Raw genomic sequence first — 57671 nt, forward strand, 5'->3', positions numbered from 1 at the left:
TTCTTTAACAATTAGTTATCATGCAATTTGTGTGGACACTCACATTACATTGATTTTACATAGTCGGTTCTTAATTCTCTCACGAGAGGCAAGGAAAGACGTAAAACAGTTTAATAATGATGTCACACAGATTAAGTATTAATCATTAATTTGATTAGTACGTTTTATGTAGTTATTAGCTTCGGCTAGTAACACGACAGAATTCATTGAGCAGATGTCTTGGTTTCGACTAAGCATCACAAACGATTTTTTAATTGAAGAGTTTGATCATGGCTCAGATTGAACGCTGGCGGCAGGCTTAACACATGCAAGTCGAGCGGTAACAGAGATAGCTTGCTATCTGCTGACGAGCGGCGGACGGGTGAGTAATGCTTGGGAATATGCCATATGGTGGGGGACAACAGTTGGAAACGACTGCTAATACCGCATAACGTCTACGGACCAAAGAGGGGGATTCTTCGGAACCTCTTGCCATTTGATTAGCCCAAGTGAGATTAGCTAGTTGGTGAGGTAATGGCTCACCAAGGCGACGATCTCTAGCTGGTTTGAGAGGATGATCAGCCACACTGGGACTGAGACACGGCCCAGACTCCTACGGGAGGCAGCAGTGGGGAATATTGCACAATGGGCGAAAGCCTGATGCAGCCATGCCGCGTGTGTGAAGAAGGCCTTCGGGTTGTAAAGCACTTTCAGTTGTGAGGAAAGGGGTGTAGTTAATAGCTGCATCCTATGACGTTAGCAACAGAAGAAGCACCGGCTAACTCCGTGCCAGCAGCCGCGGTAATACGGAGGGTGCGAGCGTTAATCGGAATTACTGGGCGTAAAGCGTGCGTAGGCGGTTTGTTAAGCAAGATGTGAAAGCCCAGGGCTCAACCTTGGAACTGCATTTTGAACTGGCAAACTAGAGTACTGTAGAGGGTGGTGGAATTTCCAGTGTAGCGGTGAAATGCGTAGAGATTGGAAGGAACATCAGTGGCGAAGGCGGCCACCTGGACAGATACTGACGCTGAGGCACGAAAGCGTGGGGAGCAAACAGGATTAGATACCCTGGTAGTCCACGCCGTAAACGATGTCAACTAGCTGTCTGTGGACTTGATCCGTGGGTAGCGGAGCTAACGCATTAAGTTGACCGCCTGGGGAGTACGGCCGCAAGGTTAAAACTCAAATGAATTGACGGGGGCCCGCACAAGCGGTGGAGCATGTGGTTTAATTCGATGCAACGCGAAGAACCTTACCATCCCTTGACATCCACAGAAGAGACTAGAGATAGACTTGTGCCTTCGGGAACTGTGAGACAGGTGCTGCATGGCTGTCGTCAGCTCGTGTTGTGAAATGTTGGGTTAAGTCCCGCAACGAGCGCAACCCCTATCCTTATTTGCCAGCGCGTTATGGCGGGAACTCTAAGGAGACTGCCGGTGATAAACCGGAGGAAGGTGGGGACGACGTCAAGTCATCATGGCCCTTACGGGATGGGCTACACACGTGCTACAATGGCAAGTACAGAGGGCAGCAATACCGCGAGGTGGAGCGAATCCCACAAAGCTTGTCGTAGTCCGGATTGGAGTCTGCAACTCGACTCCATGAAGTCGGAATCGCTAGTAATCGTAGATCAGAATGCTACGGTGAATACGTTCCCGGGCCTTGTACACACCGCCCGTCACACCATGGGAGTGGGATGCAAAAGAAGTGGCTAGTTTAACCTTCGGGAGGACGGTCACCACTTTGTGTTTCATGACTGGGGTGAAGTCGTAACAAGGTAACCCTAGGGGAACCTGGGGTTGGATCACCTCCTTATCTTGAAGTAAAAACAGTTTAATGGAAACCTCGGTTTCACGAGTGTCTACACAAATTACATGATAACAAATTAGAAGAATCCCGATGGGGCTATAGCTCAGCTGGGAGAGCGCCTGCCTTGCACGCAGGAGGTCTGCAGTTCGATCCTGCATAGCTCCACCACCTCGATTCTTCATTAAAGAAAAGACCAAACTTAAACTGTTCTCATGAACACGTTAAGTTTGGTTTTTTAAACCACGTTTTTAACCGAATGCGCGTTAAGAATGAGTTCTTTAACAATCTGGAAAGCTGATATAAATAAGATATTTATAAAGCAATGAACGGTGTCGCGCTGTGATTTGCACATTTTATAACTATCTACAAAAGCGATTAATAGTGAAAGCTGTTAATCAACATTTGTTTGCTCTTACTCAGAGTAAACATCTTATTCAAGACACATTTATTTGTGCGTGAAAATGTCAGACTTTACAATTGCCTTGGATTAGTCTCCGAGGTGTACTTCGTGTCGAAAGACTACTTAGGGTTGTATGGTTAAGTGACTAAGCGTATGTGGTGGATGCCTTGGCAGTTAGAGGCGATGAAGGACGTGTTAATCTGCGATAAGCATTGGTAAGGTGATAAAAACCGTAATAGCCAATGATTTCCGAATGGGGAAACCCACTGACATAAGTCAGTATCATTAAGTGAATACATAGCTTAATGAAGCGAACCAGGAGAACTGAAACATCTAAGTACCCTGAGGAAAAGAAATCAACCGAGATTTCGTTAGTAGCGGCGAGCGAACGCGAATCAGCCCTTAAGCTTATTGGGCGCTAGTGGAATGTACTGGAAAGTACAACGATACAGGGTGATAGTCCCGTACACAAAAGCAACCTTTAAGTGAAATCGAGTAGGACGGAGCACGTGAAACTTTGTCTGAATATGGGGGGACCATCCTCCAAGGCTAAATACTACTAACTGACCGATAGTGAACCAGTACCGTGAGGGAAAGGCGAAAAGAACCCCTGTGAGGGGAGTGAAATAGAACCTGAAACCGCATACGTACAAGCAGTGGAAGCCGGATTTAGTCCGGTGACTGCGTACCTTTTGTATAATGGGTCAGCGACTTATATTCTGTAGCAAGGTTAACCGATTAGGGGAGCCGTAGCGAAAGCGAGTGTTAACTGCGCGTTTAGTTGCAGGGTATAGACCCGAAACCCGGCGATCTACCCATGGGCAGGTTGAAGGTTGAGTAACATCAACTGGAGGACCGAACACACGTATGTTGAAAAATGCGGTGATGACTTGTGGGTCGGAGTGAAAGGCTAATCAAGCCGGGAGATAGCTGGTTCTCCCCGAAATCTATTTAGGTAGAGCCTCGCACGAACACCATTGGGGGTAGAGCACTGTTAAGGCTAGGGGGTCATCCCGACTTACCAACCCTTTGCAAACTCCGAATACCAATGAGTGATATGCGGGAGACACACTGCGGGTGCTAACGTCCGTTGTGAAGAGGGAAACAACCCAGACCGCCAGCTAAGGTCCCAAAGTACTAGTTAAGTGGGAAACGATGTGGAAAGGCATAGACAGCTAGGAGGTTGGCTTAGAAGCAGCCATCCTTTAAAGAAAGCGTAATAGCTCACTAGTCGAGTCGGTCTGCGCGGAAGATGTAACGGGGCTAAACTAGTCACCGAAGCTGCGGATTCATAATTTATTATGAGTGGTAGGGGAGCGTTCTGTAAGCCGTTGAAGGTGAGTTGTAAAGCTTGCTGGAGGTATCAGAAGTGCGAATGCTGACATGAGTAACGATAAGGGGAGTGAAAAACTCCCCCGCCGAAAGACCAAGGTTTCCTGTCCCATGTTAATCAGGGCAGGGTAAGTCGGCCCCTAAGGCGAGGCGGAAACGCGTAGTCGATGGGAAACAGATTAATATTTCTGTACTTCTATATATTGCGAAGGAGGGACGGAGTAGGCTAAATGAGCACGGCGTTGGTAGTCCGTGTGAAAGTACGTAGGTGGTTAACTTAGGTAAATCCGGGTTTTCATTCAACACTGAGATACGAGACGAGATTCTACGGAATTGAAGTCATTGATGCCATGCTTCCAGGAAAAGCTTCTAAGCTTCAGATATATAGGAACCGTACCCCAAACCGACACAGGTGGTTAGGTAGAGAATACTAAGGCGCTTGAGAGAACTCGGGTGAAGGAACTAGGCAAAATAGTACCGTAACTTCGGGAGAAGGTACGCTACTCTCGGTTAAACCCTTGCGGTGTAAGCTAAGAGTAGTCGAAGTAACCAGGTGGCTGGAACTGTTTATTAAAAACACAGCACTGTGCAAAATCGAAAGATGACGTATACGGTGTGACGCCTGCCCGGTGCCGGAAGGTTAATTGATTCGGTTAGCGTAAGCGAAGCTGATGATCGAAGCCCCGGTAAACGGCGGCCGTAACTATAACGGTCCTAAGGTAGCGAAATTCCTTGTCGGGTAAGTTCCGACCTGCACGAATGGCGTAATCATGGCCACACTGTCTCCACCCGAGACTCAGTGAAATTGAATTTGCGGTTAAGATGCCGTATACCCGCGGCTAGACGGAAAGACCCCGTGAACCTTTACTATAGCTTGACAGTGAACATTGCTCCTACATGTGTAGGATAGGTGGGAGACTATGAAACCATGTCGCTAGATGTGGTGGAGTCTACCTTGAAATACCACCCTTGTATGCGTGATGTTCTAACCTAGGGCCCTTATCGGGCCTGGGGACACTGTCTGGTGGGTAGTTTGACTGGGGCGGTCTCCTCCTAAAGAGTAACGGAGGAGCACGAAGGTTGGCTAAGTATGGTCGGACATCATACGGTTAGTGCAATGGCATAAGCCAGCTTAACTGCGAGACAGACACGTCGAGCAGGTACGAAAGTAGGTCATAGTGATCCGGTGGTTCTGTATGGAAGGGCCATCGCTCAACGGATAAAAGGTACTCCGGGGATAACAGGCTGATACCGCCCAAGAGTTCATATCGACGGCGGTGTTTGGCACCTCGATGTCGGCTCATCACATCCTGGGGCTGAAGTCGGTCCCAAGGGTATGGCTGTTCGCCATTTAAAGTGGTACGCGAGCTGGGTTTAGAACGTCGTGAGACAGTTCGGTCCCTATCTGCCGTGGGCGTTTGAGAATTGAAGAGGGCTGCTCCTAGTACGAGAGGACCGGAGTGGACGAACCGCTGGTGTTCGGGTTGTTATGCCAATAGCATTGCCCGGTAGCTACGTTCGGAACTGATAACCGCTGAAAGCATCTAAGCGGGAAGCAGGCTTTGAGATGAGTTCTCACTGGAGCTTTAAGCTCCCTAAAGGGTCGTTGGAGACTACAACGTTGATAGGTCAGGTGTGTAAGGACTGCGAGGTCTTGAGCTAACTGATACTAATTACCCGTGAGGCTTAACCATACAACACCCAAGTAGTTTTACTGCGAAGTGTTTGTAGAGACTGACAGAATAAATCACGCACTGTAATGCATTGAATAAGAAAACGCTTTTATATTTATTGCTCTGTTGAGCAACAGCTTTCAAGATTGGCTTATTAATTTAAGCAAAAGTTTTTGTCTAGCGACAATAGCACTGTGGCACCACCTGATCCCATTCCGAACTCAGAAGTGAAACGCAGTAGCGCCGATGGTAGTGTGGGAGTTCCCATGTGAGAGTAGGACATTGCTAGGCGCCTATTAAGTTTGATAGTGATCACTTATAGTGGCATTGTTAAGCGGCTGTTTAAGACATACCAACTCTATGTTGATATGTCGGCCCCGTGGAGGGGTTCCCGAGTGGCCAAAGGGACCAGATTGTAAATCTGATGGCTCAGCCTTCGGTGGTTCGAATCCACCTCCCTCCACCACTTCTTTCCTTATTAATAGCACCCAAAAAATTCATAAATAGTTATTCATACATTAATACCACTTCATTAATATTATTTATCCTCTGCTAAATCTTTCTTTATACTTATATATTTATCATTTAGTTTCATAAATCGTTTATACGACTCACTGTCTGATCTTAACTTACTAAACTCTTTAATTAACTCTTCTGCGAGTACTAAGTCACTATTACGTTCATTATTTGCATCAAATGAAACCAGTAATACCTGCAAAAGGTTGAGCTTGATCCCAATGTGATTAGGAAAATGTACTAAGGCTTTGTTCAGCTTATCAATTGCCAAGCTATAATGATTAACTCTATATAGGTTATTACCAACTTCCAAAGCATTTTGAGCGGCAATTTTGTCACTTTCACGTAAAGGCTTACCTAACAGAGCGGCTATTTGTGAGAGTAGCTCGGTATTGTCTGGGTTAGCTTGAGCTAGTTCATTAAGTAAGTTCTGTGCATAAGCTGCTCTTTGCAATGCGATTAGTGATTTCGCAATAGCAATAGTCCCTGATGTCGATAATTGGTATTTAAATCTACTTAATAGACGTTCTGCATCCTTAAGGTTTTCTTTAGCGAGTTGAGCTTCATTTGCCTTATGATGTAACCTTGCCGTTAATAATTGGCTATGGATTTTTAACTCAGCAGAGCTAAAATCTTTCACCATATCTGTAAGCGCTTTAAAGCCTTTATTATTTAATTTACGTACTTGAAATGTACTTAGGTTTTCTGCGTATTCAAGCAAGGCTTCGACAAAAAGTAATGCATTTTCAGGCTTTTTATGAACAGAGTGGTAGGCCAACTCATTGGTTTTAGAGAGGGCATATGTTGCTTTATCAAAGTTCTCGTTACTAACACATAAATCAGCATAATTTTTTAATCGTAATACAGAACGTGGTGATATCAATAAGGCTTTTTCTAGAACATCTTCAGCTAAATTAGGTTGCTGTGTTAATTTATAAGCTTTAGCCAACCAGTCGTAAGCTGATAAATAAAGCGGATTACTATCAACAACAGCACTGAAATAATGTATCGCTAAGTCGAAGTCGTTTTCAACTAAGGCTATTTTACCTAAGCCAATTGCTGCCCATTGACAATTAGGAGCACCGAGGTAAGCATCGTAAATCTCTCTTGCTTGATCAAATTGTGCTAATTCAAAATGTTGTCGTGACTTTATTCCTAAACATTCTGTTTTATATGTAGAATTTTGTGTAATTAATCGTTCACAAAGCAATAAGACCTTTTGAAAATTATCTGCATCCATCGCTTTATAAATGTTGAGCATTGCGTCTTTTTTTTGAAAACACCTTGACAATCGGGTACTTAGGTCATTGAGGGTATAAGGCTTTGCTAAATACTCATCAGGTTTATGCTCCAGTGCTGCTAGCACCATCGCTTGAGATACCTCTGCAGTGATCATTACTATCGTACAATGGCGTGATATCATTTGCCTAGCACGTAATTCTTCAAGAATTTGCTGGCCATTTTTTTTATCTTCACCCAGATCATAGCCTAACAAAATCACATCGAACTTTATCTCATCGCATAGAGACATAATTTCAGGCGCATGATGACTGCTATCAACCTTCATTGCACCTAAACTATATGCGAATATCTTTAATGTATTGCGCGATTGTTCAATATTGTCGACAACGAGAAAGTGCTTGTTGCCGTAATCAATATTAGTCATAAATTCCCTTTCAAAGTCTCATTACCACAGTGACTTTTAACGGAAAACAGAGGGCTTGTCTAGTTTTGTCAGTAACTAACATTAAATATTTGTATTTTAATAAAATTCAACGGTCAATACGACGACTCGTAATTGCACTTAACATAGCTATACTGTATTCTGCAACGCCGCTGTACATTGGCTAACTTCCACTTTTTATAAAGAGATTTATCTATGGGTTTTACCTCGTTGGGCTTATCTGCCCCGATTCAAAAAGCGATTGCTGAGAAGGGTTATACCGAACCATCTCCAATTCAAGCACAAGCTATTCCTGCCGTATTAAGTGGGCAAGATGTTATGGCTGCTGCACAAACGGGAACAGGAAAAACAGCAGGATTCACTCTACCAATTTTGGAACGCTTATCCGGTGGAAACAAACCACAAGCTAATCAAGTTCGTACCCTTATTTTAACGCCTACACGAGAGCTCGCTGCGCAAATATACGAAAATGTGGAAATGTACGGTAAGTATTTACCTTTAACGGCCACTGTTGTTTTTGGTGGTGTTAAAATTAATCCGCAAATGATGCGTTTACGCCAAGGTGTCGATATATTGGTAGCAACGCCAGGTCGTCTTCTTGATCTTTATAATCAGAAAGCGGTTAGTTTTAAACAACTTGAAATACTCGTACTCGATGAAGCGGATAGAATGCTAGATATGGGCTTTTTACGCGATATTAAAAAAGTTTTATCGGTATTACCAAAACAACGCCAGAACCTTTTATTTTCAGCAACCTTTTCAGAAGATATCCGTGATTTAGCACGTGGATTAGTAAATAACCCTGTAGAGATCTCAGTTAGCCCAAGAAACACCACGGCAGAAAAAGTTGCACAGGTAATATATCCAGTAGATAAAAAACAAAAAGCTGGACTATTAACCGCATTAATAAAAGATAATGGTTGGCAACAAGTTTTAGTGTTTATGAAAACTAAACATGGAGCGAATAAATTAACAAAGCAACTAGAAGCCGAAGGTATAAAAGCAGCTGCAATTCATGGCAATAAAAGCCAAGGGGCTAGAACAAAAGCCTTAGCAAATTTTAAAGATGGTACAGTGAATGTTTTAGTTGCCACTGATATTGCGGCGCGTGGTATTGATATTGACCAATTACCGCAGGTTGTTAACTTTGAATTACCTAATGTAGCAGAAGACTATGTTCACCGAATCGGTAGAACAGGTCGAGCAGGTGCTAGTGGTAAAGCTGTTTCTTTAGTGTGCTCAGATGAAATTGATTTATTGAATGATGTAGAACACCTTATACAAACCCATATTCCTCGTGAAGTTATCGAAGGGTTTGAACCTTTTAATGTTTTATTGGAGTCACGCCCGTTAAGACCTTTGAAAGCAAATAAACCTAAAAAGGCTAAATCCGAACACCATGACGGACAGCGTTCTGCAGATAATGCTCGAGGCCATAAGCCACAAAGTAAAAACCCTCGTCATAGAAATGATAGTAACGCGAATAAAGATTCAAATGCAGGTGGCCGTCGTAAAAACCCAGCAAGTAACGCCCCTAAAAATAGTAGCGACCCGTATTCAGCTTCACGCTAATTAATAAACTAAGGCTCTTAATGAGCCTTAAATTCTTTTAGCTAATAATTTATCAAGGTTATTTGCAAAGGCTTGTCTGTCACCTTGACTAATCGGTGGTACGCCACCCGTTTGAATGCCGCTAGAGCGCAACGTATCCATAAAGTCGCGCATGTTGAGTCTTTGCCTAATATTACTTTCGGTATAAAGTTCACCTCTAGGGTTTAGAGCCAGACAACCTTTTTCTACGACTTCTGCCGCTAACGGGATATCTGCAGTGATCACTAAGTCATGTGCAGTACAGCGTTTAACAATTTCATTATCAGCCACATCAAAACCTGAACTTACTTGTACAAAGAAAATAAACTTGGACGGTGGCATTTTTAGAAAATGATTGGCAACTAAAATAGTTTCAATTTTTGCACGGTCAGCCGCACGAAATAAGATATCTTTAATTACCGCAGGACAAGCGTCGGCATCGACCCAAATTTTCATTATATTCCTCTTAGATTTATTGATTGCGATTGTTTGGCGGATATATTTCTATTTTAATATCATGATTGTTGGTATACCTAGTAGAATATATACAACGGTAAAATTTTAAATTGAAAGGGTATCCATCCACAAGGATAACCCATTAATATCTTTTAAGAGAGTTAAAGCATGAACAAACCACAAAGAGACATCACCCTTAGATTTTTAGCCGAACCACAAGATGTAAATTTTGGTGGTAAAGTTCACGGTGGGGCGGTAATGAAATGGATCGATCTAGCTGCTTATGCTTGTTCAGCTGGTTGGAGTGGTCGCTATTGTGTAACTGCTTATGCGGGTGGTATACGTTTTATTGCTCCGATTCATGTTGGTAGCTTAGTTGAAGTTGAGGCTAAGGTGATCTACACCGGTAATTCATCAATGCATATTGCATTAGAAGTTAATGCCTGTGATCCAAAGTTCCTTAATCGTACATTAACCACTCATTGCATTGTTATAATGGTAGCAGTGGACGAGAACGGTAAGTCTGAAAAAATACCAACGTGGATCCCAGAGTCACCAGAAGATATTAAACAACATGAGTCAGCGATAAAGTTGATGGAAATGCGCAAACTCATTGGCGAAGAAATGCAAATTTTTGTGGAATAGTCATGCTACCTAATACAAAATCTGATAGGAATATTTTATAGTGCAAGCTCTAGACGAACAACAAATCAAACTCGTTTTAAATTACGATGATGCTCAACGAGCAAATTACTTTCTGAAAGAAGTTGTCGCAAATAATGAAATTTGGATATTAAAAGACGAGCACGGCTGTGTGATGCTTAATACCGAAGATGAAGATTGCGTACCTGTCTGGCCAAATAAAGAATTTGCGCAAGCTTGGGCCACAGATGAATGGCAAGAATGTCAGGCAGAAGCTATTTCATTAAGTAAATGGTTTAGTCGTTGGTCACATGGGCTAGTAGAAGATGAGTTAGCTTTAATCGTTTTTCCAAGCCAAAATGAACAAGGGTTAGTTTTCTATCCTGAAGAACTTGAACAAGAACTAAAAAACAAACAGAAAAATCAATCAGCCGTAGGTGAGCGTTAATTACATGAGTTTTACTTCTTTAGCATTAGACAAAAGCTTAACCGATGCTGTTAACGCTCTCGGTTATACCGAAGCCACCCCCATTCAGCAAAAGGCTATTCCTGTTATCTTAGCAGGAAAAGACATTATGGCTGGAGCACAAACGGGGACAGGTAAAACAGCCGCGTTTGCTTTACCTATTTTACAAAAGTTAATGACTGAACTCCCTGAAAAACGTCCAGTTCGCGCTTTAGTCTTAACGCCAACACGTGAACTTGCACAACAGGTCTATAAAAGCTTTATTAGTTACGCAGAGAATACTGAGCTCAATATTGCCGTCGCTTATGGTGGTGTGAGCATTAATCCACAAATTACCGCATTAAATAAAGGTGCTGATGTCTTAGTGGCAACCCCTGGACGATTGCTTGACCATATTATTAATGGCTCTTTGGCGTTAACGGAACTGGAATGTTTAGTCTTTGATGAAGCTGACCGTATGTTAGACATGGGCTTTAAAGACGAGATTGACCGCATCTTAAATCGTGTTCCATTAAAACGCCAAACGCTTTTATTTTCAGCGACCTTCGACGATGCAATTTTTAAACTCAGTAAAAATTTATTAACCGATCCTGAGTTAATTGAAGTTAGCGAGCGAAATGCTGCGGCGGCAAAAGTAGAGCAAATTCTTTATACCGTTGATAGTGATCGAAAGCGTGAATTAACCTCATTTTTAATCGGTTCAAAGAATTGGAAACAAGTCCTTATTTTCACCCGTACTAAGGTAACGGCTGATGCATTAGCGAAAGAAATGTGTAAAGACGGTATTAAAACGCAATCGATTCATGGTGATAAATCTCAAGGCGCAAGAGAAAAAGCCTTAGCAGAATTTAAAGAAGGAAAAACCCGTGCTCTAGTGGCTACTGATGTTGCTTCTCGTGGTTTAGATATTGCAAACTTAAACTATGTCATTAACTACGAACTCCCTTATATCGCGGAAGATTATATTCATAGAATAGGAAGAACGGGTCGAGCAGGTAATGAAGGGGTGGCTGTTTCGTTGATGAGCCCTAGCGAAGAGTGGTTATTAGAAGCGGTTGAAAAAGTACTTGATACGCGCTTATTACAGCAATGGTATCCTGGTTATGAACCTGACTTAACAAAAACAGAAAAGCCGGCAAGAAAAGGTGGACAGAAACAGCGAGATAGAAAAAAAGCGTTAGGTCAAAGTGCACGCTCGAAAAAACGAACAAGCACAGAAAGTAAATATGGGCGCCGTTAAACTTATCTTTGTCAGCTAAGCTAAATACTAACTGACAATGGGCCAACTCATTAATATGCTAGCGCCAACAATGGCGCTTTTATTTTTTCTGTTCTCGACACTAAGCTGGCCAAAGTGATTTTTTATAATTTCAGCACATAACGATAGACCTATGCCAGATCCTCCAGGTTTAGTGGTATAAAAAGGGGTTAATACATTGTTGAGATTAGCAAAACCTGGCCCGTTATCTTCAACTTCAATTATTTGTTGCTCTTGTTTATAAAATGCTTTTATGACTATTTTAGTTTGGATATTTTCACTTGCTTCTTGAGCATTCTTCACTAAATTTATAATCACCTGAGCTATTTGTTCTTCATCGCCGAAGCATTGTTGATTACCTTGGAATTCAATAAGACAAAGCTGCTCATTAACTAATAATTTCGTTTCATCAATAATTTCACTTAAATCAAACCACTCAAGCTTAGGTAATGGAAGTTGAGTTAATTTGCTGTATTCACTAATAAAAGACAATAATCGATTACTACGTTTATGAATTCGAGAAAGTACTAAACGGGTTTGCTGTTCATTTAATTCATCTGCTGATAAAAGAGTATCTGTCATAGAAGCCATGGGGGTTAACGAGTTACGTAATTCATGCCCTAAAACACGAATTAAGTTTTGCTGAGTTACGCTGCTATTTTTATTTAATAATTGAGAAATGTTGATAGCAGAAAAAAGCCAATGATCTTGGTTCTCTTGCTTGTATTGAATACTTTGACACTGCCATTGTTGATCAAATTTGGGGTGGGTTAACTGTCCATTTTGATGTTTAAAACCTAAGTCGCTTGCAAAACTTCCTACTAGCATAGGTTGTTGGATCTGTTCATTCATTGCTGTATTACGATAGGTGAGTTGTAGGTTTTCGTCGAACAAGCATACAGGTACAGACCAAGCATCGAGAATGTGATTTAATAAATTGTCTAAGCTTTGATGATTACGTGATTTGGTCAAATTTACTTGAGCTAATCCGGTAATTTCTTTTTGTAAAGCAAGCAGTAAATTATCGGGATGTTGTTGTTTAAAGCGAAGGTTCTGTTCACCCTCCTTAAGTATTTGGGTGAAAGTAGTCAGTTGCCTAATGGCTTGGCACCAAAATGAATAACAACGCCATGCTACCCAGATTAATGGGTAGGCAAGTGCAAATAATAATGTGGCTATACCGAGCAAGCTCCAACCTAAAGTTAAGGTGAGTGCGGCAACCAAGCTTATTATTAATAAAACCACAACACTTAGCGCGATGACTAAGTTTTTTTCATTGCTCACTTAACCGTACCAGCTTTCATATGCTTACTCTTTAGAGATGTTTTCATTATTAGCAAATTTTTCTAAGCGTCGATAAAGCGCATTACGCGAAATATCCAAAATTTTAGCAGCTTCAATAACGTTACCTTGTGTAACCGTCATCGCCTTGTCGATAAGCTGCTGCTCGGCTACTTCTAACGGTTGCAGAACAATATGATTTTGTTCATTTTGTGGAACTTCAAGTAATAACTGTAAATCGGTTATTTCATTACTGGTTGCCATTAATATGGCTCGTTCAATAACGTGACTCAATTCGCGTATATTACCCGGCCAGTTATGTCGATTAAGTTTAGTTAAAGCAGAGTCAGATAAGGTTATGGGATCCTTCTGATATTTTTTACAAAACTTATTAATAAAGTTTACTGTTAATAGCGCCATGTCAGCAAGGCGTTCTCGCAAAGGTGGTAAGGTGATTACGAACGTATTTAATCGGTAAAGTAAGTCTTGTCTAAAGCCACCCTCGGTAACCAAATAGTGTAAATTAGCATTGGTTGCGCTGATCAAACGAACATTAGCACTTTGTGTTTGGCTTGAACCTAATATTTCATATTGACCCGTTTCTAAAACGCGTAATAACTTAGGCTGTAAAATAAGGGGTAAAGAGCCTATTTCATCAAAAAACAAACTGCCTTGATCTGCTAATTGAAAACGGCCAATTCTATTTTGTTTCGCATCAGTAAATGCACCTTTTTGATGACCGAATAATTCACTTTCAAATAAATTTTCAGGTATCGCTGCCATATTAACTGAAATTAAGGGGTCATTATGGCGTGTTGAAAGTTGATGAATACGTTCTGCAAGCAGAGATTTCCCTGTACCGTTCTCACCTAGAATAAGTACATTGGCATCAGTCGGGGCTATTTGCTTAACTAGTTGCTCGATGGCAATCATAGCAGGTGATTGGCAAATCCATGTCGATGGCGTTTTATTTTCTACTGCTGAATTTAATAAAGCACGATAGCCTTGATTTTCTTGCTGAAGTTTAGCCACATTAAGCTGCTGGTGAATGCTATTGAGGAGCTTGTCTTTTTGCCATGGTTTTTCAATAAAATCGCCCGCACCTTGTTTTAAACCTTTAACGGCAAGTTTAATACTGCCCCATGCGGTCATTAAAATAACAGGAATATTACTTTTTTTAAGTTGAGTGAGTATTTCTAAGCCTTCTTTTCCGCTGGTGGTATCGCGGCTAAAGTTCATGTCTAATAAAATTAAATCAGGCTTTTGTCGTTCTGCTTGAATAATCACTTCTTTAGGATTTTCGGCTTCAATGATACGAAAGCCATTCGCTTGTAATAGTAACGTTAGGGCTAACCTAATATCTTCATCATCATCGGCGATGAGAATCGTGGCATTATTTTTATAATCCAACAAAAAATCCTTAACTATTTATATTGTTAATGTTGAGGCAGTAATAGACATAAACAAAGTGAGGAACTCTTGGTCAACCCTCACTTAACTTTATCAATTTACCTAATGATAACGTAATTTTAAGTATGAAAAAATATTACTCTTCACGTAATGCTTGCATTGGGTCAGCACTTATTACGCGCCAAGCAGGAATAATGACAGACAAAAGCACAATAAAAATTAAACCTAAATCTAATATCGACATAGCGACGCCATTAAATTCAGGTAACATCGTTATGTGCTTTTGAAGTTGCTCATAACCAAAAACTGAAAATGCAAAGCCTAGCCCTAAACCCAATACCAACATCCACAAAGCATCTTTCAAAATAAAGCGCACTAATAGTGACTGTTTCGCGCCAGTCGCCATGCGTACGGCTAATTCATACTTACGATTGTTGGTGGTCATTTGAGTCAAACCTGCGACACCAATAGCGGCAAGTATTATGGTCAGTAGGGTTACCGTGACTATTATCCATAAACTAGTACGATGCATTTGAGTCATTTCAGCCCACGTCTCATTCAATGCGGTAATTTCTAAGTTTTTGAACAGGGGGAATTGCGCTTTGAACTTATCTTCTATCATTGAAGTCGTTAGTTTTTTTCCTTCAGGCATCATAATCGTATAAGTTAAATAATTAGATGAACTAGGTTCTACATTATAAACAATGGGTAGTTGATGTTTTTTCAAGTGTCCTGGTAGGCTTTTAAGTGTTGGCACAATACCTTGGATAATAGCGTCTGAAACTCGTGATTTTTTACCAATAATTTCATTAAATGAAAGCTTGGGGTACATGATTTTTGCCATCGCGGTGTCCACAATAACTATTTGTTCATCATTTTCTATTTGTTCTTTTGTAATGTTTTTCCCAGCTATCAAGGGGATTTTAAAGGCTGAAAAGTAACTTTCGTTGAAATATTTTTTTTCATAGCTTAATGAAAAATTAGTATCCTCATTTTTATACGTTTGAATTGTAAATCTTCCATTAAGTGGCCCAGACGAAGGAACAATAACTTTGCTTTCACTTACATTGCTTTCAATAAACGTCATCATTGTTGTGTCATGATTACTTAATACCTTAGTTTCAAGGTGTTCAGCTAGAATGTTTTTATTTTTATTATCAATAGGTTCCATAGTGATCTGATAGCTATTACCTAATGTATAACCGACCTCACCAAAGACCTCTTCATAACTTTGCAGTGCGAGCATTACGCTTGATGTTAATAAAATAGAAGCTAAAGATAGCTGAAGTACCATTAATACTTTACTCAATGTTTGGTTGTTTTGTGCCTGTATACCTTTACCACTGCTATTTAGATTATCTACTAAGCTATGTTTATTAACGTCAATAGTCGCGAGTAAACTAAAAATTAGTGTCAATAACATTACAATTAATAAAGCGGCGATCACCGTTGGAAAATCAAGACTTATGGTTGCTAATAAAGGTAAATTGTTGCCAGCTAATATAGGCAAGAGTTTGATTATCCAGCCTGCTGACAATAAGCCAGTCATGGCTGCTAAACTGAAACAAGGGAGGTTTTCTAAAAAAATTAATAGTCGTAATTTATTTAGGCTGGCACCTAAACTTAACTGAATTGCAAATTCTTTACTTCTCGCCTGATAATGTGCGATAAACAAGTTCAATAAATTTAGCGCCGCCATTAATAATAAACCAACAACCGTTACCAATAAGGTGACAATAAGTGATACTGAAGAGCCTAGTAAGTTTTCACGGTAGCTTTTATTACTAATGTTTAGTTCGAAGTTTTTACTAAACATTTTGAATGTGCCTGCTGCCTCAGCCGTAAAATTGTTCTCTACGTATCTTTTACTCCATTCTTTAATTTCATTGTCAGTTAAAATTCTACGGTTATCTTTTTGTAAAACAATAATATTTTCTAAGTCGCCATTAAGGGCGTTTGACTCAGGTTCAGACTTTTTTTGTGGTAAGTTGCTTATCTTCCACACTTGGTTTGAATTGATAACACCCGTACTCTTTATTGCTGATACGTCTTCAATAACACCTGCAATGGTATAATTTTTCTCTTCTAGTTGAATGATTGAGCCTAGGGCAGAATTTTTGTTCGAAAATGCACTTTGCCATAAACTATTTGAGATCCAAACAAACCGTTCAGGTGAAGTAATATTAACGTCTTGGCCTTTAATTAATTTTGATCCTAATACGGTTAGAATGTTACTAGACGCTTTATGCTTATTTACCTCATATTGAGTATTATTGATGGAAATCTTGGCTGTTTGGGTGGAAATACTTGCCCATTCACCTAATGCCGAATAATCCTCATAAAAGTGAGCTAGACGTTTCATTTCAAAAAAAGGCACAATAAAATCATCACTAAAAGGAACATTTATTGAGTAAGTATGAAGCTTATCCTCATTAGGTACACCTTGTAACGGCTGGAAAAAAAGAGTCGATGAAATAGCGATTACCGTTAACACCGCACCAAGTGTTAGCCCTAAGGTTAGAATAAGCGGTACACTTAAACGAGGTAAAGAAAATACCCGTCCGATGCCGCTATAGAAAGCTTTACTGACTAAGCTCATGCAACCCCCTGTAATTCTCTATTTTTTTCGGCATGGTTTGGGTTGTTTGTATTTGCTTGCGAAACTATTTGTCCATCAAGTAGCTGAATTTGGCGACTTGCACAACGTGCATAGCGAGAATCATGGGTTACCATTACAATAGTAGAACCTGCTTTATTCAGTGTTTCTAATAAAGCCATAACTTGGTCACCATTTTTACTATCTAGGTTACCGGTGGGTTCATCCACTAAAATTAAATCAGGTTTCCCAACTAACGCACGAGCGATGGCAATACGTTGTTGTTGACCACCTGATAACTGATTAGGTCGATAACTTTGACGGTGTGCCATATCAACTTGCGCTAATACTTCTTCAACACGTTGCTTAATTTCTGCCTTTTTTACTTTCCTGTGTTCAAGTGGCAAAGCGACATTTTCAAAAACGGTCAAACTGTCGATTAAATTAAATGATTGAAATACATAGCCAATATGCTGGTTTCTTATTTGTGTTCTCTGGTCAACTTTCAAACCTTGGGTATTAATATCTGCTATTATATATTCACCTTCGCTGGCGTTATCCATTAACCCCATAATTGATAATAATGTTGATTTTCCGCAACCAGAAGGTCCGGTAATAGCAACAAACTCACCTTGATGAATATCTAAAGACACGCCTTGCAGTGCATGCGTTTCAATTTGTTTGCTATCGAAACGTTTATGAACGTTATTCATGTTAACTATAGTTTTCATTATTATTTCCTTATTTTTATGATTGTTTTAATGACTACATTTTTATAATAAATACTTAGAATTACGTTAATAAGTAAGGGTTAATTCTTTGAATCTTTCATAATGGCGAGTATCACTGCTAATAATTTCATCGCCAATACTTAACCCTCCAATTATCATCAATTTGTTTTGAGAAAGTTCTCCGAAAACAACTTCTCGTTGCACAACAGTATTTTTGTTAGTTTTTACGAATATACTTTGTTTTGAACGAGGGCGAAGACCCGATGTTTGCTTGATAAAAGTGGCATTGGCTTCGTGTTTTACAAATACTTGTGCAGACACTGACAGAGAGGGGCGAGCGTTCGAAGTCAGTTCGCTGTCAATTACCGCCTCAGCTAATACAGAGCCATTCGTTACAATACTTTCAATACGGCTTATATGTGCTTTGACTGAGCCTTTTTGAGTGTTAATCGTGACGAGGGCACCAATATCAATTTGATCTGCTAACTGTTGAGGCAAGCGTAAACGCGCGATTAACGCTAAATCACTACCTACTTTCGCAAGTGATTGGCCCAACTGAACACTTTGGCCTAATTCAACTTCTAAACTTTGTAATGAACCGGAAATCCCACCTTTTACATGCATGTCTTCAAGTTGTTTTTCTAATAAAACCACTTGAGATTCTTGCTGAGTAATCGTGATATCGCGTTGGGTTAATTGGTATCCTTGCATTTCAACAAATTGTATTAATTTTTCATTTTCAAACTTTAATCGCTTGGTTTGTTGTTTCACTGATAATTTAGCGCGTTGCAAATCTATTTGTGAGGAAACGCCTAAATCCATTAAGTTTTCATTAACAGAGAGTTCAAGCTGAGCTTTTTCAATTTCGGCCTCAATATCAGCGATACGACCTTGATAATTTAAGCGCAGACTTTGTTGCTCATATTTAAAGGCTTCACGTTGCGCTTGTTGTTGTGCTAACAAGCCTTTAGCTTGGTTAACTTCTTGCTCAAGTTTAGGGTTTGTTAATAATAGTATGATAGTTTCAGTTGTTATTTTTGTCCCTGGGCGAACTAAGATCTCAGCGACTTTACCCATTGCTGGCGCCGTGAGTAAACGCTCTTTGGCAGAATAAAACTCACCATAAGCATTTGTGTAAACATCAATAGCACCTTGCTCAACTGCTTGAAAAGTTAACGTGCCATAAGCTACTTCTTTGATCGCTTTACTACTCACAGCGAAAGCAGCATAACCAATAAGTGCAATAAATAAACTAAAGGCTAACCATTTTTTCCAAGGTTTTTGTTTTAATAATTTTATTTCCATTGAACGTCTATTGCTATAAGTATAAAGTTGAATAGTGTAATGGAAGAGTTATGCCAATAATTAAATTGTATATATATCAATTGAATATGTATTTTAATTTAATACAGAGGTGAGTAACTGTTCGTTTTTGATAGGCGTATGTTCGGAAATGTAAAATCTATTAAGTTCACCTTAATAGATTTTTATAATGGAGAAGGTAAATAATTGACCATTAAAGCGTAAAGAGGTGAGCAACTAATGCGGTGTAATCAGCGAAAAAGTTTTTATCATCTAATGCTTTTGAATTTATCACATACTTGCCATTAACAACCATCGTAGGTACCCCTGTTAAATAGCGAGCTTTTGATAACTTATCTTGCGTTTGTTTATTACGCTTAGCTTCGCTAACAATACTAAAGCTTTTCATGCCTTTATCAAACTTAGCGCCATTACCACCACTTAATATAAAAATCTCACGAATATCTTGTTCAGTCTCTATTGTTGATCGATCCGTTTGTAAATATTTAAAAACAGCAGGTGAAAACTTTTTAGCTATCGCTGTTTTTTCAGCAATGATAAGTGACTTACTCAACATAAATTGAATATCAGGCGTTGTTTGTCGCATAAAATCCACATGGGTTTTTTCTAGCTTTACCCCTTCAGGCAATACTTTTTCGAATTCAGTTAAGTAAGGTTCGTAAGCGCGACACGCAGGACAGTAATAAGAAAAGTATTCACGCAGCTCGGGTTTGTTAGTGCCTTGTGCGGAAATAACCGTATAGTGCTTACCTTCTTCAAATTTACTGTCTTGTGCTGCAACTGCTGTCGCAGCGAATAAGGTCAAGGCGATAAATCCGCCAAATAGTGTTTTAAGAGCTTTCATGGTTATCCTCAGAGAATCATTTATTAATTTTTATTGTTGCGAGTATAGACCAAAGTAAAAAACGTTGGTTCATCGTAAAATGTAAAAGTTTATTACGAAACTTTTTATCGAAAGCCATTATTTAAAATGAATTAACAAACATAAGTTTAAATTATTTGAAATGATAGCTAAACGTTGTTGAAGTTTAATTGTTTTATTTTTTAATCTATTACTCTTTTCATCAGTAAGTTTTTCATTAGTTTCTTTATTATCAGTAGTTAATGTCTTATTTTGCTTTTCCATTATCTATCCTTATTTATGGGTGTAACACTATTTTGTCAAAACAAAAAATGACAAACCAACGATATAAACTTACACTTAATATAAGTAAAACTTATGACTAATAAGTAAAGATGGATCAACGACTCAAGTATTTAAATGCAATGCGTACCTTTGAAAGTGCTGCTCGGCATAAAAGTTATAGTCAAGCGGCAGAAGAGTTGTTTGTTTCTCAAGCGGCGGTTAGCCAACAAATGCGGCAATTGGAAAATGTTCTATCCATAAAGTTATTTGTTCGTACGGGTCGTAAAATGTTGTTAACGCCAAGTGGCGAGACCTTGTATGAGTCGACACATCAAGCGCTTAATATCTTGATAAAAGGGCTTAACAGTATTCAACATGAAGATATTGCTGGCGATTTAACGATTACGTCAACACAAGCATTTTGTTCTTTATGGTTAATGCCTCGTTTATATAAATTTTCTCAAGTACATCCGGATATTAATGTACGTATATTAGGCTCAAATCAAAAAGAAGATTTACAACAAAAACATATCGATGTGGCGATACGCTTTGGTGTTAACAAACAAGTGTTCAACGCTGACAACCTCGTCATGGAAGATTTTGGTGAAGACGTTGTTTATCCTGTTTGCTCCCCAAAATTATTACAACACATGTGGCTTCAAAGCCCCAAAGACCTCCTAGACTGCACCTTAGTTAGCTTAGCTAATGAACAGGTAGTTACTTGGGATAAATGGTTTGAACATGCAGGCGTCAAAGGCTTTGAAAACATGACTAAGAAAACTGAAGTTACCTCGAGCGACATGGCCTTAAATGCGGTATTAAGCGGTCATGGCGTAACGTTGGCTGCTAGTGCAATGTTTTCGCAATATATCCCTACAAAACAATTGGTTGTGCCTTTTAAAATTAAGCATCCAGTGATTTGGAAGCGCTATATAGCCTATGATCCTAATTCAGCGAAGCGCAAACGTATTCAGGTTTTTATTGACTGGGTGCGCGCCGAGATGGCAAGCTCATCACCGAAAGTATTATTAAGATAATTTTGCTTTCGTTACATTTATCTAAGGAATATTAGTAGATGCCCTGTATTTTAGTTATTGATGACCGTCCTGATATCCGTCTAAGTTTAGCGGTATTGTTAGAAGATCACCACTACACCGTTATTGAAGCCGACAACCCTCAAATTGCACAAGTGAAATTAAAAAATCATGCTATATCCTTGATATTGCTTGATATGAACTATCAACTAGACACGACATCTGGTGAAGAAGGTTTAGCTTTTCTTACCTGGTTACAAAACTCTTCACTTGCACATACACCAACAATAGCAATGACCGCTTGGTCAAACACCGACCTAGTCGTAAAAGCAATGAACTTAGGTGCTAACGATTTTATTGAAAAGCCTTGGCGTAATAAACATTTATTACATACTGTGGCACAGCAGCTCGACCTCTTAAATCTTTCAAGTCAAAATAAAAAATTAAAACAACAACTTATCAATGAAAATTGTGACGATTATGTCTGGCAATCACCGGTTATGACGCAATTATTGAAAAAAGTAAAAGCGGTGGCAAATACTGATGTCAGTATTTTATTAACCGGTGACAATGGCACAGGTAAAAGCGAACTTGCTCGTTTTATTCATCAAGAATCACAGCGTAATAATGAAGCTTTTATTGCTGTCAATATGGGCGCTATCAGCGAGTCACTGTTTGAAAGCGAGATGTTTGGCCATAAAAAAGGCGCTTTTACTGATGCCAAACAAAACCGTATTGGGCGTTTTGAACTTGCTGAAAATGGCACTTTATTTTTGGATGAAATCGCCAATATTCCACTTTCCCAACAAGCTAAACTACTCCGTGTATTAGAAAATGGAGAATACGAAACCCTTGGGTCAAGCCTGACAAAAAAGACAAATACTCGTATAATATCAGCTACTAATGGTAACTTCACTCAGTTACTAAGTACTGAGTTATTTAGAGAAGATTTATATTACCGTCTTAATACGATTGAATTTAGAGTACCGTCGTTAAAAGAACGCACGGAAGATATTTTATTGTTAGCGCAATTCTTTGTTGATAAATTCACTAAAAAATATCAACGGTCTGCTCGCTCTATATCGCACGGTGCACAGCAAGCTATGCTTGATTACCATTGGCCAGGGAATGTGAGGGAAATGAGCCATTTAGTTGAACGAGCAGTATTGTTAGCTGAACATGAACAGTTATTGGCAGAAGATTTGCACATTAGAAATATCAGTCCCATGGGGGCAGTCGAAAAATTAGCCAACAATGCGCTTCAAAATAATGAGCAGAGTAATCAATTACCATTAATGACATTGGCTGAAGCGGAAGTTGCTATGGTTAAATTAGCGCTCAATAAAAGCGCAGGAAATGTACCTCAAGCGGCGTTATTGCTGGGTTTAACAAAAGCGTCGATGTATCGACGTGTGGAGAAATATGGCCTTGCTAAAAACTAATTCTCTAGAAAGCTTTATACAAAAAAAACTTGCCATACTATGTACCGTCATTTTGTTGTTAAGTGGTTGTATTTCATGGCTTTTAACGATAAGGTGGCAGTGGATCGTTATTATTGAATTAGTGCTTTTTACGATTTGTTTTGGCTTTACGTTGTCAATAAAGCAGCGCGTGATGCGATCTTTTACCCGTGCTTCTTTACATTTAGATGCCATTACTCAGGAAGATTATAACCAATTTGGAAAATCAACTTTCCCAAAGGGTAAAGTTAGTGAATTCCATCAGCAATTGAAACAACTGAGTGAAAAGTTACAAACACAAAAGTCTCATTATGATCAGCAGGCTTTTCTGGTTTATCAATTGATCTCGCAATTAGACACACCAGTTTTAATATTTAATGAAAAACAGCAGCTTACGCTTGGTAACGAAGCGTTTTATTATCTATTTAAGCAACCATGGCAAATGTTTCGTCACGCCACTGCCGATTTATTGGGTTTACATTACAATGATGGACACTGGAAGTTCATAGAACAAGCGAAACAAAATCGCTGGCAAATACGTCACAGTGAATTTATAGATGACGGTGAAAACCATCAACTGCTGCTTTTTATTGATATTGAACCCGCATTACGAGAAAGCCAATTAAATGCCTGGCAACAAATCATTCGCGTACTCGGCCATGAGATCCGTAATTCATTAACACCGGTATCTTCAATGGCAGAGACGCTAGCAGATAAAGCAAGCAACGAAAGAGACAAAATGGTACTTGGTGTGATTACCGAGCGTTGTTTGCATTTACAATCTTTTGTGAACCGTTATTCGTCGTTATCACAAAAACTACAAATAAACTGCCAGTGGTTGTCTGTAGAGCATGTTATTAGGTCTGTTTCAGGTTTGTTCACTGATATAAACATTACCCTCAACGCACGTGTTAATGAATTTTGGGCAGATGGCGAATTTATAGAACAAATTTTTATTAACTTATTTAAAAATGCTAAAGAGGCAGGCGCCACTGAAATAGCGGTTAGCCTTACTTTAGAAGATCAATATTACATTATTGAAATTACCGACGATGGCCATGGATTCTCTAACATGAACAACTTATTTGTTCCGCTCTATTCAACTAAACCACAAGGCCAAGGAATAGGGTTAAGCTTTTGTCGTAATATCATTGAACAGCATCATGGGGTAATGGAACTGCATAATAATAACGAGAGTGATCAACCGCAACAAGGCGTTAACGTAATGATGATACTACCTAAACCCAACATCAATAGGAGCTAGCAGTGGGTTCAATTATGAACTAGGCGCTAGTTCGAAAATGAACTTTTGTTTATTTGAGTAAATTGAACCGATGAAACTGTTTGTAACAATATGTTGATTTGTAAATAATATTTATTGTCATTTAATAGAGAAGTTTTGCTATAGTGATAAAAATTACCATAAGGACAATAAATAAAATGAAATTATTTACAAAAGTAGTAGCCGCGAGTATTTTTACTGTATTAGCGACAGGTGCAATCGCTAACTCAGCAAGCTCTTTAAAACATGCAGAAAAGGCGACTGACTTACGCCAATCAATATTTAGTTTATTGGGCAGCAACATGGGTCCTTTAGGCGGTATGGCTAAAGGAAAAATTGAATTTGAAGCGGAAAAAGTATCAACGCATGCTTTACGCATTAATCAATTATCACTGATGATCGCAGATTATACCCGCACGAACACTTCGGCACATAAAGTGAAGACTGAAGCACTCGACAAAATTTGGGAACAACCTGACGCATTTTCAAAACGTATTGACGATTTAACACAAGCATCGGCTAATTTGCAAAAAGCAGCTTTAAGCGGAGATGAAAGTCTTATTAAAAAAGCGATTGGTGGTGTAGGTAAAACCTGCGGCGGCTGCCATGATGACTTTAAAGCAGAATAGTGCTTAACCCGCCACCATTTAAACGACTTTGGTACTTTGAAGTCTGATGGTTTCGGGTTTAATTAACATAAATTCATAAGTGATTTCAGCGGTGTAAAACAGCCTGTAATCACCTATTGTTAAAATAACAAAGGTATTAGTAGTAATATTCTTCTATGACAGGTGCATTCAGCACAACCAGCCAATAAACAAAACCCACAGCCACTATTACAATTAAAAGCGCAATCGATAACTTAGAGTGTTTGATTACATTTTTCTTATCAACTTTAGCGGCAAGCTTTTTTCCTGTGATCATCGGCAGTATTATCGACTGTTTTTTTACTCGCTCATAATAGGCTATTGCCAATAGGTGCATAGCAATGGCTGCAATCATAAAATCAAAGACATTGTGATGTAAAAACATCATAACTTGTTCTACTTCTTTACTAACACTATCGTAGTAAGGTCCAGAAGAAAATACATCGTCATTGATAAACAAGCCACTTATTGCCTGTAAACTGATGAGAAAAATCATCAAAAAAACCATCAAACTGCCTAATGGATTATGACCACTACTATCTTTAACTTGATTGTTTTTTAGATCCTTAATGTAGTTAATAAGGCCCTTAGGTGTTGGAAAAAAAGATCTAAACTGCGAGTGTTTAGTGCCAACGAATCCCCACAAAACTCTGAAAACAAGTAAACCTAAAGCGAAATAGCCAAGTTTCATATGAATATCAATCAAATTATTGTCTTGATCAGAAGTGTACCAAGAGGCAATAACGGTACAGGCAAATAGCCAATGAAAAAGTCGTAAAGGTAAATCCCAAATAAGAACATGTTTCAGCAAGAGTCTATCCCAAATAGATATAAAGTATTAATTGTAATGGCTACAAATTATGAAGTAAAAAGGAATCACCGAATTATCTTGTACCAATAACGAAATGTTTTTAGTTCATTATTGAACTAGTACGAAAGTAGGGTTGCCGATTTAATGTTTCGTATTGATTTCTAAGGAAAATATTATTGGCACGAAATTAGCTATATAAATATATATATAGAAAGACGGTTAAGCAACAACCAAGAGAATAATGTGGATATTTTAAAACAAAAGCCTAAAAAGACATTGCTCAATAACAAAGGAGTAATAGCAACGATCGCCGTTGTTATTGTTATTATATTGGTGAGTTATGCGAAAGCGTCACTTAATAATGTCAGCCTAGCGAGAAAAGATCTGTTACTCGCAACAGTCAAACAAGGAGATATAGACGTTACCGTGGAAGGATACGGAAAGTTAACCTCAGATAAGTTGCAATTAATTACCACACTCACCAAAGCAACGGTTGAAGAAATCGTATTAAAACCTGGCGCGACCGTTACCAAAGAAAGCGTAATCGTAAAATTAGCGAACCCAGAACTGCAGCAACAAGTGCAAAGTGCTGAATATTCAGTAGCTGAGTTAAGAGCTAACTTACGCCAACTAAAATTAAACCAAAGACGCGAAACACTCACCGAAAAGTCAAATTATTTAGAACTTGTATCACAGCATAAAGGGGCTCGTTTAACGTTAACCGCACAAAATAAATTGGTAAAAAGCGGTATTGTCAAACAAATAGACTATCAAGAAAGCATATTGCGTGAAGATCAGTTAAAAGAACGAATTGAAATTTTTAAAGAACGTAATGAACAGCTTAAAGAAGTGCATAAAGAGGCGATAAATATACAACTAGAACGTATTAAGCAAGTCGAACAAAGACTAACAATCGCTAAAGACCGGAAAAATAAATTAGTGGTAAAGGCCGGTTTTGACGGTGTGCTACAACGTTTATCTGTAAATTTAGGGCAAAGCTTGTCTCCAGGGCAAGAAGTCGCCCTAATTGGTAGTGTTACTGAATTAATTGCGTTGATCCGCGTGCCACAAAACCAAGTGCAATTAGTTAACATTGGTCAGAACGTTATCGTTGATACCCGACAAGAACTCATTAAGGGGAAAGTTAAGCGCATTGACCCTATTGTTGACCAAAACACCGTCGAGGTGGAGATATCATTCCCTGGGGAACTCCCTAAAAGTGCAAGGCCAGAACAAAGTATTGATGCGGTGATCACGGCTAAAGTGCTGAAAAACATTTACTACATCGACCGACCTGCCAATGTGCAAGCGCAGAGTGAAACTGCGCTGTACCGGCTTAATGAAGGAATGTCCGAAGCTAAAAGAGTCGACATAAGTTTTGGAGAAAAAACGGGACGATTTATTGAAATAAGTGCGGGAGCCAACTTGGGCGACCAATTTATTATTTCAGATTTAAGTAACTATAAAACAGCAAAAATCTCGATTCTATAATTGAGTCATAAAATTACAAAAGGATAGGTACATGAGCACAGCCATTTTATTATTAAAAAATATCGGTAAAATTTTTGAAACCGAAGAACTTGAAACACATGCTTTGAAATCAATTAACTTAACCGTTAATAAAGGAGACTACGTTTCAATATCTGGTCCTTCTGGCTGTGGTAAATCAACACTTTTATCAATTATGGGCTTACTTGATGTAAGTAGCAGTGGTGAGTATTTCATTGAAGGTGTCAATGTTACTGACCTATCGCTGGATCAAGCTGCAGAAGTTAGAAATGCAAAGATTGGTTTTATATTTCAATCGTTTAATTTAATAGACGAGCTTTCAGTTTTCGACAACGTGGCTTTGCCACTGCGCTACCATGCCGACAAGCCTAATAACGCGACAATCAAAAAACGTGTTATAGAATGTTTAGAAAAAGTAGGCCTGTCACACCGTATTAGTCACAAACCAAACCAACTTTCTGGCGGTCAACAACAACGTGTTGCTATTGCTCGTGCCCTAGTCGCAAACCCTGCCGTCTTATTAGTCGATGAACCTACGGGTAACCTTGATTCAAAAAGTGCTGACCAAGTTATGGATGTACTCGACCAATTAAATAAAGTGGGTACAACTATTTGTATGGTAACGCATGACCCGCGCTATGCAGATATGGCGCGTACTAAAGTACAACTTCTTGATGGCGCTATTTTACACTCACCGGGTGTAAAACTAGTCGGGTAAATCGGCTAACTCAATAAGTACTTTGTACCGTCATACTGAATTTATTTCAGTATCTAAAGTTGTTGAAACGTTTAAAAACCAGATCCTGAAACAAGTTCAGGATGACGCTATTTTAGACCCGCTGGGTGTAAAACTAGCGAGATAACTCACCCTGAACCTTATTTAGGGTGATGGTCAGAAGATAGGGTCATGAAAAATGAACAGTTATTTAATCAAACAAGCGTATTTAAGCTTAAAGCAAAAACCGATTTTTGTGCTTAGTGTGGTTTCTACCATGGGCGTAACCTTAGGTGCTTTACTATGTGTGCTGACCTTAGCGTATGTCATGTTAATAAAACCCTTACCGTATCCTGACCAAGAGCGTTTATATAATGTTGAACATCAATTAATCAGTAATGAAAATGTTATTGATGGCCGTGCATTTACCTACCCTAATCTAATGCATTTATATAACCAGCAATCGTTATTTGAGCAAAGTGTTTTAATGTATGTTGATGGTGGGGTCATTACTTCCTTGCCAAGCGAACCCATGGTGGCAATATCATTTATAACGCCGCAATGGTTTTCATTGTTCTCTGCCAAAATGGCGTTAGGGAAAGGATTTCAAGAAAGTGAAAAAGTTAACAGTTATAACCCCGTTGCCGTTTTAACTTATGAAACATGGCAAAATAAGTTTCATGGTGACATTAATGTGCTTGAAAAAAGCCTGACGTTAAGCGGAAATAACTACCGAATTATTGGTGTACTCGCAGAAAAAAACATTGAAGCGCCACTCGCCGGCGCTGGTTTTAAAACCGAGTTATATCTTCCATGGGATTATAATTCGGTAAGTGAAAGAGAACGAAAACGTTGGGGAAATGATGATAGCGGTTTGATATATGTTGGTAAGCTGAATAAGCAATATGCGGAATATTCCAAGCCACAAATTGATCAAATACTAACAAAGGTTGTCAATGAAAATTGGCAAAGTAAGGTATCGGGTCATGATTTTTTTAAAAATTGGTCGATCGTACTCGAAACACAAACATTAAAATCTTTTATTGTGAGCGATGGTGAACGTAGTGTTTACTTATTATTGATTGGATCATTAGGGTTATTGTTTATTGCTTGTGCTAACATCGCCAATTTATTCGTTTCTCGAACAGTAGAGCGTCAACAACAACTTGCGATTTCTGCTGCTGTTGGAGCTTCTAAAGCACAATTATTTCGCAATATTTTAGCTGAAACAGGGCTATTAATGTTTGCTGCTATTTTACTCGCGCAGGTTGTTATTTTTGTTGGCTTTAGCGTTTTACAATATTACCTTGGTGACTTCCTACCGCGCATTAATGAACTTGAACTGAATGCATTTTCATTTTCCGCCTCTATTTTACTCTTAATATTGTTAACACTTACCTTCTCACATTTATGTTTGAAAATGATTAACTATCATGCGCTTAACGCTACTTTGCAATCAGGTGGCAAAGGCATTGGTATTCAAGTGTCAAAGCGTGTGCGAAACATCTTAATTAGCAGTCAAATAGCGACAGCAACCGCCTTAGTCTTTATTAATGTCGTTTTGTATAAAGACGCCAGTGAATTAGTAAACCAACCTTTGGGTTATCAAACAAATAACATTACCTCGGTCGTATTGGCATTACCCAATGTTGAAAGCGAGATAAAAGCACAAAAACTCACCGCCCTTAAAGCTGAGTTATTAGCTCATCCGAAAATAAAAAAGGTAAGCCAAGCGATGCGACCTACAGGCTTTGGTACTTTGGCATTAACGGCTATGGAAACAGACAATCGTTATACCGTGCTAGGGAAAGATATTGATGATCAATACTTTAGCATGCTCAAACAAGCGGTTATTGAAGGTGACAACTTTAGTGCGGCAGATATTAAAGACGACAGAAGCGTGATGATTGTTAATGATGTTTTTGCGAAAAAATTAGCACCAAAAGGCAGTGCAATTGGCTTTAAATTTAAAAATGGTGTTGAAGTCATTGGCGTTGTAAAAAGTATTAATATGCCTGGCATACAGAGAGTAGAGTCTCGTTTTTATTACCCCGCAAGTTTGGCAAGAAATATGTTGCTAATAGAACAGCATCAAGGGCAAATATTTAATCGTGATGAAATGATTAGTGCGATGAAAAGCGTTGATAAAAAATTAAGTTTATTCACCTTCACATCACTCAATGAATATAAAGACCGTCGATTATTTTCTTCAGTAACTACAGCCGTTACGACACTAGTATTGGCTATTTTAACGTTATTACTCTCGGGTTTAGGTTTGTACGGTATTCTTAACTATTCTAGCCAAATGCGTCGTTTTGAAATTGGTACTCGCATGGCTATTGGTGCAAAGGGTAAAGACATTGTTAGCTTAGTCTTTAAAGATAATGCTGGCGCATTAGGCATTGGTTTAGCGGTAAGCTTTATTGTATTACTTGTTTTGTATTTTGGTTTCAGTGATACATTAAATGCTTATATTAGCTTAGAGCTTCTCCCCTTATTTATTCTCACAGTGGGAGCAATATCACTGCTTTCATCACTTGCCTGTTATGTGCCGTTACGCCCGTTTATTAAAAATCCCGTTATTCATGCCTTAAAGGGGAGTGAATAATGTACCTGTTTATTTATCAACTAAAACAAGCGTTTTTAAGCTTAAAGAAAAAGCCAGGTTTTGTCTTAAGTGTTGTTTCAACCATGGGCGTTACCTTAGGTGCGCTGTTATGTGTATTAACGCTGGCTTATTTATTGTTGATTGAGCCATTGCCTTACCCCGAGCAAGATCGACTGTTTGTTGCCGAACATAAGGTTCTTGGCGATAAAAAAGAGACCAAAACAGTTGCTTATAGTTATGCTGGCTTGGTGCATTTATACAAAAGTAAAGTGGCCTTTGAACAAGCGGCAATCATGTATTATGACCAAGATGTGATCCTTTCTCACCTTAGCCAACCACTGGTTAATACCACTTATGCCACGCCGGAGTTACATCAACTGTTAGCGTCGACTATGGCAACAGGTCGAATGTTTGCGGCGAGCGAAGCCTTAGATACCAATAACCCAGTAGCTATGCTCAGTTATAATACTTGGCAGCAAAAATATGATGGCAGTGCGGATATTCTTGAACAAAAAATCAATGTCAGAGGTGTTAGTTATCGCATTATTGGTGTATTGGCCAAAAACTTTGTTGAACCCGAATTGGCTGAAATTGGGCGTGAAACGCAAGTTTGGCTGCCATGGGATTATAATCAGACTGACCAAGTAAGCAGAAAAAGTTTTTTGAGCATAAAAGGTAACTTTAAATTTATTGGTCAATTGAAAAAAGGACTTAGCAAAAGCCAAGCACAACAACTTTTAACCCCTTTAGTGAGTAAACGCTGGCAAGAAGGTGTTGCTGATATGGAGTTCTTCAAGGATTGGTCAATCGAAATGCGAGTCCGCTCAGTGAAGGACGTTATGCTCGGGGATAGTGAGTCTATTGCGGTAATGCTGTTAGCGGGTGTGATTGGTTTAGTATTGATTGCCTGCGCAAATATCTCTAATTTGTTTATCGCACGTACTGCAGAAAAGCAACGTCAAATGGCGATTCAAGCAGCGATTGGTGCCACTAAGAAACATTTATTTAAAGCGATGTTGGCTGAAACCAGTTTACTGATGTTGATGTCGATCATACTCGCCTTGATACTTGCCAAGGGCGGGTTTTATCTTATGCAGCAATATTTGGGTGCGGTATTACCGCGAGTAAACGAGTTATCGCTTAATCGGATAACTCTAAGCTGTGCGGCGCTGATCACCATTATTTTTGCATTATTTTTTGCTAAATTAAGTACGCGTATTATCAATTATCGTGAGCTCAATGCTAGCTTACAAAGTAGTGGTAAGGGCAGTGGTTTACGGGTATCAACAAAGACACGCCAAGTATTAATCGCCAGTCAGGTGGCATTAGCGACGCTATTAGTATTTGCCAACTTTAGCTTACTTAAAGATGCCGTTAAAACCATTAATACCCCGATAGGTTTTACCACTAATAATATCTCAACGTTAACGTTAAACTTCTCTTCAACCCCATTATCTAGTGAGGAAGAGGTCATAGCCATTATGGCTGAGATCATAGAAAAGCTTAAAACCTTACCACAGGTGGAAGCCATTGCGCATGGGAGTTCACCTTTAGATGGCTTTGGTATTAAATTGCTAACCAAACTTGATGATAATGAAGGGCATTCACCGTATTTAAAAAGAATTGATCATAGGTATTTTAAACTAATTGAACAACCGCTATTACAAGGTGAAAATTTTACCAAGCTAGATAGCCGAGATAACAACTATTCGATGATTGTTAACCAAGCGTTTGCTAAGCAGTTAACACCTGACGGTGATGTCGTAGGTATGCGACTAGTATCGATAAATGAGCCTGAATTTAAAATAATAGGTATTGTTAAAGATATTGTTATTCCTGGCGATACTCCGTTTGGCAGCGATGATGTAGCTGCGCCTATACCAAGGGCCTATGTGCCCGATAATCTAGACGACAACAATTTTATACTTAAAATAAAGGCTGGCCAGTCTATTAGTCGCCAACAACTGGGTAAATTGTTAGCCGAAGTTGACGCTAGATATTCTGTATTTAGCTTCAAATCAGCAAATGAAATGCTTACTCAAAGCCTGTTTACTCAAATTACAACCGCGGTGACAACGACAGTTTTAACGTTAATCACTTTTTTCCTCGCGGGCATTGGCCTCTATGGCATTTTAAGTTACAGCACCCAAATGCGCCGTTTTGAGATTGGAACACGTATGGCAATAGGCGCTAAACGTGGTGACTTAATATTACTGATTATAAAAGACAATGCGAAACCGATTATTAGCGGTTTATTGCTTAGCTTGGTTATTTTATTGAGTGTGTATTTCTTTTTTAGTGTTGAGCTTTCAACCTATATCACCCTGCAATTAGCGCCACTGTTTGTCGCGACACTCCTATTAATTTCTACTCTTTCGTTATTGGCTTGTTATTTACCCTTAAGACGATTTATTAATTCTCCTGCGATAAGCAACTTACAAGGAAGTGAATAATGAACTTATTTACCTATCAACTAAAACAAGCTTTTTTAAGCCTTAAGAAAAAACCGGGTTTTGTTTTTAGTGTTGTTTCTACCATGGGCATTACCTTAGGCGCATTGCTGTGTGTTTTAACGCTAGCCTATTTATTGTTGATTGAGCCATTGCCTTACCCAGAACAAGACCGTTTATTTGTTGCAGAGCATCAAATTGTTGGCGAAGAAAAGGAAGATCAAGGTAAATCTTTTAGTTATCCAGGGTTAGTGGATTTATACAAAAGTAAAGCAGCATTTGAGCAAGCAGCAATGATGACTTACGGTCAAGGTGTGATTATTTCTCATAATAGTCAACCGCTTGTTAATACCGCCTATGTTACATCTGAATTACATCAGGTTTTAGCTTCACCAATGGCGTTGGGTCGTATGTTTGAGTCCAGCGAAGCGATCAATACCAATAACCCTGTCGCTATGCTGAGTTATCACACTTGGCAGCATAATTTTAATGGTAGCGCTGATATCCTTGAGCAAAAAATTAACCTGAGTGGTGTGAGTTATCGCATTGTAGGAGTGTTGGCTAAGCATTTTGTTGAACCAGCATTGTCTGAAATTGGACGAGAAACGCAAGTTTGGTTGCCATGGGACTATAACCAAGAAGGGGAATGGCGCAGACAAAATTTTGGTGAAGTAAGTGATAACCTGATGTTCATTGGTTTATTGAAAATAGGCGTTAATTCTCTTCAGGCACAACAACTTTTAACACCTTTAGTGAACGAACGTTGGCAGGAAGGTGTTGCTGATGATGACTTTTTTAAGGGTTGGTCAGTCGACATACGGGTACGTCCGGTTAAAGACGTTATGCTCGGACAGAGTGAATCTATTGCGGTAATCTTGTTAGCGGGTGTCATTTTTTTAGTCTTAATTGCTTGTGCCAATATATCTAACTTGTTTATGTCGCGTACCGTAGAAAAACAACGTCAAATGGCCATTAATCCGCAATTGGCGCCACTCAAAAACATTTATTTAAAGCGATGCTGGCTGAAACCAGTTTGCTGATGTTTATGTCTATTATCCTCGCATTAGTGATTGCCAAGAGTGGGTTTTATCTTATGCAGCAATATCTGGAGACGATTTTACCTAGAGTTAATGAGCTAACACTTAATCCAATAACCTTTGGTTGTGCGGCATTGATCACGCTTATTTTCGCGTTGTTTTTCGCTAAATTAAGTACGCGTATGATCAATTATCATGCGCTAAATTCTACGTTACAAAGCAGTGGTAAAGGCAGTGGTTTACAAGTATCTAAAAAGACTCGTCAGGTATTAATAGCCAGCCAAGTAGCCTTAGCGACGGTATTGGTCTTTGCCAACTTTGGTTTGCTTAAAGGTGCAGTAAAGAGCATTAATGCACCAATAGGTTTTGTCACTGAGAATATATCGACCTTAACCCTGAATTTTTCATCAACAGATTTTCCTAGCCATGCAGAATCGGTGCAGATTATGGCCGAAATAATGGAAAAGCTGTCCGCATTGCCTCAGGTGGAATCTATTGCTCAAGGAAGTTCACCACTTAGTGGTTTTTATGTTAGAGCGTTAATCAATATTGATAATAATGAAAGGTCTACACCGTATTCCAAGGGTGTTGATCATCGATACTTTAGTTTGATAGAGCAGCAAGTATTGCAAGGAGATAATTTTACAAATGTGGGGCGCCGAGATGGAGCCAATGTCATCATTGTTAATCAAACATTTGCTAAGCAATTAAAAGCTAACGGCGATGTGCTGGGCATGCAGCTCTCAACGGGATCGCCTGACCCCTTAAAAATAATAGGTATAGTTAAAGATATTACTATTGCTAGTGATAGTTACACGGGTTTTGACAATACTTTTTTAAGCTCAGGTGTACCAAGAGTCTATTTACCCAATGGACTGGGTGGTCGTTCTTTTATGCTTAAGCTTAAATCCGGTCAGTCAGTTAGTCGTCAACAACTGGGTAAATTATTAGCTGAAGTCGACACAAGGTATTCTGTCTTTAGTTTCAATTCAGCCAATGATCTTCTTACTAAAAGCTTGTTTACTGAAATAACGACTGCAGTAACAACCGCAGCTTTAGCGTTCATCACCTTTTTTCTCGCGGGGATAGGTTTATATGGAATTTTAAGTTACAGCACCCAAATGCGCCGCCTTGAATTAGGTACTCGTATGGCCGTTGGTGCAAAGCGCCTTGACTTAATATTACTGATCATAAAAGACAACGTGAAGCCTATTATTGCAGGTGTATTGTTTAGTTTGGTTATTTTATTGAGTGTGTATTTCTTTTTTAGTGTTGAGCTTTCGACTTATATCACCCTGCAATTAGCGCCACTGTTTGTCGCGACACTCCTATTAATTTCTACTCTTTCGTTATTGGCTTGTTATTTACCCTTAAGACGATTTATTAATTCACCTGCGATAAGCAACTTACAAGGAAGTGAATAATGAACCTGTTTATCTATCCGTTAAAACAAGCATTTTTAAGCCTCAAGAAAAAGCCAGGCTTTGTCGTTAGTGTTCTTTCAACAATGGGCATTACGTTAGGTGCTTTGTTGTGTGTGGTTACACTGGCGTACTTATTATTGTTGAAGCCGTTACCTTATTCAAATGAAGATAAGTTATATAAGGTTAATCACCAAACTTTCAATGCTAAAAACGAATTACAAAGTCGAAAATTTAACTCTCCGGGTTTACGTAACGTGTATTTAAAGCAAACAATTTTTGATCAAGCGGCTATCGCTTTTTATGGCGATGACATCAGTACATCGCTTGAGTATCAGCCGAAAATAACCACGACTTATGTTACCCCTGCTTGGTTCAGTTTATTAGATAGCCAATTCATCCATGGCAGAGGTTTTGAAAAAAGTGAAGAGCTAGAGACTTATCATCCAGTAGCGATTATTAGTTACGACACTTGGCTAAACGATTTCTCTCAGACAGCCGATATTCTTTCGAAAAAAATAACGTTCAGTGGTACGAGTTTCAAAATAATAGGGGTATTAACTGAGCAGTTTATTGAGCCCGATATATACGAGACAGGTAGGAAAACAGAGGTTTGGTTACCATGGGATTACAATATTCGTAATCACTTAAAAGATGAAATGTACTCTTTTCCTTGGTTCGTCTTTGTCGGGCAATTAAAAAATAATATTTCTGTTTTGCAGGCACAACAACAAATTACAACCTTAGTCGATGAGCATTGGCAACAGAATAGCGTAGGTATTGATTTTGTTAAAGGCTGGTACGTTGAAATGCACTTACAGTCGTTTAGGCAGGTAATACTTGGCGATACCCAAAATACGCTATGGTTTTTGTTGGCCGGTGTCCTTGGAATATTGGTGATTACAAGTGGCAATATGACGAATTTATTTGTTTCCCGCACAGCTCAGCAGCAGCAACAATTGGCCGTACATGCAGCGATAGGTGCTAAAAAAACAGATTTGTTTAAAATGTTACTTGCTGAAACAAGCTTGCTGATGGGGTTTTCAACCATAGTGGCATTAATGATTGCCATGGTAGGTTTTGAAATCATTCAACATAATGTCGCACAACATATCGCAAGAGTTAATGAATTATCACTGAATTATGTCACCTTGTTGGTAGCGGTAACCTCAGCCGTAATCCTGAGCTTATTTTTTGCGCGTACTAGTATTAGTATGGTCAATTATCATCAGTTAAATAAAAACTTACAGTCGGGCAGTAAAAATATCGGGGTACAGGTTTCTAACAAGTTAAGAACAATATTAATTGTTAGTCAATTGGCTATAGCATCAGCACTCATTTTTGTTAGCATTCTTTTATTTAGCAATGCGTCAGATGCCATTAATCAAGATCTAGGTTTTGAACTCAACAATATCAATGCATTGCATGTTATTTCTAATACCAAAGAAATTCCTTCAATAGAACAAGGTAATGCCACGATGGCGTTAATTAAAGCAGAGCTTAGTTTACATCCCCAAATTTCTTCTGTTAGTCGCTCATTAAGCCCATTAAATTTCAGTCATAGTCGGAGTGTATCAAATTCACTGACCAATGAAAATTTTTCACCGTCAGTACAAGATGTTGATGAAAACTATTTTGATATGATAAATCAAACCATTATTGAAGGTGATAATTTCACTAAAACTGACATTAAAAATAGTGCCAATAAAATTATAATTAATGATGTGTTTGCTAAAAAACTGGCACCTGCAGGCTCAGCAATCGGCCTACATTTAATCACTTCGGCCAATGAGACTCTCTTGGTGTCTGGGGTGGTTAAAAGTATTTTAATGCCAGGGGAATCAAGTATTGTTCCTCGTATCTATATGCCCAATCACCCTTATGGTGAAATGTTATTAATAAAATACAAAACAGGTGGAAACTTGAATAGAAACCAAGTTGCAGATCTTATTAATACAGTAGACCTAGGTTATTCTATTTTTACTTATAATTCACTGGAACAGCTAAAAGATAAGCGCCTGTTTCGTGAAACAATCACCATTTATACAACGGCAGCTCTAGCGCTACTGACATTGTTTTTGTCGGGCATTGGCCTCTATGGCATTGTAAGTTACAGCACCCAAATGCGCCGTTTTGAGATTGGTACACGGATGGCCATTGGTGCTAAACGTGCTGACTTAGTCAAACTTATTATTAAAGACAATGCCAGTGCAATATTATTGGGCGTATTGCTGAGTGTTGGCGTGTTGTCTCTATTAACCATTGGTTTTAGTGAACAGGTAAATCACTACATCACCTTACAGTTACTCCCAGTGTTTATGGTGACCTTAGCGATGATCAGCATGTTGTCGTTATTTGCCTGCTACTTTCCTTTGCGTCAATACATCAACAAACCTGTGATCCATGCTTTAAAGGGAAGCGAATAATGAACTTATTTATCTACCAATTGAAACAAGCGTTCTTAGGCTTAAAGAAAAAACCGGCTTTTGTCTTTAGTGTTGTTTCAACCATGGGAATTACCTTAGGTGCTTTGTTGTGCGTGGTTACACTTGCGTATGTGATGTTACTTAAGCCGTTGCCATACCCTGAACAGGAACAATTGTTTGTCGTTGAAAGTAAAATAAAAGGGAGTGAGCGTGCGCCCAAAATTTCAATGTATCCATACCCAGCATTTATTGAATTATATAAAAAACAATCGGCTTTAAATAAAGTGGCGATGATCGCTTACGAAAATACCAATATTACCTCTCATGCCGAACAGCCAAGAATTAATAACGCTTTTATTAGCCCTGAATATTTTAGCTTACTTAATCCTCCTATAGCACTAGGACGAACTTTTGAAGCAAGCGAAGCATTGAACACGAACAACCCAGTTGCGGTTATTAGCTTTGCTACTTGGCAAACATTATATGACCAGAAAGTAGATGTGTTGGAAAAAAACTTAACCGTTAATGGAGTGAGCTTTCGTATTGTAGGCGTAAGTGCTGAGACATTTATAGAACCTAGCTTGTATCAAACAGGTGAAAAAACTCAAGTATGGTTGCCGTGGGATTTTAATCCTGTCTCTGAAATTAAACGTAAAGCATGGGGGAATTTCGCGCCGAATATGTTTTTATTAGGCAAGCTCGATAACACCTTAACGGCTAAACAAGCTGAAATGATATTAACACCACAATTAACGGAGCGTTGGCAACAAGAGTTAGTAGGTAATGCTCGCTTTAAAGAGATGACATTAAAAGTTGAGATGAAACCACTAATCAATGTGATTTCAGGAAACAATCACACCAATCTTGTTTTACTGTTTTTAGCTGTTGTGGGATTACTCGTGATCACGGTTACCAATGTTAGCCATTTATTTGTCGCACGTAGTGCAGAACAACAACATCAAATGGCAATAAAAGCGTCATTGGGTATGAATCGTAAACAAGGTGCTATGCAAGTTTTTGTCGAAACGTCCTGCTTGATGATATTGGCATTCTTTGTTGCATTGGCTACTGCTAACATTGGTTTTTTTCTATTGAAAACTTATCTAGCAGAGTTATTTAATCGAATTGACGAGTTGTCAATCTCGCTGACGCCACTCTTTATTTTAGTGATCACAATGTTGTTAATTACACTAATTCTAACGAAGTTAACCCTTAAATATTTCAAGTTCACATCGTTAAATACCACGCTACAAAATAGCAATAAAGGTCAAGGAGTTAAAGTATCGACTTTTTTTCAGCAAGGCGTAATCATGAGCCAAATATTGGTGACCGTATTGATCATTTTTGCCAATATGGTTTTGTTTAAACAAGCATATGAAAGTGTTAATCATGAAACAGGTTTTGATATTGAGCAAATAGAACATTTAGTTTTAGCTTTTAATGGCTCGGGTCGCCCCAATGTTGCAGAGCAACAAGCGACATATAAACAAATAAAAGCGCAGTTATTGCAAATTCCGCAGGTGAGTTCAGTTAGTCTGGGAAATTCGCCTTTGTCTTCTTACAGCGTTAGAAAGTTCGGTTTAGGAAAAGACGCGCTAGAGTTTTCTATTGAGCAGAAAGAGATTGATGAACACTATTTTTCGATGATAAAGCAATCTTTGATCTCGGGTGATTATTTCACTAGCAGTGAACTTAATAACAATGACAATGTAGTTATTATTAATGAGAGCTTAGCAAAGCAGTTGAAACAGTTTGGTAAAGTTATCGGGCAACAAATAAAAGGATCTCGTGACGAATCATTGATAGTCAAAGGTATTGTTGCTGATATTCATTTACCCAATAGTGAACGGCCTGAAATGAACAATAATTTTCTACTTTATCGCCCAAGTAAACTAGGCCGAGGGACAGGCTTTATGGTGAAACTTAAAGCGGATCAAATATTACCGCGGGAGCAATTAGTAACAATAATTACAAGGGCTGACGCAAGGTACTCTATTTATGAATATCAAAGCCTCACTGAAAACTATCAACAACTACTGCTGAATAAAAAAATAACTTTGTTTACCACGGGTATTATTACTTTAGTGGTCATTATTCTGGCGGCATTAGGGGTGTTCGGTGTGCTTGATTTCAACACTCAAATTCGCCGCTTTGAAATAGGTACACGGTTGGCGATTGGCGCGAAAGGACGAGATATTATACAGCTAATTTTGAAAGATAATTCCAAGGGTATTTTTATTGGTGTAGGGCTTAGTATGCTGGTATTACTTAGCGTATGGGGAGGCTTTGGCGAAAGTTTTCAACAGTATCTCAACTTGCAAATATTACCCTTGTTTATATTGACGTTAGCGCTTATTTCTCTTATTTCATTTATTGCCTGTTATTTACCTCTGCGACAATACATCAATAAACCTGTGATCCATGCTTTAAAGGGCAGTCAAGAATGAATTTATTTACCTATCAATTAAAACAGGCGTTCTTAAGCTTGAAGAACAAACCTGGCTTTGTTTTTAGTGTAGTTTCAACAATGGGAATAACGCTAGGGGCTTTGCTGTGTGTGTTAACGCTGGCGTATGTCATGTTACTTAAGCCATTGCCATATCCTGAACAAGATAAACTTTATTGGGTGGAACATGGTTTAGCTGACAATTTTGGTGAGCTACGTAACAGTAGTTTTAGTTACCCTGGTATGATTCACTTTTATGAAAAGCAAAACGTTTTTAGTGAATCAGCATTGCTTTGTTTTGGTGAAAGTTTATTAGCCTCTGATCCAGCACAACCATTGGTTAACACCACTTTTGTAACGCCTGAGTTTTTTTCGTTAACGGCAACGCCTATTGCGCTGGGTCGGGCATTTGAAAAAAGTGAAAATAAAGACAGTAACAGTCCTGTTGCTTTAATCAGTTACGATACTTGGCAAATTGAGTACAACGGTAGTCGTGACGTTTTAAACGAAAAAATAACCATCAATGACGTTAGTTTTAAGATTATTGGTGTGGTTGCTGAACATTTTATTGAGCCTGAAATTTTTACTCCCGGTAGAAAAACACAATATTGGCTGCCATGGGATTATAATTTTAAAGCCAAAGACTACCAAGACGCTTGGGGAAATGTGCTTTATGAATTGGCGTATGTCGGTAAGTTAAAAGAGGGCTATTCTCAGACTCAAGCAGAGCAAAAAATCAGTCCTTTTTTAAATGACTTGTGGCAAGAAAATGTTATCTCTATGGCTTTTTATAAAGACTGGACCGTAAGCTTAAAATTAAAATCTCTGAAATCGATTATCATTGGAGACAACGAACAACGAATGTACCTATTACTCGCTGCCGTATTAGGGTTATTAGTGATCGCCTTTGCTAATATCAGTAATTTATTTATCGCCCGTGCCATTGAGCAGAAAAGGTCATTAGCCATAAACGCGGCTGTAGGTGCATCTAAACAACAAATTTTCAAAAGTTTCTATGCAGAATCTATCGTATTGATGTTGGCTTCTTTAACACTAGCTTTAGTGATCACATCTTTGGGCTTTGGTTTATTACAATATTACCTCGCAGAATTTATACCACGCGTTAATGAATTGGCGATAAATACTTTTACGTTAAGTGCAGCCTTGTGTTGTCTGGTTATTTTAGCGTTAATTTTTTCCAAGCTCAGCAGTAATGTGATTAATTATCGAGCGTTAAATAGTAGTTTGCAAAGTAGTGGTAAAGGCTCAGGGGTGCAAGTATCTAAAAAAGTACGCCAAGCACTGATCATTAGCCAAGTAGCGGTTACCACCTTATTAGTTTTTGCAAATTTAAGTTTGTTCAATCAATCAACGTCGATAATTAACACCCCGATGAAATACAATGTGGAACAGGTTTATACGTTAGATCTCTCTCGATCTAGCTTATTAAAATGGAACAGCGATGAAGTATTATCACTGCTTAAGGAAATCGAAAACGCTTTATTACAATTACCTGAAGTCAGCGAAGTGAGTCAATCAAACTCTCCGATGAACTCAAATACCGCCAATTTTACTTTATTAGGTCAGGAGACAATCTTCAGCGCGGAGCTTCAAGATGAATCGGGTTATAATTCTTTTCATCTTCTCGAACAGCCTTTATTAGCTGGCGATTGGTTTAGTGAAGAAGATATTATAATGGGTCGTAAAGTTTTTGTTGTTAACGATGTTTTTGCTAAACAATTAGCGGCTAACGGCAATGCAGTTGGCATGAAAATATCGATGGAAAACGAAATTGACCGAGAAAATAACGCCGTTATGCGAACGATTGTTGGGGTAGTTGCTGGCGTTAATCTGCCTAATAAAGCCGTTGCACCGGCACAAGCTTACTGGCCAATATGGAAAGGGTCTGATAACTTTTTAATTAAAGTAAAACCACAACAAAACCTGAGTCGCGAGCAAGTTGTTAATACCGTAAAATCGGTAACCCATAAGTTTACCTTATCGAGCCTTGAACGATTATCTGACGTTCAAGCCAATATGCTGTTTACCCAGTACACCACCGCCATTACCAGTGGCGTGTTAGCGATATTTACCTTTTTATTAGCCGCCATTGGCTTATATGGAATTTTAAGTTACAGCACGCAAATTAGACGTTTTGAAATCGCCACACGACTGGCCATTGGGGCTAAAAAGCATGATATTGTTAAATTGATATTCTTCGATAACATCAAGGCATTGTTTTTTGGTATTTTGGTGAGTGGTTTGTTACTGGTTACGTTATATTTAAACTTTAGTGAGTTGCTCATAAACTACCTTTCAATGGCTTCAATACCACCACTTATTCTGACCTTAGCGTTGATTTCATTGACGGCATTTTTTGCCTGTTACTTTCCTTTGCGGCAGTACATTAACAAGCCCGTTATTGATTCACTGAAGAATAGCGAGTGATAAAGATCTTACAAGTATTATCTACTAATTCCTTCGTAATTAATGCTTGTATGATTTTTATACCAATGGTATAAGAAATAATGGAATAAAAAAAGAGTATAAAATGGAATACAGTGAATCAATAATTGAAGGCCATATAATCAATGAGTTAACTTGTCCTGATTGTGGTTGTAAGCATCATCAGGTGAAAGGGGTGATTAAATATGCCTTCTTTTTTATTGAAAGTATTCCTTTTTATCCTGTTAAAAAAACCACGGTTATTCAATGCCAGCAATGTTGGAGCAAAGCTGATGTGAATGTTTTGCCAAAACAGCGGATAAAAGAGTTATCGAAAAATCTATTTCCTGCTTGGCGACTGATCAGCAAATTCTTAGGTTCGCTCTTAACAATAATGCTCTTAGGTTATTTAATACAGGGAGAAGTTGAGAAACATCAATTGTCTAATCAGTTTATTGAAAACCCCGCGGTTAATGATTTTTATCATGTTGATTTTCGTTATCTTTCTAGTGAATTACGACCCAATGAAAAATACCGTATTGGGAAGATTACTGATATTACCGGTGATATAGCAACCGTGGTCTATAGCCGATTGTTTTATCGCATGCAGCATGGTGCAGATGAAAGTATTAGAGTGGGTCATGTTACCCATTTCAGTTTTTTCTCAAGAAAAAAATATCACTACAGCTTCGCTGAACTAACAAAAATGCGTGCACAAGGCGCTATTTATCGTGTTGAAAGACCCGTTAATAACAGATTACGCGGCATGCTTTTGGTAACCACTACAAAGCGTTTTTTAAGCAGTACTTACTTCCCCGGCGCAAGACAGAACAATTCAGGCTTAGCTTTTTTAGAAGCAAGTTATATAGATAACCATATTGAATTAGCCTTCGAGAAATTTAGTATCTCAGCTGAAAGAGGCTATAAGCTTGGACAAGTTAACTTAGCTGAACTTTACATCACCGGTAAGCATGGAGAAAAAGATTTAAACCAAGCTTTATTTTGGTTACAAGAGGCTGCAGTGCAAGACTATCAGCCTGCTATAGATAAATATCTGATTGTTTGCCAGCAAGTGGCACAGTGCAGTAAAAGAGACTTTATCAACCTATTGTCAGAGCAAGGTGTGAATTTTCATGTAGGCAGGTAACACCTCGTTAAGGAGCTAGCCTACAGAGGTTATTTTTATGAGAAACTTCGCGCTATGTAAATATGTTTTTTAAGCGGCTAAGCAGCGTTCCTTCATTAGCAGAAGGTTCACTATATTCGTAAGGTGAATCTAACACAGCCAAGCGTAGTGAATATGTGCCGCCATGTCCCCAAGGCCACCACAACGCTATAATTGCTGGTGTTGAATCGGTAGCAGGACGCGCTAAAACAAGTTGATCTTTATTGAGTTTAATTAATGGACCTAAGTGTTCTTTAATTTCTTGTGGCGCTTTTTTTACCGTTTTTTTACTCCATTCGTGTTCAAATTGCTGGCGAACCGCAACAAGGGTTTTGTCTTTTTTATCACGAGAAAATTCAGATAGCATAGCGGAGAATCTATCTTCCCAGCGCCATGTTAATTGGTCGCCTAACAGAGGAATGATTGGGTGGGTAAACTCTTTGATTTTTTCTTGGGAATATGACACAAAAATTCCTATAAAAGATGCTTTAAAATAAAATAGCTTTCAGCATAACAACAAATTATGGCTGATATGTTACAACTGATTCGCTACAAAAACAAAGTCTTTATTGCTAATGATTATCATTTGTAGCAGATAAGATATAAAGATGTTAAATAATAAAATCACAATAAGTAATTGAAAGAAATAACGTTAATAAATAGGTTAACGTTACTTCTTTAATAGCGACCGGCAAATAGTGTATAAATTTATTTACTCTTGTTGGTGTTTTATTCAGCCTTGTCTGCGCCAATCCATGCGAATAAAAATGCTTTTTGTGACGCAGTTAATTCATCATCAGTTAACGTTTCTACATTCAGCTTTGGGTCTTCAATAAAAGTGATGGTGGTTGACAGTTTTTCACCCCGTTGAATATATTCAATGGTGGTGTCTTCACCCGGTTTAAATTGCGCTAATGCGCTTGTCCACTCATTTGTGTTACGAATAGCTCTGCGGCCCAGCTTAACAATTTGGTCACTTCGTTCAAGGCCAGCTTTATAAAGTGGAGAACCTATTTTTACCGGTTTAGAAATCATCGCAGCTTCACCGTTAAAGTTAAATTTAACCTGACCTAAAAAAGCTTTATCTGGGTTGGCATGGGTTATTGTTAATCCAGCGTTGCTTAACAGCGCCGCATAATCTGGTTTAACTTGCCCTTGAATATGTTGTTCAAAGAATTGCTGAGCAAATGCTTGGTTATTTAATAAAGCGGCTAATGTGCTTTGTAAATCTTCACGTGTGTAAGGAATTTCAGGCTTTCCAAAATCCACCCACATTTTTCTCATAAAATCGTCGAGAGATTTTTCTGGAAATTGTTCGCGAATAGACAAATCTAGTGCCAAGGCCATAGCGCGCCCATAACGGTAATAACTGAAAAAGATATTACTAAAATTGGTTTTATCAATAGAGGTGCCAGCATCAGTAAACGTTGCCAGCATGCTTGCACCTTCAGGTGTAAAGAACTTACGTCCTGGTACTTGGTCAACCTGATTAACAATATCAGAAACAATGGTTAAGTATTCATCAATCGTTGATTCTTGCGCTCTGCGGATCATTAACTTGTCGTAATAAGAGGTAAAGCCTTCAGCAAACCATAAGTTAGTGGTCATATTAGGCGCACTAAAATTAAAAGGTTCGAGTGCTTTAGGTCTTATGCGCTCAACATTCCATGCATGAAAAAACTCGTGCGATAAGGTACCTATTTGCGAGAAATCACCTTCATCTAATGATTTGCTATTAGTGAGAATTGTTGAGTTTCTATGCTCCATTCCATCGCCATTTACGTGGGGTAAATAACAGGCAATAAAAGTGTATTCTCCGTAATCAAAAGCAGGTAATTCACCATAAACTTTAATTTGTTCGGCGACTACAGCTTTAGCTTGACGGGTAAATTCAACTAAATCTTCCTCTAGACCATTGTGATGAACAGCTAAGTTAATTTGGTAATCTTTACCACTTGAGTGAACAGTCCAACTTTTTACTTGATGGTCACTAAGTTCTGTTGGGCTGTCCATAAAATAGGCTAAGTTGGGGGCCGTGAAGGTATATTTATCTTGAGTTTTTTGTAGCTGAGTGGCCACTTTCCATGTTGAACTAAAAGGTTCAAAGGTGACTTTTATAGGACGCTTCTCATGGTTTGATGCCCACATAAACGTAGCAGGAATATTCAAGTGAGCATGTGTTCTGTCTATTTGAGCATAAGTACCATCAGCGCGGTCACCAAATAAGGTGTACGTTACAGTTACCTCACCATCGTGATTGTCGATTGCCCACTGATAAGGGTTAGGTCGCGTAATCTCTAAGGGCTCGCCCATACTGTTTACAGCAGTCACGTTATAAACGTTTTTAGCAAATTCATGTAAAGCATAGCGCCCTGGAGAGGTGCGGCTCATTTGAACGGTCAAAACTTGGCTTTCAATTTCTGGAAAGGTTACCGAAATTCGCGCTTCATGATGAACCGCGTTTTCGAAAGTCACTTTATAATGTGTAACGTTGTCTTTAACAGGTAATGAGTGACTTGAAAAAGCCACTATTAATGCTAAAAGAACTGTGGGGGCAATTCTCATTTTTTAATCCTAAGCGTTTTATATTGTATAATTATTGGCTTAGTGTAGAGAATTATTACTATTTTTTATAGCAGTACTTTTTATAACGTTAAGGTCAGTAATGGTCAATATTCAAAAAGCTACCGTAAAATCATATTATAGGCTTAACATTTTTTGGGTTGCGTTAATTAATTGATGTTTGGTTTCAGGCTCAATTGAAGCATGGCCCGACGTTGTACTAAATAATACTGAACGAGGGAGTTGTTGATGTAAGAGCCAAGCATTATCAAAAGGACAAATAATATCGTAACGACCATGGATAATAGCCATAGGAATATCTTGAATTTTATCACAGTTTTCCAGTATTTGGTTTTCAGTTAGAAAACAGCCATGCACCATATAATGGGCTTCATGACGAGATAAGGTCCAACATGAATCATCGCCAGTAAGTGCTGCAACAAATTCTTCGTTAGGCTTTAGGGTACAACAACGAATTTCCCATTTAGCCCAGGCCTGCGCTACTTTCTCTGCGGCAACCTTATCGCTTCCTATCATAATGTCGTACGCTGTTTTAGCACTGGTTTGGCTTTCACCATCAGGTAGTGCACTAAGGTACTCTTGCCAGTAGTCAGGAAATATTCGTGTAGCGCCACCGCCTTCAAATGCCCATCGGGTATCCTCGGTACGACCTAAAAATATACCGCGCAATACCAGGCTTATTACTGAGTCTGGGTGGGTTTGTGCATAAACTAAAGCGAGTGTTGATCCCCAAGAACCACCAAAAACATGCCAGTTTTTAATGGTTAAATGCTGGCGTATTTTCTCGATATCGGCGACTAATAAATCAGTTTCATTATTGTCTAAACTGCCAAAAGGTAATGAACGCCCACAGCCACGTTGGTCAAATAAAATAATATGGTATTTTTCTGGATCAAAAAAACGTCGGTCATTGGCTGAACATCCAGCTCCGGGCCCACCATGAATAAAAACAACGGGTTGGCCCTTTGGATTACCGCATTGCTCTACATACAACTGGTGTGCGTTACCAACGGGTAATAAAAAGTGATCAAACGGCGTGATTTCTGGATAAAGTTCGTTCATTGCTACGCTCTTATTTAATTATGTGATGAATTCATCTCACAAGGCTTCATTTGGCATGCCTAATTGAGCCTTGTGAACTATTGTCTTACGGTATGATCTTTTCACACCTGGCTTTTTTTAAGTTAGGCTATTGGATTATTATTTTCTTATTATTATCAATAGCTTAATTATTCCATAAACAAGTACATATCTACACTGGAATATAAATTATTGATAAAGTGTAAGTAAATCGGTAAATAAATACCGCCACTAAGGTAGCGAGATACCCCAAAAATAATCGCTAAAGGAAATAACACCATCAATATTGTTAAATCATACTGACCCGCATGAATCAGCGTAAATAAGATACTCGTAATAATAATGGTCGCAATAACGCCTAACGGTGAGTTTGCTAATCCTTTAAAGAGAAAACCACGAAAAACAAGTTCTTCAAAAATAGGTGCAGCAATCACTACGGCAATAAATAATAAAAACAGATAATCAGTGCTGTTATAAATATTGATCATACTTTGTGGTGTTTTTATATCGAGGGCGTTTGATGCAAAGTATGAAAATATAAAATAGCCCAATATGGCGAGATTAAACTTAATGAATTGAGTTTTACTGGGCAGTTTATCAAAACCTAAGTAAGCCGGCGCCGTGGTTACTTTTTTTCGATTGGCAAAATGAAAGATAATAGGCGATAAACATAAGGCCGTGACAAGATAATTAATGGCATTAAAGTCGCCATCAAGCGCTAACTTTTGGCCTATGCCTGCTCCAAATACTTGAACGCTTTCTAAACTAACACCTGATGTGGTGGCCTCTATCCATGTGCCTACGGCAAGAGACATCATTGATATAATAAAGTATAAGATGAAAAGCAGTGCGGTTAACCCTAACGTTGCTTTAGCACTCCATGGCTGGGTTGGTGCAATGAAGGTTGTCTTTATTTGAGTTGCATCGGTAACGATAGACATTAATCTTTCCTTGTTTTTGATTGTTATTAGGGAAGTGATACAAGTATAGTAAACAGTATGATTAGCAATAAAAACACCCCAAAATTTAGGCGCCTAAATGAGCGTTTAAAATACCTAATCAGGTTAAAAGTAACAAGCGCTTATACAAAATGATCAGTGATTAAGGTGTTATTTAAAGTAATGTAAAGCTATCTTTTTGAGCTAAGTTGAATTTTTTAATGCACGCTTGGCAAATGCAGCTTTTACCTTTTTCTGCATCGGGTACTCCTTGAATTAATGCGCTAGGCACTTTTTCGAGAGTACACCAACAAGGCTTTGTGGTATTACTTACACCACATAAATTCTGATTATTACAAAGCGGACAGTAGGGTTGATTGCTTGCTTGCATTATTCATTTACTCATTATAGGACGAGTGATTGTGCGCTGAGCCGCAGACTCAGCAAGATATTATTTATATTAGCGGCTTTATTGCGTTTGATTAAGTGACCACCAAACCTGTCGCTACACCTTGAGCCCAGCACGCTTGAAAATTATAGCCACCCAACCAACCGGTTACGTCAATTACTTCACCGATAAAATATAACCCTTCACTCTTCTTTGCTGCAAAGGTTTTGGAAGATAGCTCGTCAGTGTCGACGCCGCCAAGGGTAACTTCTGCCGTTCGATAACCTTCTGTACCGTTAGGTTTTATTTGCCATTGGTGAATAAAGGGATGAAGTGCTTGAATTTCTGCATGACTGAGTTGATTAACTGCTTTGTCGGGGATATCTTTACTCTCAATTAAGCACTCAATAAATCGCTTGGGTAGTATGGTTGCGAGTAAGTTTTTTATCGATTTTTGTGCTTGATGCTGGCGCCAATCAGCGATTATCTCACTTAGGTTGTGATCAGGTAATAGGTTAATGGTGACTGCTTGGCCTGCTTGCCAAAAAGACGATATTTGTAAAATAGCAGGTCCAGATAAACCTCGATGCGTAAATAAAATATTTTCTTTAAAGCTGTCGCCACTATCACTAGACACTTCAGTAAGAATGCTTATGCCAGACAATCCGTCAAAACGCGCTTTATCGTGGTCATGCAGGGTAAAAGGCACTAATGCTGCGGTTGTAGGTAAAACCTTTAAGCCAAATTGTTCTGCTATTTTATAGCCAATTGGGCTCGCGCCAAGTTTTGGCATGGTTAAGCCACCCGAAGCAACCACTAAAGAAGTACAGGTATAACTCGTTTCGGTTGTATTTACTTGGTAACCACTTTCAGTTTTTGTAACTGAAAGCACCTCATTACGCATTTTTACTTCTACACCTGCCCAGTCGCATTCGGTCATCAAAACATCAACAATATCTTTTGCACTGTCGTCACAAAATAATTGCCCTAACGTTTTATGGTGATAATTTACGCCGTGACGCTCAACGAGCTCAATAAAGTCTTGTGCTGAATAACGACTTAACGCTGATTTTATAAAATGCGGGTTTTGACAAATATAGTTTTCAGCACGGGCATTTTCATTAGTGAAATTACAACGTCCGCCACCGCTAATGAGTATTTTACGGCCAGGCTTTTTGCCCATATCAACCACTACCACTTTTTTACCGCGATAACCGGCAGTTGCCGCGCACATTAAACCTGCTGCACCGGCACCAATAACTAATACGTCAATTTGCAAAGTATTTTCCTATAATTTTAAGTTGAACTTTATTTGTCATGCTCATTATATATTGAATAGCTTAGGTATTACACGAGATGTTACTTAAACAAAAATGACCAAGATAAAGAAGTGCAAAGATTGTGTAAAGGTAAGAACTAATTTGTAACAAGTGACTCTATTGCTCTCGATACTGCCAACATTTTCACTGGTGATATTTGAACTGCCCATGAAGCAGTGATAACAATAAAGAGTTAGGTGAGTTAATGAATATTCAAAAGTATATACATCGTATAAATAGTATGAAATTTTTAATAGTAATGACTGAAGTTGATAATACTGCTCCTACTGGCTATAAAGTTAGCTTCTTTGATCAAACACTATAATGCCTTCCTCGCAGAGAATAGTGATTGATGGCGTTGAAGTATTGTTCGGTAGCCGAGAAGTTTATTGCAGCAATCAGGCAGTAGTGCTTACAGGATTAGAATTTAATTTACTTTGGTTATTAATGAATGATTTTCCTAATATTGTGTCTCGCTAAAGTATTGCCAAGCACATTTTTAATCGCAGCCTTGATGAATCTAACCGAAGTATCAATATGCACATTTTAACGATTAGGAAAAAACTACAGATTAACTCTGAGCATTCACATATAAAGTCTTTTCGTAGCGAAGGATACGTGTTTTTACCTCACTGAACTTAAAAAACTGTAAAGATAACTTATAAAAAAGGCTTCAAACTGAAGCCTTTTTTGATGTTTTTATTGATTGTTATTAAACAGGAGCGCCAGTCATGATGCTTGTTGTACCCGTTTTAGCCATTTCTGCTAAATCTTTATCAACAAAGAATAACGCATGACCGTCGTGGCCAACCAAGTTAATTTTATCTAAAACACTTTTAAATAAAGTTTCTTCTTCGTGTTGCTCTGCGACATACCACTGCAAGAAGTTAAACGTTGAATAATCTTGGTTTGTAAATGCCTGATGCGCTAATGTATTGATACGTTCAGTAATGTGGCATTCATGCTTGTATGTTTTTTCAAATATGTCAGCTAATGACTCAAATTCATGTGGTGGTGACTCAATCGTACCGATGATAGGTAACGCGCCAGTTTCACTTACGTAAGTGAATAAACGTGTCATGTGGTCCATTTCTTCTGCCGCATGTTTACGCATAAATGTTGCGGCACCCTCAAAGCCTTTTTCTTCACACCAAGCACTCATTTGTAAGTACAAGTTTGACGAGTAAAACTCTAAGTTTATTTGATTATTTAGTTGTTTGACCATTTCAGGTTTTAACATGATGGTGCCTCATTAAGAAATATGAGTGAATTTTGCCTGTTCTGTGCGTGTGTTACAAGCTAAAAAGTATGATTTTTCATAATAAATAAATTTAAAACATATAAAAAACAATATGATAACTAACACAAATCATTATCATTAACTTATAGCGTTTTCAAAATAGCTTCAGCTTTACTGACTTCAAATTCTTTAGGTTTTTCAACATGTAAATTAATAACGATGCCATTTTCAATGACCATGGCATAACGTTGAGAACGTAAGCCACCAAAGCCAGCTGTTTCCATACTTAAACCTAGTGCTTTCGTGTAGCTACCGTCACCATCGGCAAGCATCATAATATTTTCGGCATTTTGTGCTTCACCCCAAGCATTCATCACAAAGGCATCGTTTACCGATAAACAAATAATGGCGTCAACACCTTTGGTTTTTAATTCGTCAGCTGATACAACATAACCGGGTAAGTGAGCGGCTGAACATGTTGGTGTGAAAGCGCCAGGTACCGCAAATAACACCACTTTTTTGTTGGCAAAAAGTTCATTGGTCTTGTGGGTGATCATATTCCCATTTTTTAGCTCTGATAACTCACCTGATGGCATGGATTTATTTTCTTGAATCATAAAATTCTCTTATTTTAAGGGTTAACTCGGTGGATGGTTTAGAGGAAGCGTTATCGCTTTACATAAAAAACCTTTATCGTGTGCAGAACGTGCACAATCTTTGCAGATAAAACGCGGCTTATCAACAATGTGCGCAAGCTCATGAAGACTTTTTTCTATGTCTTTTTTTTTCCATTTACAAAGTGCTTTTGCCATAAATGTCTCAAAAAATCTCATTACTACACTTATTTTAGAAGATAGAACGCAGAGATGCATCTATTTATCGGTAAATATAACTAAAATAACTATTTAACGTTAGGCTCTTTTATCGAGGGTTAAACCAATATCACTGACATGGTTATTCACATCAATAGAGATGATATTAGCCAGTTGTTGAGAGTTACTCACTTCTTCATCAACATTACTCATTGCTTGTTCAAACGCAATAAAGTGCTGGCGTTGCAATGTTATTTGCGTGAGAGAGTCTTGGGCGACGGTGGCTGATATTTTTGCTTGGCCAGTAACTTCTAAAGCCGTTTCTTGTAATTGGTCGGCAATTGTTTTTTGGTTGTACGACGCTTTTTCAATATCGATAATTGTTTTTTCAATCGAGTTACTTGCACTTTGTAGCTGATCTAAACGTTGAGATATTTGTTTAAGCGAATCTTGAGTTTTACCGGCAAGTTGCCTCACTTCATCAGCAACAACCGAGAAGCCTCTGCCGTGTTCACCTGCTCTTGCTGCCTCAATAGCGGCGTTTAACGCCAATAAATTCGTTTGATCCGCAATTGCGCCAATAACGTCAACTATCGAGGTTACACTGTCAACAGATTGAAAAAGTGAGGTTATCGCGGTTTTACTTTGCTGTGCAGCCATACTGGTTGAATCGCTTGCGGCGAGCACTTGTGCAACTCGGCTTTGACTTGTTTCCATTGCCTGTTGCGTCGCTTGTGCGTTGTTCACTACCTGCTCAGACAATGCATTTACCGTTTCAGTCGCTTGGCCTAATGCATTCATAATTTCGCGAGCACCTTGCACATGCGTGCTGGTACTCTTTGATGATTGATAAATATTTTTAACTTGGCTCTCCATCGTTGTTAATGCTTTAGCCACTAAATCAAGTTGTTGTGCTTTTGCTTTGTCATCTTGTGCAAGTTTATTCACCATTTTATTGAAGCTTGAAGATATTTCGCCCAATTCAGTTTTTTCTGGAATATCCGTAATGTTATCAACCTTTCCTTGTTCAACGAGTTGCACAAAACTGTTTCTTAATTTACGTAATGGATTCAAAATTACGCTGCGTTGCAACCAGTAATTGGCGACTAAAAAACAGATTAAAAAGGACAGCAAACCAATAACTATTCGATAAAGTTGCTGATTCAACACCTGTTGTTTCTTCAATATTTCTGTTTCAGCGATAAGAATAATATCTTCTAATGCGGTAACATTTTGTTTGAGCAGTGCTAAGCCAGCGGTGCGCTGATTCTGTGAATTTAGGGTGTTTTCAAACTCACTTTGATAACGATTAATGAGTGAATTGAGTTCATCAATCGCTTCTTCACTGATGTCTTCTTTGTCATCATCATTGGAAAAAAAGTCGTCTTCATCGGTATTACTGTCGCTTTCAAGAAAAATAGCCAATAAAGGATAATTTGTTAATTGTTGATGCCGTTGTGCTAATTCTTGTAACGCATTTTTAAAGCCGGTGTCGCTAATATTTTGACTAAGAAACAACTTTTCACGTGTGTTGATTAAATGGTTTAATGCGCGAGCAATATTGCTCATCGTTACTAAATAATTTATACGTTGCTGTTCGTCTAACGCCTCACTTTCAGCGGCATATTTTATCAGCGAGTGAGTAATAGCGACCATGTTCTGTTCACTGTTACGAAGCAAAGCGAGTGGGTTGCCACTTAACTTACCCATGGCACGATACTTTGTTTCAATATTTTTATTAAGTTTGCCCGCTTCTTCGGTAATGTTATGGCTTAAGTTACCAATATCTAAGCTTGTTGAGCGTGTAATTATTTTGTTAAGTTGCTCTTGTGCGGTATTGAGCAGGCTGGCATCACCGGTTTGTAGATAGGTTGCAATGGTGCGATAAAACTTCACAGTGGTTAACGTTTTCAATGCATGATATTCGGCGTACTGGCTTCTACTTGATGTAAGAGAAGTGCCAACATGATACATCGTTGCAACGAATATAATGGCAAAAATACTGATGGCAATAACAGACAGTCGTGAAAAACTTGAAACTCGCATAGTCAATCCTTGAAGGGTATTCACAGATAAATTAATGCCGATTCTTACTGATCTTTGTTGCGGTTTTATGACAAGAGTTTATTGAGCAAGTATGCAGTGTGTTGTGGTTAAATCTGATTGATTTTAACTTAATAGGCTAAATAAACGGCAAGCCAAGAGAAAGTCGTTTCGTGGGCTTGCGCAAACATGGCATAGTCCGTTAGTTCATATTAACGACTGTTTAAACGCAGGATATAAGGTTAATTGTTTTTAGGTATGGCCTGATTTACATAAACATCAAAACGATTTTTTTTCATTTTTATACTGGTTGAAGGCGTTTTGTTATTTAAGGGTGGCGCATAACTTGGACGCTTAACTACAACACGATATTTCGCTAATTTCAATGCCGGTTCAAGCAAATCATCTGCATCTAAGTCTTCACCAACGAGTGATTGAAATACGCGCATTTCTTTTTTTACTGCGGCTGACTTTTCTCGATGAGGGTACATCGGGTCAAGATAAATGACATCGGGCTGTTGGGTGAATGCTAATTCTTCAATCGTGGCCGCATGAACAAGTGACATCCGATTGGTAATATCACTAACCTCACTATTTAATTTAGCGCGTTCAAGACCATTTTCCAATAATGCAGCAACAATGGGCATGCGCTCTTTCATGGTGACTGTGCAGCCTAAGGTAGCCAATACAAAAGAATCTCGTCCTAAGCCTGCGGTAGCGTCTAGTACATGTGGGGTAAAACCATGTTTTAGTCCAATCGCTTTAGCAATGTCTTGGCCGCGTCCACCACCAAATTTTCGTCGATGGGCAACGGCGCCATCAACAAAATCAACTTTAATACCACCGAGTTTGGGTTCATCAAGTTTGATCAGTTCCAACTGCTGAAAATTTACCTGTAGTAAAAACAGTAATTGAGGGTGTGTAGTGGCTGAAGCGCTGTGGCCTATATAGGCTAGCTGCCATTTTTTAGCAATTTTTTTAGCTAAATCAACATCGGTTTTATCAACGTAACCTACGGCTATTGTAGATATATCCATTAATCAAACTCTACTTGAACATTGTTATCGCCGGTTGCATAGGCAACTAAGCGGCTGAGTTGACTCAGTGATAAGTCGCATTCACTTTGCCATTGATTGAAAGCGGTTTGAATAGCGGCTAAGCTTTTTTTACTTTGCAGTCCGCCATCAATTATTTTTTTCGCACGAAAATAAGCTTCAATGTCACGGGTTAGTAAAAAGGTATCTTTACCAATCGCCCGTAAAGCATAAGGTCCTGTATTACCGCCTAAACGTTGACCATTTTTTTTCAAGTAATCCCATAAACCAATCATGTTATTACTTGGCCATGACGCAATAAACTCAGCAAAACTATGGTGTGGGCTATCATCGCTATGTATTTCATCAAACATCATGTGTGCGTTCGCTTGAATAGTTTTTACTTTGTTGAAATTACGAATAATTCGAGCATCAGCCGCTTTACGTTCTTGCATTTCTTCGGGCATCATCAGTATTTTTGTCAGATCAAAATTAAAAAACATTTCTTCAAAGTTTGGCCATTTATTTTCGACCACCCGCCAAACAAAACCACTCTGAAAAATTTTTTTAGTGAAGGCTGACAAAATTCTATCATCACCTAGTTTGGCGACTAAATTATCTTGTTGAGTATCACCTAGTAATAGGTTTAGCACAGCAGCACCGCCTTTACGTTCTGCGGCACGTTGGTATAGAGAGTCGAATTTTTCTAAAGACATAAATATTCTATTTAAGTTGCGATTACTTTTATGGGGGAAAATATTAACACAGTGAAAGTAAAAGGTGGAAAGCAAGTTACCGTTAATTACCTTATGGAGGCTACTTTATTTTTCAGATGAGAAAATAATGGGGGACAGCATAAAATACTCCTTGAAGATCTAATTGAGAATGATTATCATTAAGCTTGATTGGTGGTTAACCACCAGAAATACCGGTTAATGCAGTTTACACTTATTTATACGGGGAAGGAAAAACTATGCGGGAATGGCAACGTTTATTGAGTAACGGTAATGAATTTTTTGATAATGAAAAATGGGTACAAGCGGAATGTTGCTATAAAGAAGCAGCTTCATATCTTGATGATTTATGGTCAGTGGATACCATGAATATTGAATTACTCATGGCATGGATAGGGACTTATCATAATCTAGCGGTACTCTATGAAACAAAAGGTAATCCCCAAGTTTCGTTAGAATATCTGCTAATTCCACATCATCGTATGTTAGCACTGAGTCAAAATGGTCAACAATGTGATGACATGCAACTTATCGCATTAAAAGCACTACAATTGACTTTTATGCCCGTACTGTTGTTTTCACGAAAATATTCAATTTGTAAAGAGTGCCAAAAAGGATTAAAAGAATTTAAAGCGCAACTTGATGAAAACCAAGGGACTGTCCATTAACGGGATGTCTGCTATAAAATAAGTAAAGGAGGGGGGGACTATGCTATATCACTTAATTAAAAAGCTCGATAATAAAGTTCATTTCGCCACTGTGGTGGCGCATTGTGGTATTTCTTCTAAAAGTTATGAGCCACTATTAGTAGAACCAACCTTTGTGGCTCAATGTGCTTATTCGCCAAATTTAGCGCGCTCTACACTAAATACATGACGTTTTTAGGCTTTAAAATTTGGAAAGTCACTGGACATAGTATGTTTCCGCGTATCCCTGAATATAGCTATGTGTTGGTGTGTCACTGGTGGATGTACCTACAGATAAAACCAGAACAAACGATATTGGTTCATCATCGTCAATACGGGGTGATCATAAAAACGGTGGCATTAATTGATGGCAATGGCTTTATTTGGTGTAAAGGTGAAAACTTATCGAGTATTGCTGTTGAGCAGTTTGGTCCGGTGAGCCGAAGCCAAATTATAGGACGGGTACTGAGTGTATTCAAAAAGTGAGTTCTCTTTAAATACACTCAGTGTTTTACGTTAACTGACTGCGTTATTTATCCTTTAATACCACAGTGGCGAAGTAAAGCATCGATCTTAGGCTCACGACCACGGAAAGCTTTAAATAATACACTCGGTTCTTGTGACCCACCTTTTTCTAATATATTAGTGAGAAAGTCTTTACCTACTTGTGCATTAAAAATCCCTTCTTCTTCAAAACGGCTAAAGGCGTCAGCGGATAATACTTCTGCCCATTTGTAGCTGTAGTAACCTGCAGAGTACCCCCCCCCAAAAATATGGCCAAAACTGTGTTGAAAGCGATTAAAGTCAGCCGCTTTCACTACCGAGTATTCTTCACGAACTTTATTTAAAGTCTGCTGAATATAGGCGGTATTTTCTTGTTCAGGTTGATAATCTCTATGCATTTTGAAATCAAAAATACTGAATTCTAACTGACGTAACATTTGCATCGCCGATTGATAATTTTTTGCCGCTAGCATTTTATCAAGCATTTCTTGTGGCAGTGGTTCACCTGTTTCATAGTGACCTGAAATAAAGGCTAATGCCTCTGGTTGCCAGCACCAGTTTTCTAAAAATTGGCTCGGTAAT

General features: G+C 38.6%; 44 protein-coding genes, 2 tRNA genes and 3 rRNA genes (1 of these 49 running past the window's edge). 26 read left to right on the top strand and 23 right to left on the bottom strand.

Translation table 11 applies throughout. From position 1 onward, the window contains the following. Window positions 1-251 precede the first annotated feature (251 nt). The 5 genes from H4J52_RS00005 to H4J52_RS00025 all read left to right on the top strand — a co-directional run bounded on the left by H4J52_RS00005 (window position 252) and on the right by H4J52_RS00025 (window position 5659). Window positions 252-1794 (top strand): 16S ribosomal RNA (locus tag H4J52_RS00005). An 86-nt stretch (window positions 1795-1880) separates the two neighbouring features. Continuing rightward, a tRNA-Ala gene (locus tag H4J52_RS00010) sits at window positions 1881-1956 on the top strand. Window positions 1957-2323: 367 nt separating this feature from the next. Further along, window positions 2324-5214, top strand: a 23S ribosomal RNA gene (locus H4J52_RS00015). Window positions 5215-5369: 155 nt separating this feature from the next. Further along, a 5S ribosomal RNA gene (gene rrf / locus H4J52_RS00020) occupies window positions 5370-5484 on the top strand. The 16S, 23S and 5S rRNA genes sit together here with 2 tRNA genes alongside, the layout of an rRNA operon. A 90-nt stretch (window positions 5485-5574) precedes the next feature. Continuing rightward, a tRNA-Tyr gene (locus tag H4J52_RS00025) sits at window positions 5575-5659 on the top strand. A gap of 72 nt (window positions 5660-5731) precedes the next feature. On the opposite strand, the gene H4J52_RS00030 is transcribed toward H4J52_RS00025, so the two are convergent. Further along, complete coding sequence (locus tag H4J52_RS00030) at window positions 5732-7375, bottom strand: response regulator (protein WP_182224040.1); 1644 nt, start codon at window positions 7373-7375, stop codon at window positions 5732-5734. A gap of 213 nt (window positions 7376-7588) precedes the next feature. Between H4J52_RS00030 and H4J52_RS00035 the strand changes: the two genes are divergently transcribed. After that, window positions 7589-8965, top strand: a complete 1377-nt coding sequence (locus H4J52_RS00035) for a DEAD/DEAH box helicase (RefSeq protein WP_182180300.1) — start codon at window positions 7589-7591, stop codon at window positions 8963-8965. 27 nt (window positions 8966-8992) lie between these two features. On the opposite strand, the gene H4J52_RS00040 is transcribed toward H4J52_RS00035, so the two are convergent. Beyond that, window positions 8993-9439, bottom strand: coding sequence for a YaiI/YqxD family protein (locus H4J52_RS00040; protein ID WP_182180302.1), 447 nt, complete (start codon window positions 9437-9439; stop codon window positions 8993-8995). 168 nt (window positions 9440-9607) lie between these two features. On the opposite strand from H4J52_RS00040, the gene H4J52_RS00045 reads away from it, so the two are divergent. Genes H4J52_RS00045 through H4J52_RS00055 form a run of 3 tightly spaced genes read left to right on the top strand, consistent with a single transcriptional unit; the run spans window position 9608 to window position 11787 of the window. After that, window positions 9608-10084, top strand: a complete 477-nt coding sequence (locus H4J52_RS00045) for an acyl-CoA thioesterase (protein ID WP_182180304.1) — start codon at window positions 9608-9610, stop codon at window positions 10082-10084. Between the two features lie 37 nt (window positions 10085-10121). Further along, a complete protein-coding gene (locus H4J52_RS00050; RefSeq protein WP_182224112.1) occupies window positions 10122-10529 on the top strand; it encodes a DUF2750 domain-containing protein in 408 nt (135 codons plus the stop codon). A gap of 4 nt (window positions 10530-10533) precedes the next feature. Next, window positions 10534-11787 (top strand): DEAD/DEAH box helicase, encoded by a 1254-nt coding sequence (locus H4J52_RS00055; RefSeq protein ID WP_182224041.1) that lies wholly within the window; start codon window positions 10534-10536, stop codon window positions 11785-11787. Window positions 11788-11814: 27 nt separating this feature from the next. Here the strand turns inward: H4J52_RS00055 and H4J52_RS00060 are convergent, their stop codons facing one another. From H4J52_RS00060 to H4J52_RS00090, 7 genes are all read right to left on the bottom strand, one after another. Continuing rightward, window positions 11815-13089 (bottom strand): PAS domain-containing sensor histidine kinase, encoded by a 1275-nt coding sequence (locus H4J52_RS00060; RefSeq protein ID WP_182224042.1) that lies wholly within the window; start codon window positions 13087-13089, stop codon window positions 11815-11817. A gap of 24 nt (window positions 13090-13113) precedes the next feature. Beyond that, on the bottom strand, window positions 13114-14496 hold the full coding sequence (locus H4J52_RS00065) for a sigma-54 dependent transcriptional regulator (protein ID WP_220461049.1): 1383 nt from the start codon (window positions 14494-14496) through the stop codon (window positions 13114-13116). A gap of 136 nt (window positions 14497-14632) precedes the next feature. Next, window positions 14633-17095 (bottom strand): ABC transporter permease, encoded by a 2463-nt coding sequence (locus tag H4J52_RS00070; RefSeq protein ID WP_182224043.1) that lies wholly within the window; start codon window positions 17093-17095, stop codon window positions 14633-14635. Beyond that, complete coding sequence (locus tag H4J52_RS00075) at window positions 17092-17823, bottom strand: ABC transporter ATP-binding protein (RefSeq protein WP_182180312.1); 732 nt, start codon at window positions 17821-17823, stop codon at window positions 17092-17094. Before H4J52_RS00075 ends, H4J52_RS00070 begins: the two co-directional genes overlap by 4 nt. A gap of 66 nt (window positions 17824-17889) precedes the next feature. Then, window positions 17890-19128, bottom strand: coding sequence for an efflux RND transporter periplasmic adaptor subunit (locus H4J52_RS00080; RefSeq protein WP_182224044.1), 1239 nt, complete (start codon window positions 19126-19128; stop codon window positions 17890-17892). Between the two features lie 211 nt (window positions 19129-19339). Next, on the bottom strand, window positions 19340-19990 hold the full coding sequence (locus tag H4J52_RS00085) for a thiol:disulfide interchange protein DsbA/DsbL (protein WP_182180316.1): 651 nt from the start codon (window positions 19988-19990) through the stop codon (window positions 19340-19342). Window positions 19991-20107: 117 nt separating this feature from the next. Then, the gene (locus tag H4J52_RS00090; RefSeq protein WP_182224045.1) at window positions 20108-20272 is read right to left on the bottom strand and encodes a hypothetical protein; all 165 of its coding nucleotides are present in this window, start codon (window positions 20270-20272) and stop codon (window positions 20108-20110) included. Between the two features lie 110 nt (window positions 20273-20382). On the opposite strand from H4J52_RS00090, the gene H4J52_RS00095 reads away from it, so the two are divergent. The 4 genes from H4J52_RS00095 (at window position 20383) to H4J52_RS00110 (ending at window position 24677) form a co-directional block, all read left to right on the top strand. Beyond that, window positions 20383-21309, top strand: coding sequence for a LysR substrate-binding domain-containing protein (locus H4J52_RS00095; RefSeq protein ID WP_182223446.1), 927 nt, complete (start codon window positions 20383-20385; stop codon window positions 21307-21309). Window positions 21310-21347: 38 nt separating this feature from the next. Further along, window positions 21348-22748, top strand: a complete 1401-nt coding sequence (locus tag H4J52_RS00100) for a sigma-54 dependent transcriptional regulator (protein WP_182224046.1) — start codon at window positions 21348-21350, stop codon at window positions 22746-22748. Further along, the gene (locus tag H4J52_RS00105) at window positions 22729-24030 is read left to right on the top strand and encodes a PAS domain-containing sensor histidine kinase (RefSeq protein WP_182224047.1); all 1302 of its coding nucleotides are present in this window, start codon (window positions 22729-22731) and stop codon (window positions 24028-24030) included. The genes H4J52_RS00100 and H4J52_RS00105 overlap by 20 nt, the downstream gene beginning before the upstream one ends. A gap of 176 nt (window positions 24031-24206) precedes the next feature. Then, on the top strand, window positions 24207-24677 hold the full coding sequence (locus tag H4J52_RS00110) for a cytochrome c (protein ID WP_182224048.1): 471 nt from the start codon (window positions 24207-24209) through the stop codon (window positions 24675-24677). A gap of 136 nt (window positions 24678-24813) precedes the next feature. Here H4J52_RS00110 and H4J52_RS00115 read toward each other — a convergent pair whose 3' ends face one another. Further along, on the bottom strand, window positions 24814-25506 hold the full coding sequence (locus H4J52_RS00115) for a cytochrome b/b6 domain-containing protein (protein ID WP_220461050.1): 693 nt from the start codon (window positions 25504-25506) through the stop codon (window positions 24814-24816). 243 nt (window positions 25507-25749) lie between these two features. Here H4J52_RS00115 and H4J52_RS00120 point away from each other — a divergent pair, with 243 nt between their 5' ends. The 10 genes from H4J52_RS00120 (at window position 25750) to H4J52_RS00165 (ending at window position 43710) form a co-directional block, all read left to right on the top strand. After that, window positions 25750-26997 (top strand): HlyD family efflux transporter periplasmic adaptor subunit, encoded by a 1248-nt coding sequence (locus tag H4J52_RS00120; RefSeq protein WP_182180326.1) that lies wholly within the window; start codon window positions 25750-25752, stop codon window positions 26995-26997. Window positions 26998-27028: 31 nt separating this feature from the next. Further along, on the top strand, window positions 27029-27733 hold the full coding sequence (locus H4J52_RS00125; RefSeq protein ID WP_182224049.1) for an ABC transporter ATP-binding protein: 705 nt from the start codon (window positions 27029-27031) through the stop codon (window positions 27731-27733). Between the two features lie 196 nt (window positions 27734-27929). Further along, on the top strand, window positions 27930-30338 hold the full coding sequence (locus tag H4J52_RS00130) for an ABC transporter permease (protein WP_182224050.1): 2409 nt from the start codon (window positions 27930-27932) through the stop codon (window positions 30336-30338). After that, on the top strand, window positions 30338-32791 hold the full coding sequence (locus H4J52_RS00135; protein WP_182224051.1) for an ABC transporter permease: 2454 nt from the start codon (window positions 30338-30340) through the stop codon (window positions 32789-32791). The genes H4J52_RS00130 and H4J52_RS00135 overlap by 1 nt, the downstream gene beginning before the upstream one ends. After that, window positions 32791-33828, top strand: coding sequence for an ABC transporter permease (locus H4J52_RS00140; protein ID WP_182224052.1), 1038 nt, complete (start codon window positions 32791-32793; stop codon window positions 33826-33828). Before H4J52_RS00135 ends, H4J52_RS00140 begins: the two co-directional genes overlap by 1 nt. Before the next feature lie 5 nt (window positions 33829-33833). Further along, complete coding sequence (locus H4J52_RS00145; protein ID WP_220461051.1) at window positions 33834-35249, top strand: ABC transporter permease; 1416 nt, start codon at window positions 33834-33836, stop codon at window positions 35247-35249. After that, a complete protein-coding gene (locus H4J52_RS00150) occupies window positions 35249-37672 on the top strand; it encodes an ABC transporter permease (protein ID WP_182224054.1) in 2424 nt (807 codons plus the stop codon). The genes H4J52_RS00145 and H4J52_RS00150 overlap by 1 nt, the downstream gene beginning before the upstream one ends. Continuing rightward, window positions 37672-40119 carry an ABC transporter permease gene (locus tag H4J52_RS00155; protein WP_182224055.1) on the top strand — a complete coding sequence of 816 codons (2448 nt, stop codon included), beginning with the start codon at window positions 37672-37674 and terminating at the stop codon, window positions 40117-40119. Before H4J52_RS00150 ends, H4J52_RS00155 begins: the two co-directional genes overlap by 1 nt. After that, a complete protein-coding gene (locus H4J52_RS00160) occupies window positions 40116-42566 on the top strand; it encodes an ABC transporter permease (protein WP_182224056.1) in 2451 nt (816 codons plus the stop codon). The genes H4J52_RS00155 and H4J52_RS00160 overlap by 4 nt, the downstream gene beginning before the upstream one ends. Before the next feature lie 103 nt (window positions 42567-42669). After that, window positions 42670-43710 (top strand): tetratricopeptide repeat protein, encoded by a 1041-nt coding sequence (locus tag H4J52_RS00165; RefSeq protein WP_182180346.1) that lies wholly within the window; start codon window positions 42670-42672, stop codon window positions 43708-43710. 52 nt (window positions 43711-43762) lie between these two features. Here H4J52_RS00165 and H4J52_RS00170 read toward each other — a convergent pair whose 3' ends face one another. From H4J52_RS00170 to H4J52_RS00195, 6 genes are all read right to left on the bottom strand, one after another. Further along, window positions 43763-44194: a hypothetical protein gene (locus tag H4J52_RS00170; protein ID WP_182180348.1), complete on the bottom strand. Its 432-nt coding sequence runs from the start codon at window positions 44192-44194 to the stop codon at window positions 43763-43765. 263 nt (window positions 44195-44457) lie between these two features. After that, complete coding sequence (locus tag H4J52_RS00175) at window positions 44458-46293, bottom strand: M61 family metallopeptidase (RefSeq protein ID WP_182224057.1); 1836 nt, start codon at window positions 46291-46293, stop codon at window positions 44458-44460. A 135-nt stretch (window positions 46294-46428) separates the two neighbouring features. After that, the gene (pip, locus tag H4J52_RS00180) at window positions 46429-47373 is read right to left on the bottom strand and encodes a prolyl aminopeptidase (RefSeq protein ID WP_182224058.1); all 945 of its coding nucleotides are present in this window, start codon (window positions 47371-47373) and stop codon (window positions 46429-46431) included. Between the two features lie 167 nt (window positions 47374-47540). Further along, window positions 47541-48332: a CPBP family intramembrane glutamic endopeptidase gene (locus H4J52_RS00185; RefSeq protein WP_182180354.1), complete on the bottom strand. Its 792-nt coding sequence runs from the start codon at window positions 48330-48332 to the stop codon at window positions 47541-47543. A gap of 172 nt (window positions 48333-48504) precedes the next feature. Beyond that, on the bottom strand, window positions 48505-48720 hold the full coding sequence (locus H4J52_RS00190; RefSeq protein WP_182180356.1) for a cysteine-rich CWC family protein: 216 nt from the start codon (window positions 48718-48720) through the stop codon (window positions 48505-48507). 91 nt (window positions 48721-48811) lie between these two features. Beyond that, complete coding sequence (locus H4J52_RS00195; RefSeq protein ID WP_259367793.1) at window positions 48812-49996, bottom strand: NAD(P)/FAD-dependent oxidoreductase; 1185 nt, start codon at window positions 49994-49996, stop codon at window positions 48812-48814. A 535-nt stretch (window positions 49997-50531) separates the two neighbouring features. Between H4J52_RS00195 and H4J52_RS20340 the strand changes: the two genes are divergently transcribed. Then, window positions 50532-50672, top strand: a complete 141-nt coding sequence (locus H4J52_RS20340; RefSeq protein ID WP_404851852.1) for a winged helix-turn-helix domain-containing protein — start codon at window positions 50532-50534, stop codon at window positions 50670-50672. A gap of 76 nt (window positions 50673-50748) precedes the next feature. Here H4J52_RS20340 and ftnA read toward each other — a convergent pair whose 3' ends face one another. From ftnA to H4J52_RS00230, 6 genes are all read right to left on the bottom strand, one after another. After that, a complete protein-coding gene (gene ftnA, locus H4J52_RS00205) occupies window positions 50749-51276 on the bottom strand; it encodes a non-heme ferritin (RefSeq protein ID WP_182180358.1) in 528 nt (175 codons plus the stop codon). A 143-nt stretch (window positions 51277-51419) separates the two neighbouring features. Then, a complete protein-coding gene (locus tag H4J52_RS00210; protein ID WP_182180360.1) occupies window positions 51420-51893 on the bottom strand; it encodes a peroxiredoxin in 474 nt (157 codons plus the stop codon). 21 nt (window positions 51894-51914) lie between these two features. Beyond that, window positions 51915-52109: a hypothetical protein gene (locus H4J52_RS00215; protein ID WP_182180514.1), complete on the bottom strand. Its 195-nt coding sequence runs from the start codon at window positions 52107-52109 to the stop codon at window positions 51915-51917. 78 nt (window positions 52110-52187) lie between these two features. After that, window positions 52188-54134 carry a methyl-accepting chemotaxis protein gene (locus tag H4J52_RS00220; protein WP_182224059.1) on the bottom strand — a complete coding sequence of 649 codons (1947 nt, stop codon included), beginning with the start codon at window positions 54132-54134 and terminating at the stop codon, window positions 52188-52190. 239 nt (window positions 54135-54373) lie between these two features. After that, complete coding sequence (locus H4J52_RS00225) at window positions 54374-55168, bottom strand: class I SAM-dependent methyltransferase (RefSeq protein ID WP_182224060.1); 795 nt, start codon at window positions 55166-55168, stop codon at window positions 54374-54376. After that, window positions 55168-55881 (bottom strand): DNA-3-methyladenine glycosylase I, encoded by a 714-nt coding sequence (locus H4J52_RS00230; RefSeq protein ID WP_182180365.1) that lies wholly within the window; start codon window positions 55879-55881, stop codon window positions 55168-55170. The genes H4J52_RS00225 and H4J52_RS00230 overlap by 1 nt, the downstream gene beginning before the upstream one ends. 257 nt (window positions 55882-56138) lie before the next feature. On the opposite strand from H4J52_RS00230, the gene H4J52_RS00235 reads away from it, so the two are divergent. Both H4J52_RS00235 and H4J52_RS00240 read left to right on the top strand, forming a co-directional pair. After that, window positions 56139-56567 (top strand): hypothetical protein, encoded by a 429-nt coding sequence (locus tag H4J52_RS00235; RefSeq protein WP_182180367.1) that lies wholly within the window; start codon window positions 56139-56141, stop codon window positions 56565-56567. A gap of 249 nt (window positions 56568-56816) precedes the next feature. Further along, entirely contained in the window at window positions 56817-57071 is a 255-nt protein-coding gene (locus tag H4J52_RS00240) for a S24/S26 family peptidase (protein ID WP_182224061.1), read from the top strand. 47 nt (window positions 57072-57118) lie between these two features. On the opposite strand, the gene prlC is transcribed toward H4J52_RS00240, so the two are convergent. After that, window positions 57119-57671 carry the 3' end of an oligopeptidase A gene (gene prlC, locus H4J52_RS00245; RefSeq protein WP_182180371.1) on the bottom strand. The gene runs 1493 nt beyond the window's last position, so the window shows 553 of its 2046 coding nt (coding positions 1494-2046); its start codon lies beyond the right edge, outside the window — the gene reads right to left on this strand; the stop codon is at window positions 57119-57121.

The sequence above is a fragment of the Colwellia sp. MB02u-14 genome (assembly GCF_014076915.1).
In the GTDB taxonomy this organism is placed as follows: Bacteria; Pseudomonadota; Gammaproteobacteria; order Enterobacterales; family Alteromonadaceae; genus Colwellia_A.

Coding starts and splice junctions, on each gene's coding strand:
- H4J52_RS00030 (WP_182224040.1), bottom strand. CDS start 7,375: ATGACTAATATTGATTACGGCAACAAGCACTTTCTCGTTGTCGACAAT.
- H4J52_RS00035 (WP_182180300.1), top strand. CDS start 7,589: ATGGGTTTTACCTCGTTGGGCTTATCTGCCCCGATTCAAAAAGCGATT.
- H4J52_RS00040 (WP_182180302.1), bottom strand. CDS start 9,439: ATGAAAATTTGGGTCGATGCCGACGCTTGTCCTGCGGTAATTAAAGAT.
- H4J52_RS00045 (WP_182180304.1), top strand. CDS start 9,608: ATGAACAAACCACAAAGAGACATCACCCTTAGATTTTTAGCCGAACCA.
- H4J52_RS00055 (WP_182224041.1), top strand. CDS start 10,534: ATGAGTTTTACTTCTTTAGCATTAGACAAAAGCTTAACCGATGCTGTT.
- H4J52_RS00070 (WP_182224043.1), bottom strand. CDS start 17,095: ATGAGCTTAGTCAGTAAAGCTTTCTATAGCGGCATCGGACGGGTATTT.
- H4J52_RS00075 (WP_182180312.1), bottom strand. CDS start 17,823: ATGAAAACTATAGTTAACATGAATAACGTTCATAAACGTTTCGATAGC.
- H4J52_RS00080 (WP_182224044.1), bottom strand. CDS start 19,128: ATGGAAATAAAATTATTAAAACAAAAACCTTGGAAAAAATGGTTAGCC.
- H4J52_RS00085 (WP_182180316.1), bottom strand. CDS start 19,990: ATGAAAGCTCTTAAAACACTATTTGGCGGATTTATCGCCTTGACCTTA.
- H4J52_RS00090 (WP_182224045.1), bottom strand. CDS start 20,272: ATGGAAAAGCAAAATAAGACATTAACTACTGATAATAAAGAAACTAAT.
- H4J52_RS00095 (WP_182223446.1), top strand. CDS start 20,383: ATGGATCAACGACTCAAGTATTTAAATGCAATGCGTACCTTTGAAAGT.
- H4J52_RS00100 (WP_182224046.1), top strand. CDS start 21,348: ATGCCCTGTATTTTAGTTATTGATGACCGTCCTGATATCCGTCTAAGT.
- H4J52_RS00105 (WP_182224047.1), top strand. CDS start 22,729: ATGGCCTTGCTAAAAACTAATTCTCTAGAAAGCTTTATACAAAAAAAA.
- H4J52_RS00110 (WP_182224048.1), top strand. CDS start 24,207: ATGAAATTATTTACAAAAGTAGTAGCCGCGAGTATTTTTACTGTATTA.
- H4J52_RS00125 (WP_182224049.1), top strand. CDS start 27,029: ATGAGCACAGCCATTTTATTATTAAAAAATATCGGTAAAATTTTTGAA.
- H4J52_RS00130 (WP_182224050.1), top strand. CDS start 27,930: ATGAACAGTTATTTAATCAAACAAGCGTATTTAAGCTTAAAGCAAAAA.
- H4J52_RS00135 (WP_182224051.1), top strand. CDS start 30,338: ATGTACCTGTTTATTTATCAACTAAAACAAGCGTTTTTAAGCTTAAAG.
- H4J52_RS00140 (WP_182224052.1), top strand. CDS start 32,791: ATGAACTTATTTACCTATCAACTAAAACAAGCTTTTTTAAGCCTTAAG.
- H4J52_RS00145 (WP_220461051.1), top strand. CDS start 33,834: ATGTCTATTATCCTCGCATTAGTGATTGCCAAGAGTGGGTTTTATCTT.
- H4J52_RS00150 (WP_182224054.1), top strand. CDS start 35,249: ATGAACCTGTTTATCTATCCGTTAAAACAAGCATTTTTAAGCCTCAAG.
- H4J52_RS00155 (WP_182224055.1), top strand. CDS start 37,672: ATGAACTTATTTATCTACCAATTGAAACAAGCGTTCTTAGGCTTAAAG.
- H4J52_RS00160 (WP_182224056.1), top strand. CDS start 40,116: ATGAATTTATTTACCTATCAATTAAAACAGGCGTTCTTAAGCTTGAAG.
- H4J52_RS00165 (WP_182180346.1), top strand. CDS start 42,670: ATGGAATACAGTGAATCAATAATTGAAGGCCATATAATCAATGAGTTA.
- H4J52_RS00175 (WP_182224057.1), bottom strand. CDS start 46,293: ATGAGAATTGCCCCCACAGTTCTTTTAGCATTAATAGTGGCTTTTTCA.
- pip (WP_182224058.1), bottom strand. CDS start 47,373: ATGAACGAACTTTATCCAGAAATCACGCCGTTTGATCACTTTTTATTA.
- H4J52_RS00185 (WP_182180354.1), bottom strand. CDS start 48,332: ATGTCTATCGTTACCGATGCAACTCAAATAAAGACAACCTTCATTGCA.
- H4J52_RS00190 (WP_182180356.1), bottom strand. CDS start 48,720: ATGCAAGCAAGCAATCAACCCTACTGTCCGCTTTGTAATAATCAGAAT.
- ftnA (WP_182180358.1), bottom strand. CDS start 51,276: ATGTTAAAACCTGAAATGGTCAAACAACTAAATAATCAAATAAACTTA.
- H4J52_RS00210 (WP_182180360.1), bottom strand. CDS start 51,893: ATGATTCAAGAAAATAAATCCATGCCATCAGGTGAGTTATCAGAGCTA.
- H4J52_RS00215 (WP_182180514.1), bottom strand. CDS start 52,109: ATGAGATTTTTTGAGACATTTATGGCAAAAGCACTTTGTAAATGGAAA.
- H4J52_RS00220 (WP_182224059.1), bottom strand. CDS start 54,134: ATGCGAGTTTCAAGTTTTTCACGACTGTCTGTTATTGCCATCAGTATT.
- H4J52_RS00225 (WP_182224060.1), bottom strand. CDS start 55,168: ATGGATATATCTACAATAGCCGTAGGTTACGTTGATAAAACCGATGTT.
- H4J52_RS00230 (WP_182180365.1), bottom strand. CDS start 55,881: ATGTCTTTAGAAAAATTCGACTCTCTATACCAACGTGCCGCAGAACGT.
- H4J52_RS00235 (WP_182180367.1), top strand. CDS start 56,139: ATGCGGGAATGGCAACGTTTATTGAGTAACGGTAATGAATTTTTTGAT.
- H4J52_RS00240 (WP_182224061.1), top strand. CDS start 56,817: ATGTTTCCGCGTATCCCTGAATATAGCTATGTGTTGGTGTGTCACTGG.